Below are 57,671 nucleotides of genomic sequence, written 5' to 3' on the forward strand. Positions count from 1 at the left end.
TAACACGTTATCTTGAGTACGAATATAGTGCCCAGCAAGAGCAGCTGGCGTTAAACGTTGATAACGTACACTTTGTGGAATAACGTCATAAGAGCGACCATCCATGCCAAAACGATTAATGTAATGCTCACCCACTAATAGTGAGAGTGATTCACCAATATCCTGCATACGAATGCCTAAACTATTGGCTTTGGCTCGATCTATGGCAACTTGAACAACGGGATTATTGTAATCTAAATCGCTGTCTACCACGACAAATAGGCCACTTTCTCTGGCTTGCTGTTTGATTTGTTCCATTGTTTCAAATAAAACGGGATAACCTAATGGGCTACGTAACACCATTTGTACAGGTAATCCACCCACTGAGCCGGGTAGAGAGGCTAATTGGAAAGCAAAAATACTCGTTCCTTCAACATTATTGACGCGATTTTGTAAATCAGCTTGGATTTGATCTGCGTTGCGATCACGTAAATCCCAGCCATCAAAGTTAATGCCACCAAAGCTCGCTGAGGGGCCATCCGTACCGTTAATTATCCATGTGCTGTCAGTTTCAGGCAGGCTCATATAAATTTCATCTAGTTTTTGATTAAAGCGTTCAGCATAAGCAAGGTTGACATGTTGTGGGGCTTTTACAGCAGTTAAGACACTCGCCTGATCTTCTGAAGGTGCTAGCTCTTGTTTTGTTTGACTATATAGAAACGGCAAACTGACAAACACGGCTAAAGCGAAAATAATGGTTAACCAGCGATTAGTTAAAGAAAAATTGAGTATGTAACCATAATAATGAGCTAATTTATCAAAGACATATTCGGCCATTTTGGCCATTCTGCCTTCATTTTCTTTGGGTTTTAACATTAATGAGCTCATCACGGGGGATAAAGTTAATGCCACAATACCGGATACAATCACACTACCGGCCAAGGTTATGGCAAATTCTTTAAATAATGCGCCTGTTAACCCTGCCATTAAACCAATCGGGGCATAAACAGCAGCTAAAGTGATCGTCATGGCAATAACAGGGCCAGCCACTTCTCTTGCACCCACTAAAGCGGCTTGAACTGGAGATAACCCTTCTTCAATATGTCGATGTACGTTTTCAACAACTACTATCGCATCATCCACAACTAACCCAATAGCTAAAACCATCGCCAGTAAAGTGAGCAAATTAATACTAAAGCCAAAGGCAAGCATTAACCCGGCGGCCCCCAACATTGATAACGGAATGGCAAGCACCGGAATAAGTACTGAACGAAGTGATCCTAAACAGAGGTAGATGATTGCGATAACGATTAAAATAGCTTCAATTAATGTTTGTACGACTTGATTAATAGAGGCTTTGATAAAACGTGAGGTTTCAAATGCAAGTTCTACATTGACGCCAGGCGGGAGCGTTTTTTCAATATCGATAAGATGGTCTCTAATGCCATCAACAATCACTAGCGGGTTGCCTGTTGGTGTCGGAAATAGACCTAAGAAGACAGCTTTTTTACCATTCATAATACCGCTGGTTTCAGTGGCAGCTGCACCTAGTTCGACCGTACCAATATCACGCAAACGTACAAGATTATTGCTATCATTAGTGATAACCATGTCTTTAAACTCTTCGACATTAGTTAAATCAGTATTGACATAAACGTTAGCAATAACGAACTCGCCTTCGACTTTTCCTGGTGCTGCTTGATAGTTATTACGGCGTACGGCCTCTGCGACATCGCTAGCGGTTAAGTTACGACCTGCCAATTTATCTGTATCTAACCACAGACGCATCGCTAATTGTTGCCCACCAAAAACTTGTACTTTAGCAACACCATTAATGGATGAAAACATCGGTTCAACGACACGAGAAAGGTAATCGGTGAGCTCGGGAATGGAAAGTTGCTCACTTGAGAACCCGACATAAGCTACCGCTGTAGATTCTCCTGATGAAAGCTCAATCACCGGATCATAAGCTTGTTCTGGCAACTTATAACGAACTTGATTAACCTTCGCCATTACTTGCGTTAGGGCTTGAGTTGGGTCACGGTTTAATTCCATTCGAACTGTAACTAAGCTTTTTCCTTGTACTGAAGATGAAGAAATATAATCAACACCTTCAACAGAGGAAACCGCTTGTGTAATGGGTTGGGTAACAAACCCCTGCATCAGCTCAGACGAAGCGCCAGGATAGTCTGTTACAATCGTGATTGTTGAGTTCTGTAACATTGGGTATTGGCGGACTGGTAGTTTACTGAACGCAAATGCGCCCAGTAAAAGGATCAGTGTGCTTACAACTAATGCCAAAACAGGTCGCCGAATAAAAATATCGGTAAATTTCATTATTAACTCCCGTTATGGTTTTGTTGTCGCAGATTGAGCGAGCGCTAAGGTGTCTTGCTCAATAGGCTCAATAGAGAGCCCATCACTTAATTTAATTTGGCCAGATGAGACAATTTGATCACCAAGGGCTAAGCCTTCTTTTATCTCGATCATGCCGTTGTAGCGCAATCCAACTTTCACAGAGACACGCTTAGCGATAAGGTTTTTTTGATTGTCAGATTGCGCTACAAACACGGTATCTCCATAGGCAGTATAAGTGACTGCCGTTTCTGGTACGGTTAATACCATAGGACTATCAGGAGAAGTAACTTGCACACGAGCAAACATGCCCGCTTTTAATTTATTGTCAGTATTCGGTAAAACAGCTTGTATTTGCACTGTACGAGAAGGACCAATAAGAGGATCTATTGCATTTATCGAACCTGTAAAAACAACATTAGGATAAGCATCGACCTCGATATTAATCGGCTGTTTGGTTGAAATTTTCGGAGCTGCTTGCTCATTAAGTGAAAAGTTGAGTTTTAAATGACTTGCATCGACAAATGAAGCGACACGTTCACCTGCATTTAAATATTGCCCTTCATGGACAAGCTTGATCCCAACGATGCCATCAAAAGGTGCCTTAATTGTTTTTTGCGCAATTCGCGCTTTTACTTCACGAATGGAGGCGACAATCATATCACGCTCAGATAACGTGCTATCTAATTGCGCAGCTGCAGCCACATTTTTACTATAAAGCTGTTTTGTTCGAGAATAGAGTTTATCTGCGTTAGTTAACTGTGCTTGTAAACGCAATAATTCCGCTTGTTCAGGTTCATCATTTAATTTAGCTAAGACTTGACCGGCTTTAACAGTTTGTCCTGACTCAAAATTAATCACGGCAATACGACCATTGGTTTCAGCAGCTAAATAGATTTGTCGTGCGGCTTCTAATTCACCTATACCTTGCATATTGTTAGGCAATTTTGATGATTGTACGGTTGCCAATGCCACTTTAGTGGGTGGGTAAGTAAATTGCTGAGCTTCATCTTCATCGGATGATGTTGTTGCATAAACCATCGCACCCGCACTGAACAAAAAGAGTGAGGCACATACAGTAAGCGTAAATTTTTTATTCATATTATTGTTGATCTCATCGTGAATGTTTTTCTATCTTTATGATTTATGCGTTAGTTTTTTCCATAACGTTCTGAAATAGCTTGCCATCGCCATTGCCATTAATCCTCCAATAACAGAGGTATGCTCTATGGCGAAATACATCGACAACATCGCCTTATCTCCCGTCATATTCCAAAACGTATGGACAACCACAATGGTCAAAAATAGGAAAACAGCGAGTGCTCCAGCACCTAGCCATAAATAACGATCGAAAAGGACTAACAAGGAGCCTGAAAATAAAACGACCGCAGTAGCAATATTAAAAAACCAATCAGGATTTAATCCTGCAGCACGCATCTCAGCCAAACTATTTTCGTAGTCAAACACCTTGGCAAAACCAGAGGAGAGAAATAAAACAAGAATGAGCAATCTGGCGATAAACCATAAAACGCGGCTTTCGAGAATACGTGCAATTGAATTTGGCATTCATCTGACCTCAATGATCTTAAAAACAGAAACCAGCATCCCACTGGCTTGACTTCATAAGAGGAGAGGACTATAAAACCTCAAGTTAAGTTGAGGTCAAGAGGTAAGCATGAAAAAAGAAAAAATAGATTTTAATCGAGCTCTTACTGTCGGAGAGGTGGCAAAAAGAAGTGGTGTTGCTATATCAACGTTGCATTTTTATGAAGAGAAAGGATTGATAAAAAGTACTCGAAGCCCAGGTAATCAGCGCCGTTATCCATCAGTTGTTTTACGTTATGTCGCCATTATTAAAGCTGCCCAAAGTACGGGGATCCCACTAAAAGAGATCCAAGATATATTAGGAAAATATCCACCAAACAGTAAATTAACGGCAGAACAATGGCACGAAATATCAACGGACTGGAAAGTACGATTAGATGAACGTATTCGCCGTCTTAAACGGTTACGTAATGGACTTGATCACTGCATTGGTTGTGGTTGTCTATCGTTGAGTGATTGTCCGTTACGTAATCCTGATGATATTTTAGGTGAAAAAGGGGCCGGTCCTCAGATCCTATAATCAAAATGAAAACGAAGCGCTATCTGGTTTGAAAAAGCCTTCATAATCATCTTGGTTATCGGTCATACCTAATAAGTCGAGTGTAAATTGATGATAAAAACCTTGATAAGAAAGGAGGGAAACTAGCGCCTGATTAATCACATCTTTACTATCGTAATTTTCTAATTCGCTTACTTGGCGAGCATAAATTAATAGTGCAACTTGGCGTTTTTCTTTTACGGTTTGGTTGCCTTCGTTTTTAACATCAAATTGATTAAGTAATGTAAATATATCTTGTACTGTATTAATTTTAGATGTGGTTAAGGTTTGATAAAAAGCAGGATTTAATGTTGCCATTAAAGGATCTAATGTTTGATCAGTAAGATTTTTTGAAGTCGATAAATCGGGTTGTGATATATATAAAGCGTGTGGCGCTAAAGTATCAATCTTCATTATGATCCTCACTAATTGTGCCTATTTGAGAAGGGATATCATCCGATATCTCAAATGTATTAATTAAATTCAGCAGAGCCTCTTTTATTTCTTGTGTAAAAATAGGTTGATAAGACTCAGAAAAAGGTCGATGAAATTGTTTTTTTAGGTCATTAATTAAAAGAGCAGGATCAAAGAAAGTGATTTGATCACCCACATGAATGGCGATCGTTTTACTGTTATGAGGTATCAATTCAATATTGGCATTGTTGAGCTCAGTGTTGAGATAGCGACGTAATGTAGCAGGAATATCCAGGGTAATTTTTTGCTCTGCGGGTATTGTTGAAATTAAACGGCGTGTTAGCTCAACTTGAATTTCTGGGGCATCAAAAAATTGAGCAATTGTTGCTGTTATTTGCTCTCTTTGCTGAAATTCATACTGTGAGAATTTATTTTGGTATTGAATTGCGAAGGTTAAGATATCACCTAATAAAACATGAAGTCCTTTACTATAGGCTTGGTTAGTTATCTCTTTATGATGCTCTTCTAATTTATGATTAAAATCACTGATCATTTTTTTTATTTCATGTTTAGCCACTTTTTCAGTTTTATGAATATTATCAAGTTGTCGAACATAGCGGGCGCGTATTAATACACCTTCAGAGGTGTATTTTAAGAGATCTTCAGGAAGTGAGCGCAACATAATCTAATACCAAAAGAAAAATTGAACGAGATAAAAAAAGTGATTGAGGTAGTTCAGTCGATGATGATTGTGGTGAAAATAATAATGTAAAGCGTTGAGAAAGCGCGGTTGAAATAGAATTAATGAAATTAAATAATAATTGATAACCAATGCGAGTGGGAGGGATATCTTTAAGTGAGAGTGTGATATTTTTATTTATATTTAAAACCGGATAGAGTGATAAAAAAGCCTTTAATTGTGGCTCTAGACGATAATAATCACCTGATAATAAAAGTGTTTCTCTCGCATAAAAATAACCTAAAAACACAGCACAACGAGGGAGTGATATCCAATGAGTAAAAATCTTTTCTACAATAATATCAATCTCACAATCAAGTTGATTAATAAGTTTATATTGCTGAATTAATTGACGATTTGCTATTTTTTGCCAGATTATATTTTCTTCTTTAGATGCTAATACATTGTAGTCTGCATGAATATAGCTGAGTGGCTCATACATCACCTCAGATATCATTTCAAACTGTTCAGAAGTCAGATTTGTCATTATTCTCTTCCCTCTGTGCTTTTTTACGTCGATATATTATTAATAAGGTCGTAATGATAACGACGATAATTACGAGTAATAAACTTATGAATAACCAAGAGCTAAAAAAAGTATCAGGGTTATTTTGATGAATCTGATTGTTTATTATATTGAATTTATTGATATTTCTAGGATATAGCAAAACGGTAATATTGTTCTCGTCCATATCATTAAAGGAGTTATGAATAAACGCTTTAACATCTTCACCTAACTGATCATTATCAAGCATACCTTCTTCATAAAAAACTAATGCTGAAGCATGAGGTGTTGGAATAATTCGTTCAGTAGGTGAAATGGGATAACTCACATGGACCCTAGCATCAATAATATGATCAATAGTGAGTAATGATTGTTCTAATCGTTGTTCAATAGCGGAAATTAAACGTGCTTTTTCAGCTTGTGGGGAGGATACCAATGCATCTGATGGAAATAATTGAGTAACTTCAATTCGAGAAAGAGTGGGTAATTGATATTCTTCTAAAATTTGAATAGCAATTCCCATATCTTCTTTTTTAACAGAAATATCAAATAGCCCCTTTCCTAATGCTTTGCGAGTACTGGTTATTTGATGTTTTTGTAAAACAGCTTGAATTTCTGTTGCCTGTCTTTGATCCAAATTAGTGAGTAGTGATTGATCTTTACAACCACTGAGTAAGGGTAACAGGAAACATAATAATGCTAATAACAAATATCGCATATTCATTACTATTGGGCCTTGAGTAATATTTCAACAATATTCAGTGATTTTCTGGCTAAAGTACTCGCTAAATTCATTGTAATAGTGTAGTCGTTCAGTGTTGTTTGTAATTGGGTATAACTTTGAACATCACTGAGTTTACTTAATGTCGTTAGCTTTTCTTGGATCTGTTTTTCATACTGAAAACCATTTGTAATGCTATTTATCATCATTGAAGACAAATTATCATCACTATCACTTTTATCATTTGGCAAAGTCGCTAAATGTACAGGAACAACAGGGGTAATCGCCATATACAGTCTCCATTAAATAAAAATTAACGCATATTCCCGATAATGCTCATTGCCAAATCTTTCACAACTTTAATCGATGTGGATTGTGCATTACGTGTAATATTATATTCAGCAAGTTTGGCCTGATAATCAGCTAAGGCGGCCGCATTTGATGTATCTGCTTTTAATGCCTCTAATGCTACTTTTAATGCATCACTTTGGTTTTTAACAGGCTCTTGAAAATAGTCATCAACTTTATCAATAGAGCTGACATCTTCGGTAACAGGATAAGCTGGCATAATTTTATTCCTCGGATTTTGATTTTAACTTATTGATTATAAATACCACTATTATCCTTGAGGGAAATAGCGATGTTGGTTATCAAGAAAGATATATCCACGATCTTCTTGTAAGGTTGCTTTATTTTTCAATATTGGATTACTTATATTTTCACGGTAAAAGATAAATTTTCTTCCAAAAATAGCCGTTTGTTTTTTGATATAAGTATCAAGTTTTTGTTTGTTATTACTATTTAATAAATCATCAAAAATTAAGGTTAATCGGCTATTTTTTTCTTCAATGGTATAACTTATTGTTTTGCTTAGCTCTAATTTATTTATATCATTAATAATGTTAGGAATTGATATCCCGTTTATTATTGGATGGCAATGTTCCGAAAAAAGATTATTTATAGTGCTAATGATTTTTGATTTTTCATTTTCATTATGATAAATAAAATTAATAATAGGTTGATCTTTATTTTTTAGAATCAGATGTGTTTTTTTATACTTATTATCAATAAGTAAGTGCTCTATTTTTTTCCTATCTATATAAAAAACGTTATTTTCTAGGTTATTCTTCGGGTTTAATGTAGGATAGAGATCATCATAAATACAATAATAACCATTATCACCTTTAAATCCTTTAAAATTCAAACTTTTTGATACTATTTCTGTGTTTTTTTCTTTTAAAGATCTATTGGTATAAAAAAAGAACACTATAAAAAATAAAATAATAAATATTAATAATGTACCTATTTTTTTATTTATAACCCACTTGTTTTTCTTTTTCTTAAAATGAGATGAGTCAAGACGTAAATGACTTTGGTCACTCACTAAAAAAATAGGAATATCATTGGTATATATAGGCTCATCTAGTATTAATGGGTATTCATTGCCGATTTCATTTTGTACAAAGCTACTCTCAATTTTATATTTGTTGTTTCCTATATTATCCCCATCAAGTATAATGCTGAGCTTTTTTTTACATTTCTGACTATTGCAAGGAATGTAAATGCTTGTTTTTTCATTTTCTTCTTTATTATCATTATATTCTTCATTTTGTAAGAAAAATGAATAGTGATTAGGGGGTAAAGGAATTGTTATCCCCTTTAATGGGCCACCGAGAATATAAACATAATACAGCATAGACTTATCCTAATGAAAAATTGTTATTAATTCATAATGTAAATATAGTTTAGTGAAGTAAGCGTGAAAATTCTTTTAAAAAAAAACACATGTTTTTTATTTGATAGTGAGTATTGATATATTACTGTCATCTTTTTTAAATAATAAACAGAAAAAAATTGTTATTTATTTTTATAGTTAATGAATAGTAATATTATTGTAGTATTATATAAAGTAACAACATAAAAATGAGTTGGATAAAAGTTTATTACCTATAATTTTAAATTAATGAATAGGATAATTCGAGGTATTTACCATGTTGATAAATGATATAAAAATAAGTGGCGATAAAAATATATTGCTAGGAAATTCATTGTTCTTTTGTATTCCATTGAAGAATGATTATCCAATAAAAATATATGATAATAAAACGATTAAAATTATAAAAGGAAAGCCTTTTATTTATAACTCAAAAAATGAAGATGTTATTTTTAAATCTGAAAATCAGTCATGGCGGATAGAAAAACGGTCATTTTTTATTTGTGCAAGATTATTGGCGTTTATTGATTATGCTCGTGATTTTTCAAAGATGACAGCAATAGGAGCTGAATTTGATATTAATCAGCAGATTTTTTATATAGAAGATACTAATAAATCTTTAGAATATGTATTAATAAATGAAGCAATAAAAACAGAAAGCCAACTAGAGCCTTTATTTGTCACAATAAGACATAGTGAAAGTTATTGGCTTATTTTACATCTGATCAGTTATTTAGATGAAAAGAAAAGTAATATTGCACAAATTGGAGAACGGTATGGTGTATCAGGTACACATTTTAGACGGTTGTGTAAACGTTATTTAGGTAATTGTGGGAAAAGTCAATTGCGTTCATGGCGTGCTGCATCTTCTATTTTAACCACGTTATCAACCGATGAATCATTAACACAAATTGCTGTCGATAATGGATTTAGTTCAGCGTCTCATTTTTCTAATGAAATTAAGACGTTATTTGGTATTACGCCAACAGAATTTCGTCGAATTGGTCAGTATCTTTATGAAAATAAAAAATAAGATTTGTTGTGCTATTGGGCTAGTATTATGTTTTAACATTTCCTTTCAAACACAAGCGGCACAAGGAAAAGTCATTTACACACATCAGGTACAGAAACCTGATGTGTTTATTGCTGTAGATACTCGTGTAGAACAATTTTTTCTTGTCTTATCAGATAAATTAAATAAGCCTTTTATTCTGAGCAATGCAGTAAAAAAGGAAAGAGTAACTGGAAATTTTGATATTTCTTCACCAGAAGAAGCATTTGAATTAATGGTGAAACGCTTGTCATTACTCTATTTTAATGATGGAAAATCAATTTATATTTATGAAAGTAACGAGATCTTACAAGAACTCTTTCAGGTAAAGAATATAAGCCTAATTGAGTTAAAAGAATACTTACAAGATGTGGGTCTGTATGATCCTCGTTACCCACTACGCGCAGGTCGTGATCAACGCACTTTTTATATTTCTGGTCCTCCTATTTATATTAAATTAGTAAAAGCAGCAGCCGAGTTTTTAGATACTGATGTACAAGAAAAAATTAATGAAAATATAAATAGCCAAGTACCAACGGGAAGCTCTCGTTATGGTGATGAATTTGTACAAATATTTCCATTAAAAAACACGTTTGTACAAGATAGAACTTATACTTTACGTGATGAAAAAGTTGTATTGCCGGGTATTACATCTGTTTTACAACAATTATTTATCTCCTCTGATGGCATAAAAAGAACAGCCGTGGAGCCTCATCGAAATATAGATGATACGGGGGAACAGCAATACGATGAAATGATAAATAGTATCGAAGAAACTGCAACGCCTATTATGACTAAAATGGGGCAATATAATGTTGAATTAGTCCCTTTACCTGGCTCAAATAGTCTTTTAGTTAAAACGAGTCGCGAGGGTTTAGCATTAATAGGTTCGCTTATTACTCAATTAGATAAACCTAAAAGACAAGTTGAATTGTCATTATGGATAATCGATATTTCTAAAAGTAAAGCGGATAGTTTAGGTGTTAATTGGCAAGCAAGTTACGGATCTGGTAAAAACAGCTTCTTTTTTAATACGGCAAGTCTAAGTGCAGCATCTGGATTTAGTTTTTTAGGAAAAATTAAAGCATTGAGTGAGGATGGTGAAGCTCAAATGGTGTCTCGCCCAATTTTATTAACACAAGAAAATACGCCTGCTATTTTTGATAATAACACAACCTTTTATACACAAATAAAAGGTGAGCGAGTTGCTTCATTAGAATCAACAACATTTGGCACGATGATCAGTGTATTACCTCGCATCGGTAATTCAAATAAGGATATTGAGATGATTATTAACCTTGAAGATGGTGCAGAGAAAAAAGATGACAACGGTGATGATGAGAGCATCGAGAAACTCCCTGTTATTAATCGTACAAATATTAGTACTGTTGCTCGCGTTTCTGAAGGTGGTAGCTTATTAATTGGTGGGTATACGCGTGAAGATAAAGTGAAAGCTGAAAATAAAATTCCTTTTTTAAGTGCGATACCTTTAATTGGTCGAGCATTTCGTTATGAGTCTGATAATAACAAAAAAATGATCCGTATTTTTATGTTGCAACCTCGCTTATTAGAAAAAATGCAGAGTGAAGCTTTCGGATCTTTAACTGAAAACCCATTTGAACCGCTAGATGACAAAACATCTAATGCATTAAAGCAACTTCAGGTTTTTATGAGGTAATATCATGATTGGGCCAATTAATACCTCTATTTCAACAAAATTGGTAAATAACAGTATTGATAAGAAAAGCCAACAAGAAACAGAATATAAACAACCTAAAGTTAGTGAAAGCCAAAATTATCAAAATCAATTAATAGAAATATCTGATGATATGTCTATGGTAGCTACGCTTTTTTCTCAGCGATTTGGCCAATCATTGGATAAAAAAGCAAATAGAGGACAAAGTACATTATATATTGCAGAAGAAGGCGCTGATAAAAAACTTGATAAAGTTATGATAATATTTAGAAAATCAGGGCGAAGTTTGCAAGAGTTACTTCAATATTTACGTAAAATGTTTCCTGATGAAAGTGATCTCGTTATGGTTTTGCGAGAATTACTAAGAAAGAAAAAATTAGGTGCACAATTAGATGCAGAAATTGAAAATGAAATAAATCATCTACTTGAAGGTGAAAATGGAAAGCAAATTAGGGCGGGGATTAATATCGCTCTACAAGCAAAAACATTTGCTAAATTGCTTTCTCTCAATGCATCAACATTAAGAAATCTTTATCGTAGTTATATTAATCTTGATCTTGAGCCTATTTATTTTTTTAAAATGTGGATGGAAGAATATGACATTAAACAATGTACTATTATTTTGAGTTTTTTAACACAAAGCTTAATTTGTGATATGCAATCATTAATGCCAAGTTGCTCTCAGAGTTCAGAGTTTGGTTATTTCCTTGAAAGAGTGAATAAGTTACGTACCTTATATAGCCTTATAGAAATTAATATAAAAAATTTAGAAATAAAAGATTTAAAAAATACAATAACTGAAAAAGTTCTTTATCAGATTGTTTTTTATGGAATGACGCTTCCCAGTGAAATGGAAAAGTATTTAGCATCTCTTTTAGAAAATGAATGGGTAAATTATTTAATTAATATAAAGATGAAATTATTACAAGGGTTAAAATCGATGTTTAATACATACCCTGAATCATTATATCTATCTTATGATTTTAGAGATGAGTGCCAAATAATTATACAAAAATTTATAGATAATTATTTTCGATTAGAACAATATCAACAAAGAAAATAATATATGGATGATTTTTATGATTTATAGATTTCTTTTGGCAATAAAAAACAGACCAGAATTAATCGTGTTATCGGTTATGATTTTGGTTATTATGATGTTAATTATACCGTTGCCGACTTATATTGTAGATTTTCTTATTGGGCTCAATATTACTATTTCTTTACTTATTTTTATGAGTTCATTTTACATAACTCGAATATTGAACTTTATGACATTTCCTGCATTATTACTGATTACGACACTTTTTCGACTTGCCCTTTCTATTAGTACGAGTCGATTAATATTATTAGATGCTGATGCGGGTGAAATCATTACTTCATTTGGTGAATTTGTTATCGGTGAAAACTTAGTTGTTGGTTTTGTTGTTTTTTCTATTGTTACGATAGTACAGTTTTTAGTTATTACTAAAGGTTCTGAACGGGTTGCAGAAGTTGCAGCTCGCTTTTCTCTGGATGGAATGCCAGGAAAGCAAATGAGTATTGATGCAGATTTAAAATCCGGCATTATTAACAATGAAGAAGTGAAAATCAGAAGAAAAGAATTAGGACAAGAAAGTCAATTATATGGCTCCTTTGATGGTGCAATGAAATTTATTAAAGGTGATGCGATTGCTGGTATTGTGATTATTTTTGTTAACTTAATTGGTGGGATTTCTGTTGGTATGGCACAAATGGATCTCTCAATATCACAGGCATTACACACTTATACACTTTTAACTATTGGTGATGGACTTGTTGCTCAAATTCCAGCATTACTTATTTCTATTAGCGCGGGATTTATTGTAACTCGAGTTGGTGGTGAAAATAATAATTTGGGTTTTAGTATTATGAATGAATTACTAGCCCAAGATTTTGCTCTATTAGTAACGGCAGTTCTCGCTTTTGTTATTGGTTTTCTACCTGGGTTTCCAACGCCTGTATTTCTTATCTTATCGGTAATATTAGGTGGATATTTCTTTAAAAAGAGGTGGAAAAATAAGAAAAAAGAAACCACGTTAGAAACTGAAGAAGATAAGAGTAAAAATGATGAGTTAGAGTCTGAAGGCAAAAAAGGGATTATTTCCAATCTGTTTTCAAATAAAAATGACTCTGAGACTGAAAACAGTTTATTAAAAGAGGATATTACATTATCTCAAGCAGAAACATTACCTTTGATTATTACCACCTCTTTGAATAAAAAGGCATATCTTTCAAAGTTAGTTTTTGAAAAATGGCTAAAAAAAGAATTTATCTTACAATATGGTGTATTACTTCCAGATATTGTTTTACATTATTCAGATAAAATTGATGATAATAAATTTATTATTTTAATAAATGAAGTGAAGGCTGATGAGTTTGATTGTCCTTTTCCATTTTTACATGTTGAGAATCCTAATGATGAGTTTTTTTCTCTAGATTTTAAAATGGTAGAAACACAAGATAATGATATTGTAAATTATTGGGTTAATAAAAGTGATAAAGAAAAGTTATCTCTGTTAGGTTATAAGTTAGAGTTATCAGAATCTTATTTTTATAGAAAGTTTTCTAATTTAATTACACTTAATATAGTCGAGTTTCTTGGAATACAAGAAACAAAAAACATTCTAGATAAAATAGAAGAAAATTCACCAGAACTTTTAAAAGAGTGTTATCGGCAAGTTTCTATTCAACGGATCAATGATGTTTTACAACGTCTAATACAAGAAAAAATACCGATTAGAAATATAAAAACAATCATAGGTGGATTAGTACAATGGGGGAGTAAAGAAAAAGACCCTGTACTTTTAACAGAGCATATTAGAGCTTTATTATCACGTTATATTAGTCACTTTTTTTCTGATGATGGAAAAATTAATGTGATTATATTATCTAATAATATAGAAGAAATAATCCGTGGCGGAATAAGACAAAGTTCTTCAGGGACATTTTTAAATTTAGAACCCGCTGAGCTTGATATGATAATAGAAAATATATCTACAGCTATTGATGAGATTAAGTATGTTCAACAATTTGTCTTTTTAACAGCAATAGATATAAGGCGTTTTGTTAAAAAATTAATAGAAAATCAATATCCTCAACTATCTGTTTTATCTTATGATGAAATTACATCAGATATTGAAATTAATGTTTTACAATCTATTTAGGAGATATTATGTCTTTTGATCTAGCAAGTTTAATCATGGATGCGATGAATGTAATCGGACGAAATGATCTATTTTCAGGAGGGAAGTCTATTGATAATCATTCAACGATAACAATTAGTTTAGGTGATATGCCTGATATTAATTTATTAGTTGTTGATGAAGTTCCTATGATTTGGTCTGTACTTGGAGAATATAACGAAAATTTATTATCACAATGTGGTTCTCAATTATTATTAAATAGTATCAATAATCCAGCTGAAAGTTTTTATCCAGGCCAGCCTGCTTTAGTTAAAATTGAGACTGATTTAGAATTGCGAGCTTCATTTATGCCAATAGCTCTACAAAATGGTGAATCAATGGCAAAAGCAATTGATGAATATTTCCAAATAATGAATAACATCCATCAACAATTTATTAATTAAATAATGAATAACTCATTTTCAATATTTCATCACGCAGCTCATCCTAGGCGAATTCAGGGGAATATTCTTGAGGTGATGTTGCGTGGTGTATTTATTGGAGAGATTTGTTTATTAAAAGATTCTGTTATTGATGGCCAAATTATTGGTGAAGCGATCGTGATTGGTTTTCGTAATGGTATTACGATTTTAAGCATGATGGGGAGTTCACAAGGTTATTCATTACAAATAATTGTAGTACCAACAGGTAATGCTTTTTCTGTCGCTTTAAGTCCTAATGTGTTAGGGAGCATGATTGATATCAAAGGCAATTCTTTATTACGTTTTAGTAATAAGCAAGAGATAGACGAAAATTTCTATTCATATTTACCTATTGATGGTCATCCTCCTTTATTTAATGAACGGCGTCCTATTACTGAAATATTTGAGTCAGGTGTTCGCGCTGTTGATGGATTATTGAGTTGTGGATTAGGGCAAAGAATGGGGATTTTTGCCAGTGCTGGAACGGGTAAGACAATGTTGATGAATATGTTTATCCGGTTTTCTCAGGCCGATATTTTTGTTATTGGGCTCATAGGTGAAAGGGGACGTGAAGTTACAGAATTTGTCGAGGAATTAAGAAAAGATAAACGATGCGAAAAAACAGTATTAATTTGTTCAACCTCCGATCAACCTGCAATAGAACGCTGTAATGCAGCATTGGTTGCCACTACGGTTGCTGAATATTTCAGAGAACAAGGTAAAAATGTTGTGTTATTTATCGATTCTATGACTCGTTATTGTCGCGCTCTAAGGGATGTTGCTCTTACTGCCGGCGAACTGCCTGTTCGCAAAGGCTATCCTGCTTCTGTCTTTGATAAATTACCCGCAATTTTGGAAAGGCCTGGAGTGACTTATAAGGGGTCAATTACCGCATTTTATACCGTTTTACTTGAAAGTGATGATGAGCCAGATGCAATAGGAGAAGAAATTCGTTCTATTTTAGATGGGCATATTTATCTCTCACGAAAAATAGCTGCTTCAGGCCATTATCCTGCTATTGATATTTTAGGCAGTGTGAGTCGTATTTTTCAGCAGATTACTAGCATTGAACAACAAAAAGCCGCATTAGAAATAAGGCAAATCTTAATGCGTTTGCAAGATATTAAATTGTTACAAGAGCTAGGTGAATACCGTATAGGTGAGAATGAATTAAATGATGTAGCGATCAATAAACAATCCGCAATAGAGGCTTTTCTTGTGCAATCCTTTAAAGAAAAAGCAATATTTCAACAAACATTGAAACAACTTTATGCGCTTACCCCGTAATCAACAAGTATTGATCAACGCTATTGTTAAGCGTCAGCAAAGAATAGAAAAGGAACAACAAAAATATCAAAAATTGATAAAAGAAGCAGAAAATAAAAAAGAAGAAAAAGCATTATTAGCAGCAGCGTTAGAAAAAGAGATCCCCGCTTATGAAAAAATAGGGGTTTATTCCTCTCATTCTTTAAATCAACAAAAGCGTAAACAGGCCATTGTTTTAGCTTCACTAAATATTTCTATGACTCAAATTAAAGAAATAGAGCATGAATTAGAAAAACTAAAAAAAGGCAGTTTGATTTTAAAAAAAGAAAGAGAAGTTGTAATCAAAAAACAAAATAAAATAAAGCGTTATCTTGAAGGAAAAGCATTAGAGAAAGAGTTATATATTGAAAGATTAGAACAAAATGAAATACAGGAGATGGTGTTGTATGATGTCGATAAAGATAGATAGCCTTAAGTTAAATAAATTTTTAATCAGTGAGCAAAATAGCGATAATAAGGCTGTTTTTTCTAAAGAATTATCATCATTATCTGATCGTGGAGCACGTTTACCTCTTGAAAAGGGTATCTCTTCTTCTGAAGAAGACTGTAAAATAAAACAAAAATTAAATGAATTTTATAATCTTGAACATAAAGAGTTTATTGATTTAAAAAATAAAATAAAATCGGATAAAGCAATAGATAAATTAAAAGATAAAGATGAAAAAGATGAAAAAGATGAAGGTAATGACGGTTTAAATATAGAAGGATTACTGTTAACGCAAAAAAAAATATATTCACAAGTTTGTTCTCATTTTAAAAAAAATAAATTAGAGCAAAAAATATTAGCTGGTAATGTTAGTCATAAAAATAATCTTGTTAATGCTTCACAAACTAAAAGTAATTTAAGTTTCACTAGTAATTTAGAATCTAATAAGGAAAACGTTATTACTCATTCAGAGGTTAAAAAAGAAAATCAATTAATTAACAACAAGTTGAGTCTTTTAACTAAACATGAATACGATAATAAAAAACCAGGAAAATTAGAAAAAAAACACTATCTTAATAAACTAATCAAAAGTAATAAAAATCATAAAGAAAATAAACCTGCTATCAATGAACAAAAAGAGGGTATTGATAAAATCAAACTGCCATTGAAATCTGAGGAAGGTAAGTTAATTTCAGATAGTCTTGTGATTGAAAACAATTATTCCCTTACTAAAGGACGATTTTTAGAGAATAGAAGTGTAGATAAAAAAGAGCTTTCTTTCGAATTTGAGAGTGAAAATTTAAATATAGGTGATTTACATAAAGAAAAAATAAAAGAAAATGTCAATGATGTATCGATATTTAATAGCATAAAGCCTGAATATCAACAAATGATATCAGGAGCACTATTTAATAAAAAGTTACTTGATATACCTGTTTTTAGTCTTCTTCATAAAAAAGTATCAATGATATCTCAGCCACCTAGCATAACTTATGTTTTTAAAAAATGGGGTAATGAACTGCATCAAATGAAAATAAATTTTGATACAGATAGAAAGATACAACTGATTGCTTCTACTGGACGAGTTTATCAATCTTCTTTAGAGAATTTTAATCAATATCAAGGACGACTATCTCTTTCATTAGAAAATGATAATCATCATTGGCGTATTAATGAGGTAGATCCTTCTACTGATAATAATAAAGATGAAAAATAATAATGTTAGGATCTAAACATAATTTTAATGATAATAAAGATAGCTATTCAATGGAAATTTTATCTTCTTTATATCAATCGTATTATCCGATCTCTTCGGCTCATTATTTTAAGATAAAAGGTAAAAATACATTAGGTTCATTTACCGGGCTTGTCGCGGTTAACGAGATTATGGATAAAATTTATCCTGAAAAAAAAATAGACTGGGAGGTTGTTCCTGACTATTACCTCCATGCTCTTTTTTCACAGAAGTGTTCACAAATATTGTTTCCTTTTTCGAAAGAGCCGATGTCATTAACGGCAGATAATATCTGTTTAGGCGAACAAGAAAGAACTGATTATCCAGTTATTAATACTGATATTGGTGACATATTTATTTGTTCTTTTGAGAAATATTATGACTGGACATTATCCTCAAAAAATAAAATTACTGCTATTGCTCAATTTCAACTTGGCAATAGTGAAATGTCATTTTCATTGTTAAAAACGCTCTCTTTGGGCGATATAGTACTGATTGATAGTATAGATTTCTCACTCGTTATTGGGGAAAAGAAATGGATGTGCTATCAGTGGCAAGAAGGAGAAAATGCCGTGGTTTTAGATGAAAAATTACTTACTGATGAAATAAAGAAAGAAGAGCCAACAAAAAATACAGGTATAGCATTACAAGAAAATATCGAGTTGAGGTCGATTAAAGCAATTCCCGTTACGGTTTCTTTTTTACTCTCAAGTAAGATACTGCCAATTGAGGAAATTGAAGAATTGGCTCCGGGACAAAAAATTATCTTACCGGATAATACTTCTCGGCATATTACATTAATTGCTAATGGTGTTGCTATAGCTCAAGGCGAATTAATAAAAATAGATGAGCGATTCGCTGTAGAAATTCAACGCTCTTATTTACAGCAAGATTAAATATATGGAAAGTTCAACAACACTGATTTTAACATTAGCATTAGCAACATTAGCGCCATTCATTATTGCAGCAGGAACGTGCTATTTAAAATTTTCTATTGTGCTGGTGATGACTCGTAATGCTTTAGGCGTTCAGCAAGTTCCTTCAAATATGGTACTTAATGCTATCGCATTAATGATGGCTTTATTCGTGATGACACCAATAGCAAAAAATACTTATCAATATCTTATTGAAAACCCAATTGATGTAACTTCTCCTGATTCATTTGAACGATTTTCTGATGATGCATTAGGAGAATATAAACGATATTTATACAAATATTCTGAACCAGAGCTGTTAGATTTTTTTGAACAAGCACAAGGTAATCGACCTGATAGTTCTGGTGATAAAGAAAATATAGAGAACTCTTTGTTAGCGCTGCTCCCTGCATACGCATTAAGTGAAATAAAATCGGCTTTTATTATTGGTTTCTATCTTTATTTGCCTTTTATTGTTATTGATTTAGTTGTCTCTTGTATTTTATTAGCTTTAGGAATGATGATGATGAGCCCAATTACATTATCAGTACCTTTAAAATTAATTCTATTTATTGCTATGGATGGTTGGACTCTATTAGCTAAAGGATTAATTAATCAATATCTTGATCTTATGGCGGTAAGGTAATGGATATGGTTTATGCGGCAAATAAAGCCGTTTATTTAGTGATATTGCTTTCTGCAGCACCTATTGCCATAGCAACATTTATCGGATTGGCAATTGGGCTTTTACAAACCATTACCCAAGTACAAGAACAAACATTACCTTTTGGCGTAAAGCTTGTTGGGGTTTTTGTCTGTTTACTCGTTACGATGGGATGGATGGGAGATAAAATATTAGTATATGCAAAAGAGATGATGACGCTAGGATTAGCGGGATAAATACAATGTTAATACTTTTAGGGTATATACAAGTTTATTTAGTTGATCTTTTTCTACTTGTTGCAAGATTATTCCCTATTTTTCTTTTTGTTCCTTTTTTAAATAGTCGAGTACTGAATAGCCAACTATTAAAATATATCATTATATTTTATATTGCCATGGGAATAAGACCAAGTATCATTATTATTGATGAAATAAGAGATGAATGGGAAGTCGTACTTTTAAGTGAATTAGTTGTTGGTATTTTTATTGGATTAATTTTTGCAACTCCTTTTTGGATTGCTTCCGCTTTTGGTGAATTTGTTGATAATCAACGAGGGGCTAGTATTGGTGATACAATTAACCCAACCACCGGGATTGAGTCTTCGGAATTCGCGTCATTAACTGGGTTATTTTGTGTGTCTTATTTTTTATCAACAGGTGGTTTGACCCAACTAATGACGACGATAAAAGATAGCTATGATGTATTTCCTATCGGTTATTTTAATAAAGAAATTGGTTACTCATTTGTTGGTCATTGGCTTAATTCAATGATCCGCACTGCGATTGTTTTAGTTTCTCCCGTTTTGATTATTATGTTTTTAAGTGAAGTTGCGTTAGGCGTTTATTCACTTTTTTGTCCCCAATTAAATGCATTTTCTCTGTCATTGTGTATAAAAGGGATTATTGCATTTATGTCATTACTCCTTTTCTTCGCCTCTGCGATGACCTCAGAACTTTATTCGTTTTTTAATAATAGATACTTTTATTCGATTTTTATGAGTATTTATCATGGCTGAAAAAACAGAAAAACCGACGAAGAAGAAGCTCGATGATTCAGCGAAAAAAGGACAAAGCTTTAAGAGTAAAGAATTAACATCAGGGCTTGTTTATCTTATTGGTGTTATGTATTTATTTCATCAAGTCGATTTAGATGAATTTAGTCTTTTTTATCAATCTATTTTACTTCATCCAACAAATATTACTTTAAAAAGTTATATCGATGTTATATCAACATTATTCTTTGATATTGTTTTACCAATACTTTTAGTCACCTTTTTATCTGGTGCAATTCCATCTTTATTTAGCTCTCGATTTAAACTTGCTACTGAAGCAATTAAAATTGACCTTAACCATATTAATCCAATCTCTGGCTTTAAAAAAATATTTAGCATAAGAACAATTAAAGATCTTTTAAAGACATTATTATTTATAATTATATTTTTAGTTACTTGTTATGTTTTTATTATTTTACACGGTGAAGAAATATTTATATTATATCGTTCTAGTTTAAATGTTGTTATTGATAAATGGTGTTCTCTGGTTATTAGTTTTATATTTATATTTTTTATTCTTTCAATACCTATTCTTATTTTAAATATTATTGCTGATTTCTTCCTCTTTATGAAAGATATGATGATGGAAAAACATGAAGTTAAACAAGAAAATAAGAATATGGAGGGTGATCCTGAAATAAAATCAACACGTCGACAACTTCATCAAGAATTACTTGATGAGCCAATGAAAAAGGTGATCCGCGATTCATCTGCTGTCATTGTGAATCCAACTCATGTGGCTGTTGGTATTTATTTTGATCCTGATAATGGGATTATGCCGTTAGTATCACTGAGATGTATTAATGATAAAGCACTCGCTGTGAAAGCTTATGCTAAAAAAGTTGGAACTCCTGTTATTCGCTATCCTAAATTGGCGAGAAAAATTTATCATAAATATCATTTGTTCGAAGTTATGATAGATCAAGATTTATTGGATGTTATGGATATTCTTATCTGGCTTAAGAGAATAGAGGTTGAAGGTTTATTGAGAGAAGAAATGGATTATATAAATAATCAATAAATTCACCTAATTTATTTTAATTATAAAAATAATGTATTTATATTTGTAAATATAGGCGTGTGTTTTATTAAAGTAATTAATTAATTATTCACTTAGAATTTCATTATTAATTATTCATCATAGATGAAAGGATTAACATCATGTCAGTATATGAAAAAATGTCAGAAAAAGAGCTTGATCAATTAGCAAACTATATTGTTTCTATTGTTCAAAATGGGGCATCACTTAAGGATGAAGGCGCTATCCCAGAAGGATTTATGGAAGGGATTTATTCATTTGCGTATGACTTTTACCAGAAAGGAAAACTGGATGAAGCAGAAGCTATTTTCAAATTTTTATGTCTTTATGATTTTTATAATGTTGATTATATTATGGGACTCGCTGCTGTTAAACAATTGAAAAAACAGTATCAAGTAGCCATTGATCTTTATGCCTTAGCTTATTTAAATGCAAAAAATGATTATCGCCCTGTATTTTATGCTGGCCAATGTAATTTATCATTAGGAGATAAAGAGAAAGCAAAATATTGTTTTGATCAAGTTTCAAAAAATATTAAAGATCAATCAATGAAAGAGAGAGCTGATGTTTATTTAGAGTCATTAAAAGATATTCCTCTTGTTGTTTTAAATACAGAGAAGGAAGCACAGTATGATTAAGGTTAATAATGAAAGCACAACACTATCCACACCTTTAGTTTCTAAAGAGGTAGATAAGGTTACTCAAGATACAGTACAGCAAGCACAAAGGATTAATTCTGCAAGTGAGCAGATTGTAGCATCACAACTTAAAGAGAAAGAAAATAATTTTACGGCTCCTTCCCTTCGTGTACCTCTAGAACAAAAAAAGAATAGCCAAAGAATTAATATTAAAGATGATGCACAGTATAAGATAAATGCTTTTTCTCAACAAAATACAAAAAAGAACCGTAATTTTATCGATAATAATAAATTCGAATTAGGAGAAATGATATTAAGTAACACTCATAATGAAGATAAAAAATCAAATATTCTTGCTAATGAAAAGCATCTTTATGATCCAACAGACACTGATAAAACGAATATATCTCAAGAAAAAAAATTATCATCAGTAACTTCAAATCCTACCTTACCGAAAAATAAGAAATCAAATAAAGATTATGATTTTTTATTTTTACAATTATCTTATCAGAATGTTATTCATCAAAATGTATTAGAAAATATTAAAGAGCCAGATAAACTTGATTATTATATAGATAAGCTAAATAAATTATCTAAAGGTATTGATGGATTAAAAGATCAAATTAAACCTGTATTAGATGAAATAAAAAATAATAAAGAGGCTTATGTTGATTATTGGATGGAAGTTTATAATCAAATAAAATCCAATAAATTCCAAACAGCAGGTGAAGTTATAAGCTTCTTAAAAAACAATACTATTCCTAGCTCATTAATCAATGAGTTACTTTCAGGAAAGATTAAATCTAAAGGTGATATGGAAAAGTTACTTGAAAAAACATTTCCATTTTTAACTTTGCCTGATGATATTTCTAAATTATCTTTGGATGAAATAGATAGCTTATATGAAAAACTATCAAGTTTCTTTGATAATGTATTTAAATATATGCCTTGTGTCTCTGTAAATGAAGAGAAAATTACATCACATAAAGATGAGTTAAAGGCATTAATAAATAAAAAAGAAAATGAGTCAATAAAAAAACAATTAGAACAGATAAAAGAAACATATAGAACATTGACGATTTCTCAAAGTTCATTAGAGCTTGAAATCATGTCTGACTCATTATCTGGAATGGCGTTATTAACATTTTTATTGGCTAAAACTCGAGAACTTACATTAAAAGTAATGTTACAACGCTCTGAAAGTGAACAGAAATTATTTGATGAAATGCGAGAAGTGACAGAAAAATCACTTAAAGAAAAAATTGAGGAACAAAAAGCTCAAATAAAAAAACAAGAAGAAATTCAGTTTTGGGCTGGTATTGGCTTAAAAATATTAGGTGGGTTATTAGCCTTAGTTGCGGGGATTGCATCTATTTTTACCGCAGGTGCATCAATGGCACTAATGGCTGTAGCGGTTACCTTATTTGTTGCCGATATTGCATTAACTGTGGCTGATGAAGTCTATCAAGCGATACATGATAAATCGTTTATGGATGAAATTATGCAACCTATCTCTGATGCTATTATGACGGCTATCGATAAAATAGTCGGTTTTCTCACAGATGTGATTAATAGCACACTTGATGGATTAAAAGGATTAGGTATCGATAAGAAGATTATTGAAGAAATAAAAAATGCAATGCAAGATAAATTAAAAATGGCCCTTAAAATTTTAATTACGGCCATTCTATTTGTTGGTGCGATTGCATTGAGTTTTATAATTGGGCCTGCAGTAAAAGGTCTAACTAACGTTGCAAATAAAATTGTCAATCAACAAATAAGAGATACATTAAAACGTGTATTACATGATGCTCTTGAAGCAATGATGGGCAAAATGATTAAAGAAATCATTGTGCAAGTTTTTGAAGAAGCAATGGAGAAAATTAATAAATTACTTGCTAAAGATATTTCAAAAAAAGCAAGTGTGATGTTGAATAGAAGTGTGGTCGCTTCTAAATTAGTAAACTCAACTGCAACTAATGCCGTAAATATTTATAGTAGTGTTATTTCAGCTAAGATTTTGCAATCTATGGCTGACAGTAAAAAACTGGAAGCTATATTAAACCTTATCCAAAAATTAATGGATAAGATAATGGAAAGTTATCATGAGAATGTTGATACGATAACTGAAATTTTAAAAAATATGAGTACAAGCTCATCGATTAGTAATAAAGCAAAATCAGATATGATAAAAAGTATATCTATTTAACAATAATCCTTTGTGAGACTTTAATATGACTATAAAAATAAGTAATGACCATGTAATTAGCCAATATAATATAAAACCTGATGATCTTAAAAAAGATGAGAAAACAATTGATAAGGATATGTTATATAAAATAATTGAACCTAAAATAAAAAAAATGATAAATAAAGTTATAGATGGAGGAAAGCCTATTTTAAGTGAGCCAAGAATTAAAAAGCCAGATATAAAGTCTATTTTAAAAGAATTGGATGTCGATAACGATAATGATATTTATGATAATATTAAAACAGAAAATTTAGGTTCATTTAATTTTTTATCTGACGACATGATGAAATTAATTAATTTGATTGTTAAATATTTAGAGTCAATGATTAAAAAATTTGAGGCATCCCGAGAAATGGGGGTTATGCTGATGAATGTTGAATTAAATATGGCCAATCAAATTAAAGATAATTTAAATAAAAAAGCCAATATTATGATAGGGGCTGCCATTACGAGTGCAGGTATTTCAATGGCAATACATGGCATGGGGGCGTTTGTTTCTATTAAAGGGATGGGGCAAAATCTGGTCGGACACTCTAATCCAACTATGATAACGGGTAATCTAATTAGCTCTACGGCAGATCCTTTAGCGCGAGTTGCAGATCAAAATCTACAAGCTGATGGAATTAGACTGGATGGGGAGCAGAAAGTTTTAGAAGCTAGAGGAAGTGTCAATAATCATGTCATTAATAATAATAATGATATGCAACGAGAAGTGACTGAAATTATAAAAGCACTATTGCAGGCCATTGAAGCGATTATTCATGCACAGCAGGATGCGGCATCTACTATTGGTTCTAATGTAAAAGGATAATATATGTCTAATGCTATTCATTCAGGGATGCATAATATAGCAAATCATTTGACACCACATTCTTCTCCTCAAGAGGGAGTATCTATCTTAAAAAAGAAACAACTTTTTGATGATATGGAAAGTTTAGTAAAACATATCAAACGAGAGCATAACGATTTTGATCTGGATAATTGGGTCTATTGTCATCAGTTAGATGGGAAAACAGAAAGAGAAATTTATATTTCTCTTTCTGAACACTATGCAAAAAATAGTATTGACTATCAGCAGTGTTTATCTTCTGAAAAAAAGTTATCTCTAGAGATACAAAATGCACTTTCAACGAGTGGTTATCCGACTGATTCTTTAAGTGATTTCTTTCAGGAAGTAAAACAATCTATCGTTGCGGGTAAAAATGATTATTTAGATATTTTAAAAGTCATTTTTTCTAATTATATGGATTATGTTAGAGAATTAAGAACGACAATCACGTCTTTATCTCAGTATACAAAAGCAGGGAAAAAAGATGGGCATATTGCAGTCAATTATAGTGATTTTAAAAAAGAATTAGAGAAAATTAAGATAAAACATCAGGAAAAATTAGGTAATGATGCCTTTTTTCATATTCAGATACTATTTGAATGTAAAAATGATCATGGCTTTTTTCGTCATGTTGATAACCAAAAAATACATTATAAAAATAAAAATCAGGTTGATAAAGCAGTACATACTATAGAAAGATTACTAAAGGACATAAAAGGCATTAAAATAAAAAAAGAAGAATGCTTATCTGAAAAGAATAAAGATATTAATTTTAAGTTTTTTGGGAGTGTCGATTTTGATGATATTAATAAATTTATTAATAATATAGATACCACTATTTCTATAGAAGGTATATTATCAGAATCAGAAATAGAGAAAAAAAGAAAAAAACTTATTTCAGAAAATACTTCCTTATTTGGTGTTGTCAAGCCAGGTTTTGATATCGGTAAGGAAATGATTAAAATAAGAGAAGATAATGAAAATAGAAAGAAAGATTCAAAATATAAAAATATTTTACAAACTGAGTTTGATTTATTTAAAAAATCACTTGACGTATTAGAAAAGAAAATAAATTCTAATCTTGATGAGCTTTCTAAAAAATTTAGTACAGCAAATAGTAATTATGATAATTTTGTGAAAATAGTGAGCAGTACAATGAATACATTATTAGAAATGGCAAAAGGTTTTTTACGTCAATAATAATGTTAGACTTTAGATAAAATAGTAAAGCAATGCTGTCAATTAACATCATTCTTATATAAGAAGTTAAAAAATAATTTTTAGCTGGCATATAAGATATTTTTTCTATTGAAATAATATAAGAGGTTAATGTTATGGCTACAGCTATTTTCCCTATGTCTCATCAGTTACACAATATAAAGAATAAAAATCATAACGAAGATAATATGATTCATTTAAATAATAATAATTCTTTAAATGATATGGAATTTTTATTATCTGATATAAAAAATGAATATAATAATATTTATCTCGAAAATCCAGATAGTTATCGAAAGTTAAAAGGAGTAACAGAGACGGAAAAAGTATATTTTCTATCTGAACAATATAATATAAACAATATTAATAAAGATAGGGCATTAATTAATACTAGAAGTACTTTTCAAACAATACAAAATAATCTTTCTGTTCAAAATCCCACTGATTCATTAAATGATCTGTTTGATAATGTTAAGCAATCTATTATTGCAGGTAAAAATGATTATCTTGATGTTTTAAAAGATATTTTCTCTAAATATATGGAGTATGTTAGAGAGTTAAGAGAGATATTATCTGAATTAGGTAAGTCAACTAAGGCTGGAAGTAAAGATGGATATATCAATGTCAATCTTGATGATTTAGTTAATAAATTAGCAATATTAAAAATGAAAATTGATTCGTCTAAATTTTTTAGTTTATGGATGTATTTCTATAAAGAAAATGATGGGCGATATTATAGAGTGATTAATAATGAGAAAATATATTATCCCAATAATCATGAGGTGGATAATTCGGCTATGGCATTAGAAAAGTTACTTAATCAAATAAAGGGTATTAAATCAAAAAAAAATGATAACTCAGCGACTGTTAGACCTGATATATCTTTTTTATTTGATGTCAGTTTAGATTTATCGGGATTGGATAAATTAATGGATTATTTAAATAATATACCAGTAGGGGGAAACGATATGTTACAAACAGAGTTTGATTTATTGAAAAAAACATTAGATTCCTTTGAGAAAGGGATTAATACTAATCTGGATGAACTTTCCAAAAAATACAGTGCGGCGAATAGTAACTATGATAATTTTGTGAAAATTGTAAGTAGTACTATGAATACATTATTAGAAATGGCAAAAGGTTTTCTTCATTTTTAATTTTATATAGAGTATATATTACGGATAATATGGTTATTTTAAGGATAAAAAGAGCTGATACCTAATAAATATCAGCTCTTAGATTTAAAAAGAATGATCTAGATTAGAATTTATATTCTACACCTAACCAGTAATTACGACCATCTTCCATATAACCTTGAGTATATTCATAAGATTTATCAAAAAGGTTATTAACAGAAGCATTAGCAGAAACACCACCACCAAAGTCATAATCTAAACGCAGATCAGTCTTTGCATAGCCTGCTAGTTTGTCATTTTCATCAATACGGTTATAAGTCCAGCTTTGGGCTTCTTCCATAATGGTAAAACGAACTTGCTCAACAGGAATAAATGTCATCCATATGTAGGCTTTATGTTTTGGTAAACCTTCAACATGTGCCACTTGTTTTGGATCACTGTGAATATAGCTGTAATTTAAGCCTAGCTCTAACCAATCTGTCACATTGCCTTTAGTACCTAAATCAAGCCCAATATAATCAACACGTCCACTATTTTGATTTTGGAAGAATGCGTTGCCACCACGATAAACGGTGTGTGCCATAATAGCATCACTAACACGGTTATAGTAAATGCTGGATTGGTAACCCCATTTATCCGTAATGTGTCCTTCATAGGTTAAGTCGAAAGATAATGCGCGTTCAGGATCTAAATCTGGATTGATGATCCCTTTAGAGCCATCTTTGGGTTTTTCACTTGTGTAACGTTCTTTTTGTGTAGGGAAACGGCTACGATCAGACACAGAAAAACGTACGGTATCATTATTGGTTAATGAATATTTTGCCATCATTTCCCAATTAAAGGCCGTTTGTTTGTTATCATCAGCGCCTTTGTCAGTCTCAAGGCTATCGCGCCAGTCGTAGCTAATTGCACCTACTAAATCAAGATCGTTAGTGACAACCCATTGATATTCTGTGGCTAAAGACCAGGTTCTGTCTTTATAACGCATCCAATCACCATGTTTCTCTTTTTGAGAGCGGTGAACGTCATCTTTCCAGTGCGCGGCGAAAGAGAGTAGATCATTTTCACGAGTATCGATACCTAATTGTAATGCGGCACCTGTGCTGTAGTCGTCATAGTGACTGTAATCAGGTGCATCGCCTTTTTTAGGGTACATATAAAGGGTATTCTCAAACTTATCATGATACGCACGGCTTTGTAATTTCATACCATCCGTAATTTGAGTGATCCCGCTATAGTAATAGCTTTCTTTATTGTAATCTGGCCATGCCCAATATTTAAATTTACCTTTACCCAATGTTGATGGTGGGCTATTTTTTTCGCCGTCTTGTTTTACATAAGTCAGAGTATATTCATCAGAAGCGCGTGGTGTCCAACCCACTTTGATCATGCCACGTTTATCATCTGTTGTTGAATTATCACGACGTCCATGAGTTCCCGCTGCCACATTATTTTCATCAGCACCAGGAATTGGTGTAAAACGTTGTTTTAATTGGCTACCACTGATTTGAATAAAGCCTAAATCATTACGAGCACCTAAGCGTGCATTCATATTGTGTGCATAATCAGCGCCACGAGCAAAACCTTGAGAATAAGCAATACTGCCTTCTAATGGTTTTTTCGGTGTTGCAGTCGTTATATTAATTGCCCCCCCCATTAAGTTAGGGCCTTGCAGTAATGAGGTATAGCCTTTGTTGACTTCAATGCTTGCCAGATCGTTAGTGGTAAAACGCGCTAAATCTAAGTTACCATCGTAAGGAACATAAGTGGGAATACCATCAAAAAATACAGGGACTTGGCGACTATCAAAACCACGTACTTTAATCGTGTATTCATTACGGTTGCCTGATTTTTGCATAACAACACCAGGCAATGTTGCAATGGCTTGCGCGGCATTCACTTTATTTTGTTCAAGCATTTGTTCTTGCGTTAACACGTCAGGATTTGCCGCGATAGGGCTACTCCAAACCGTTAATAGATCAGGTGTCGATTGTCCATAAGTCGTGTCAGCAAATACAGTATTTGGTAATAGAGCAAGAGATAAACAGTAGCATAGAGGTTTTAATTTCATCATTCCAATCCCAGTTTATAATCTATATATAATTATTTATATAACGATATTCGTAAAAATAAATGAATAAAAAGAGCACTTACACGTTGGTAAGTACTCGAGCTTGTTATAAAACAAAGCGACAGGCTTAACTTAATGAAGATCAGCAAAGAGATTTCTCTATGCCACGACAACCATTTCCTTGTTATTGACCTCATTATTATTGTGCTGTTTTTGTTTCTTGTTGATTAAAAAGGTAAATACTGACTTATCTCTAAGCCATTATTTTTATTTTAATCTTTGGGGTAAAGACGAACTTTAATATCCGTTGGTGGTGCATAATAAGGCGACGACGTTATCATTAATGTAATGCCGGTTTGTGCGTATTCTTCGATAGTATTGAGGTTAATGCCACCAGCCACTGAAAGACGGCAATGAGGCGCAATGAGAGGCGCTTCTTGTTGTAGCTGTGTGATATCTTTAATAGAGAATTTATCGAGCTGTAAGATATCAGGCTGTGCTTTTAACGCTTCTCTAGCTTGTTCAATGTCATCAGCTTCTACAACAATACATTTTTCAGGTGCTGCTTGGCGTAACTGCTTAACGTGTTGTGTCCAATTGTCAGGCTCTGATAGAAAACGACGATGATTAGCAAAGAGTAAGATAGTTTCAGAACAACCTTGGCGATGAATAACACCACCGCCCGCCAGTACCGCTTGTGTTGCCAGCAATTTGGTATTAGGAATATTTTTACGTGTACATGCAATTTGTCCATGAGGCTGATAGCGGTGGTAAGTTTCCAGCATTCTCGCTATATAATCACTCACACCACAGCTCCACTCAAGGACGTTTTGTACCACCTTCCAACCTTGGTGCAGTGCATCAGCACGACCTTCAGCGGTGATCAAGCAATCACCCGCATCGGTAAAATCGCCATCTTGTTGATGCGCTTTTACGACTAATCCTAATTTTTCTAATAAGCGACAACCCAGCATGATCCCACTGACACAACCAGCTTTACGGCGTGTAAAGGTCATTGTGCCTAATCGATTGCTGATATTTAGCGCTCGGCTGGTGAGATCGCCATATTGGATATCTTCCATTAACAAATTATCAAGAAAGGTATCAGGATAATAAATCATAGAGTTAACTCACTTTCTGGCACCACATCCCAAGAGACCATCGCCCAATCACGGGTTGGTGAAATCAGTGAAACGCTTTTTTCAATACTTTCGTGATAGTAATTAGTTAGGCGTGTAATTTCATCTTCACTTAAAGGCCCTACTGAAAAATTAATACCCTCAATAAATTGTTCAAGGTTATTGAAATTGCTTTGGCAATTACGGCTACGGATATAGTCTACTTTAGGATGAATGCCCATTTGATTTAGCATATTCACAGCATAAATGTATGTTGGAAGCGTAGGAACCTCTCGACCCAGTAAGCGAATAATGCGTTGATCAACAAAGGTTGGCGAAACAGTGTGAGTGGTATAAACACGTAAATTAGCTTGGCGGTTTAGTTTTAAGAGTGCAGCTTGTAAATCCATCACTAATGTTGATCGTGAAGCCACTGCGATATCACAACGAGGAAGCTCATCCCAGCTATCTTCCCATGAGCAAGTGATAAATTCTGCATGGTTGATACCTGCTTGTTTAGCTCTACGTCTAGCGACCGTTAACATACCAGTACTGTAATCAATACCAATTATTTTCTTAAATTTATCTGCCACATGAATGCTGATAGAGCCTGGGCCACAACCTACATCTAATAGCGTTTCAGCACCGCTAAAATCCATCATTGCACGAAATTTTATTAGATAGGGATCGTTAGGGTTGGCACAGCTCTCTGCCATCTTTTCGGCACGTTTATCCCAATGTTCAGGCTCTTTTTTGGTTCTTTCTGCCTGTACCATGTGGTTTTTATAAAGTTCAGCAAAATCCGTGGTTTCAATTGTGTTCATATGCTTGCCTATGGTCATCTTTATTATCAGAGTAGGCGTGAAAATGCGCCTGAATATCTGTTGGTTGTACACCATAAAGGTGCGCTAAATTGTTGGCTGTCAGCAAAATGTCAGGTCTATCTTGCAAAACAGGCACATGAGGTGTTAGTAAAATGACATCATCTGCCAAAGAAGCAGCATGTTGAGGGTGATGTGTGGACATAAAAATACTGATCCCTAATGCTTTTAATGCCTTAACTTGGGTAAGTAGTTTTATTTGGTTACCAAAGTCAAGGCTTGCCGCGGGCTCATCCATAATCAGTAATTTGGGTTGCTGTACTAATGCGCGTGCAATTAATACCATCTGTTTCTCACCACCACTAAGAGTATCAAAAGTTCGGTCGGCAAGATGAGAAAGTGAGAGCATTTCTAAGGTTTCCATTGCCATGGTTTTATCTTGCGAACTTGGCGTAGAGAAAAAAGAGAGATGCACGCCTCGCCCCATCACAACCATATCGATTACATTGAAAGAAAAAGGAAGGTGAGTTACTTGAGGAACATACGCCATAACTTTAGCAAGTTCTGTTGGTGACCACTTACTTAGTATTTTACCCGCAATATTAATCTCACCATCAATACAAGGTATGAGTCCTAATAAAGTTCGCATCAGTGTCGTTTTACCACAACCATTGGCACCTAATAAGCAGATGATTTGCCCTTGTTTGATATGAAAGGAGAGATCTTTAATTAAGGTTTTGCCTTTGTAGCCAATCGCGAGTTGGTTTGTCTGTGCAATGATCATGAGCCTTTCCTTGTTCTAAGTAACAACATTAAAAAGAATGGTGCACCAATGGCAGAGGTTAAAATACCTAACGGAAGTTCAAGGTTGGCAATAGTACGGGCTAATGTGTCAGTGATTAACAGCATAATAGCACCGACAAGTAAGGAAATAGGGAGTTGATGATTGAAGTTAGCACCCACTAACAATCTGACAATATGAGGGACAATTAAGCCTAGCCAGCCAATAATTCCTGCAATAGAGACAGCACTTGCAGTGATTAATGTCGCTGACAAAATAAAAATAAGTCGGGTTACTTCGACATTTAAACCTAATGCTCTGGCTTCTTCATCAGATAAACTGAGGATATTCATACGCCAGCGTAATAAAATTAGAGGGATAAAACCCACTAACATAAGCGGCGCAACAGAAATTAGATCAGAGGCGGTGATAGCTGAAAGCCCACCTAAGAGCCAAAAGGTAATTGAAGGCAGTTGAGTATAAGGATCGGCGAGAATTTTCATTAATGAAATTGCTGAGCCACATAGTGCACTGATAGCAATGCCAACTAACACAAGCGAAAGCACGGGATCATGTTGTTTAGCAAGTCTCGCAATAAAGTAGACTAAAGCAACCGTTGCTAAACCTCCCGCAAAGGCGAAAAGTTGAATCGACAACATGGATTGCCCAAGAAAAATACCTAATACCGCACCCACCCCAGCCCCGGATGAAACCCCAAGAATATCAGGAGAGACTAATGGATTACGGAACATGCCTTGATAAGCAGCACCAGCAATCGCTAATCCTCCACCTATTAAAATTGCCGCTAGCACTCTAGGAAATCTTATTTGCCAGAAGACGGTTTCAGTGCGGTTATATTCTATATTCCCCGTTAATTTATTATTGACTAGAGTCCACAGCTCATTAGTAGTAAGTGAATACTTACCACTTGTGATCGCAATTAACGCGACAACGCAAAATAACGTAATGAGAAGCGTAATACGTGCAGATTGATTCATAAATACCCCAGCAATTGCTGACCTTGTTCTGCACTTAATTGTGTATGGTAAAAATGAGCAAAGTAATTTTGTAGATCGTGAACGGCTTGCTCTTTTATTCGTGTGTCAAAATGGCTTTGTAATCGACGCATCCCCATTAAACGGTTAATACCCGGGGGACCATCTAACCAGCCAAATGGTAAGCCTTTAAACAGTAACACATTGTTATTTTTAACAGCTTGAATGCTTTTCCATACAGAGCCTTGCATAATTTGCTGATAGGCATTTTCATCTTGTGTGATGATCAAGTCAGGATCCCATATCAACAGTTGTTCTGGTGAAACATCTGTTAACCCGGTAAAATCAGGAATATCAACCACATTTTCAAAGCCTAATGCTTCAATGGCCTCAGTATGAATAGAGTGTTTTGCACCTGTTTGTAACCCTTTAGCACCCCGAGCGAGATAAAAACGTGGGTGGGTGTGTTGTTCACAAGCAAATAAGGCTGCATCACTAAGATATTGCTCTGCAATGAGTGCTAATGTTTCTGCGCTTTCAGCAACGCCTAATAAAGCGCCAGTTTGACGCAATTGGGCTGGACTATCTTTTAATGTGCCATCAATTAACACATAAGGCACACCTGTTTGATCAGAAACGCGTTTTGCTAATGAGCGATAGGTTTCATCTACATTTCCACTATCAATAATGATATCGGGTTCTAACGTTAGTAAGGCTTCTAAAGAGAGGGTACTTCCTCGCCCTGATAAGCGCCCTAAACGAGGTAATTTGCGTAGTTCATCTGAAAATAAAGAGCTTTTTTCTAAATTAAGAGAGGAAAAACCCAATAATTTTTCAGGAGCTAGTGCGAGCAACAATTGGTCAGTAGGAGGACCTGCGCTGATCACGCGATGGATCGCAGTTGATGCTGGAATATGACCAAACTGTGCTGCAATACGTGAGGTTATTGCGGCTCTTACCGAATGTGGAAGTGCAGATAATGTCGCAATGGTGGTGAGGTAAGTTAGAAATTGTCGTCTATGGATTGCCATAAGTTCACACTGTTTATTGTTTTATATTGGTATCGTTATTTCATTTATTATACAGCGAAGAATACTATATTTCCTTTGGCTTAAGTCAAGGGATAGTCAGTCAAAATCAAATCTAAGCACACATCTGAAAAACTTTATTCGAAATAGTGTGTAACCTAGGGCTATAATCAGCGTTCTTGGAAAAATAAAGCGCGTATTAATACGAATGTTTTTGGATAGTTGCGGTATAAAATGAAGAAAAAACGCCCCTCATTACAGGATGTAGCTTCACGTGTTGGTGTCACCAAAATGACGGTTAGTCGTTTTTTGCGTAACCCAGAACAAGTCTCTGAAGCTTTACGAGAAAAAATTGCGCGCGAATTAGATAGTCTTAATTATATTCCTAATCGCGCTCCTGATATTTTATCTAATTCTACCAGTCATGCGATTGGGGTATTGCTACCTTCTTTAACTAACCAAGTTTTTGCCGAAGTTATTCGTGGTATTGAATCGGTAACAGATAAATTCGGTTATCAAACCATGTTAGCGCACTATGGATATCGTGCGGAAAAAGAAGAAGAACGTCTGCTTTCATTGCTCTCTTATAATATTGATGGGCTTATTCTTGCAGAAAGAACGCATACGCCAAAAACAATAAAAATGCTAGAAACAGCCGGTATTCCGGTCGTGGAAATCATGGATAGTGTTTCGCCTTGTTTTGATTCGGCGGTGGGATTAGATAACGTTGAGGCTTCACAACAGATGGTCAGTGAAATGATCAAGCGTGGCTGTAAACGTGTTATTTATCTTGGTGCAAGACAGGATGAACGAACCCTAATGCGTTTAAACGGTTATGAGAAAGCCATGCAAAATGCGGGTTTACCTACGGGCAGTGTAATGACACCGAAAAGTTCGTCATATTCGCTAGGGGCAGAGTTATTACATGCTGCACGCAAACAATACCCTGACTTAGACGGACTTTATTGTACTAATGATGATATTGCTATTGGTGCTATTTTTGAGTGCCAACGTTTAGGTATTTCAGTACCCAATGATATTGCTATTTCAGGCTTCCATGGGCATGACGTAGGGCAGGTGATGACGCCTCGATTGGCGAGTATCTTGACCCCCCGTGATGAAATGGGGCAACAAGCTGCAGATTTATTGCTTAAACGCATGAAAGGTAAAATTGCTCGAGGGCAAGTTATTGATGTTGGTTTTCGTATAATTAAAGGTGAAAGCATATAACAAGCTAACTAATTGATAATATTAAAGTTTAATTTTTTCGAACCCTATTGTTATGTCAATAACAGTAGGGTTTTTTTATTGTATATCTTCTACCTTTTAAGGTTATCACTCTTACTTTGACAGTGAATTAAAAGTGAGAAAGGGCGTAGTTAGGTCAGATATTTTGTTGTCAGTTTGTAGATTATCTTACTTTCATTTGAGAGTCGCTTCACATTTTCACTTCTTTGTTGATCTTCATTGTTGTATTTACCTTGTTACTTCGGATATGTTACCCGTAACAGTTACGGGTAACATTACAAAAAAGACTTAATATCTGTCTTAAAGGAGCATTCTATGAACGATACCCAATCCCTACACCATGTTTTTATCTTAATGGGGGTATCAGGTAGCGGTAAATCTGCGGTCGCAAATGGTGTGGCACAACGTACAGGCGCCGCATTTTTGGACGGTGATTTTCTCCATCCTCGCTCAAATATTACGAAAATGGCATCAGGTCACGCTTTAAATGATGAAGATCGTAAACCTTGGCTACAAGCGTTAAATGATGCCGCATTCGCAATGCAAAGAACTAATGATGTTTCGCTAATCGTTTGTTCTGCATTGAAAAAACAGTATCGCGATATGTTACGAAGTGGCAATCAATGTCTGCACTTTTTATATTTAAAAGGCGATTATGAACTGATTGAAAGTCGCTTAAAAGCACGTAAAGGTCACTTCTTTAAACCTCAAATGCTAATCACTCAATTTGAAACTTTAGAAGAACCAACCAAAGCTGAAAACGATGTGTATGAAATCGATATTTCAATGCCACTTGATGATGTTATTGAAAGTGTAATTAATAAAATAAATTCAGTGACGCATGGGGCTCTTGAAGGGGAAACAGTATGAGTACATTAACGCTTGTGCTAACTGCGGTTGGCTCGGTTCTATTATTACTCTTTTTCGTTATGTATGCGCGTTTGCACGCATTTATTGCGTTGATGATTGTTGCGATTGGTGCGGGTATTTTCTCAGGAATGCCACTTGAAAAAATCACACAAACCATGCAAAACGGAATGGGGGGAACATTAGGCTTCCTTTCTATCGTGGTCGCATTGGGAGCGATGTTCGGTAAAGTACTACACGAAACTGGGGCGTTAGATCAAATTGCAGTCCGATTATTAAAATACTTTGGTGAGAAACGAGCTAACTATGCATTAGGTATTGCAGGCTTAATTTGTGCATTACCTCTGTTCTTTGATGTTGCGGTTGTTCTATTAATTGGTGTTGTATTCGCAGTTGCTCGCCGTACTGGTGGCAATGTGGTAAAAATGGCTATCCCTCTGTTTGCGGGTGTTGCAGGTGCTGCCGCCTTCTTATTACCAGGGCCGACACCCATGCTGTTAGCTGACCAAATGAATGCGGATTTTGGTTGGATGATCTTAATTGGTCTGTGTGCGGCTATTCCTGGAATGTTATTAGCGGGCCCTATCTTTGGTAACTTTATTAGTCGCTACGTTACGTTAGAATTACCAAAAGATTTAACTGAGCCCAGTTTAGGCCAAAATAAAATGCCTTCTTTTGGTTTTAGCCTTGCGCTTGTGCTATTGCCTTTAGTATTAGTGGGTTGCAAAACCATTGGTGCGCGTTTTGTCGAGAAAGGCTCTGAACTATACAATATTCTTGAATTTGTTGGTCATCCATTTATCGCTATTCTTGTGGCTTGTTTAGTGGCTATTTATGGTCTTGCCATTCGTCGTGGTATGAGCAAAGAAAAAGTGATGGAAATTTGTTCGGCTGCCATTCAGCCTGCGGGGATTATTTTATTAGTCACGGGGGCGGGTGGTGTCTTTAAACAAGTGTTAGTCGATTCGGGAGTTGGTCCAGCATTAGGAAATGCTTTAATTGGTGCAGGTATGCCAATTGCAGTGGCATGTTTTATTCTTGCTGGTGCAGTACGTGTTATTCAAGGTTCAGCAACAGTTGCTTGTTTAACTGCCGTTGGTTTAGTTTTACCAGTGGTTAATGAGTTGGGCTACAGTGGAGCTCAAATGGCCGCACTATCAGTATGTATCGCGGGGGGCTCTATTATTCTTAGCCACGTTAATGACTCAGGTTTCTGGTTATTTGGTAAGTTTACGGGTGCAACAGAAGCACAAACCTTAAAAACATGGTCATTAATGGAAACTATTCTTGGTACAACAGGTGCTGTTATTGGTATGATTTTCTTCGCTTTTCTTTGATTTTTTATCTTTTTTTTAAATTATTAGCGCGTTCTTTGACGCGCTTTTTCATTGCAATAAATGACTATCAAATATGACAGAAAATACTTAGTTTCCCATTAACCTATAGGCTTCTTTATTCAGTGGGCAAACGAAGGCTGTCATATCATGGTTGACTATAATTCACTTTTTATCAAACACACGGATTGCAATATCCACACTATTACCCTCATTCGAGATTCTATTTTAGTATCCAGTAATAAGTTGCAAGATAAACTCAATTTGCTTGATGAAATGGAGCATCTCTTTAATGAGATGTTAGATAACTCTCAGTCATTGGCTCAATTTTTAAATGAGGTTGATGCACATTTTACGCATAGCAGAGAAGAGATAGACAAATTTTCAGGTTGGTTAAGAAAAATTAAAGATAGTGCTAGCAATATCGATAGGCTTTCAAGTCAGGCGAATCTTTTATCGATTAATTCCGCAATTGAAGCGGGGCATATTGGGCGTGAAGGTGCGGGATTCTCTGTATTAGCTCAAGAGATGAAAAAATTATCATTAGAGATTCAACAACAAGCCTCTTCTATCGCAACGATTAATAATAATTTGGGGACGCGTTTTATTCCCGTTAAAGAAACGACAGAAAAAAACCAAGAGCAGGTACAACAAGTTAAAAAATTGGTTGTAGAAGGGCATCAGAATTTAGCGTCATTATCAGCACAAGCCAGTGAGCTTAAACATCTTTTTACCTTTATGTCGATGCAACAATTTTTTAATACCGTCAAGCTAGATCATGTTTTATGGAAAGAAGCTATTTATATTCATTTATTAAATAATGATGATGAGCTTTGTGTTAATCAGCATACCGAATGTCGTTTAGGTAAATGGTATTATCAAGGTGAGGGTAGAAAGTTTGCAGGAAAAGACGCTTTTCGTCGTTTAGAAGCACCACATAAATTAGTGCATGAATGTGGGCGTTTAGCATTAAAAGCTAATCTTGAAGGTGATGAAGAGATCGTCACAAAATATATTGAACAAATGGAACAAGCCAGCGTTGATGTTATCAAATATGTGGATGCCTTGTTAGATTCATTTGTAAATTAATGGCTTTAAAACTAAAAGGAGCGGTAAGCTCCTTTTAGCTTATCAAGACTCTTGATGTTAACTTTTATTCATCAATGTGGTGAGCTGGCTATAAAGTGTATTGGCACTGCTCTCGTACCCTTCGCGAGAAAGATGTACACCATCAGGTCTTGCTAACTCATACAGTGACCATGCTTTTATCGAGCATTCGCCCCCCATGTAATCACGCCAGTCCCAAAAAAGGGTTCGCTCTTGTTGTGCCACTTCTTTTTGAATTCTGACAATATCACTGAGCCATTGCGGTTGTTGTGAACGGCAATCAGGGGCCTCTTTATTTTTGATGGAATCAGAAGGCCCTATTAGTAAAATTGTGCTATTAGGCGCTTGCTGGCGAATTTGGCGAATCTTATCCGTAAGCTGTTGGCGATAAGCGCTCAAATCGAAGGTGTTATTAAAAGCTTCATTTGTGCCATAAGCCAAAATGACCATATCAGGGTTTAATTGGCCTAACGTTTCTGTCCATTGTGTCCCCCACTTATCCATCATATTGATTGTGGCACCATTAATGCCTAATGAGGAAAGCATGACACCTGGTTGTTGATTGGTGATTAACCAACCGCCAAATTTAACGGGTTGGCTTTTGCTAACCGTAATACTGACTGGAAAAGTCATCGTTGTTGGGTTTGAAAACTGCCATTTACCTTGTGTTTGTGATAATGACAGTATTTTGCTTGTTGATGACTGCACATTCACTTGTGCTGTAGTTGGTGCTTTATAGAGTGCTTGTAATTGATAACGTTGTTGAGTTACTGGGTTTTCAGATAACTGTAATTTAGCCCATTTAGCTTGCGGTTCACTAATAAACCCTCCTAATGGAAAATCTGGATCGTTATCTTTTCTGCTTGAAAGCAGTGTCCATGCTTTTTTATCACTCTGATACTGTACGTTAGCAATACGTTGACCTGCAATGTTAGTTGGAGGAATAAAACCAATGCCTCCATTACCATAGTCGGCCTGAAAACGTTCACGTAACTTACCACTGAAAAAATCAGCTGCAGTATGAGAATCGCCTAGTTGAACAATATGCACAGTCTGACGACCTTGCTGTAATTTTTTAACGAAGCCCGCAAATTGAGGATCGTGATAGTTGTAAAGTTGTCTTGAGCCATCAGCAGGTAATACTGTGGGGGTAGGTAACTTCACTGCTTTTTCAGTGTCTTGGTTACACGCCACTAAAAGTGACACCAAGGTCAGTATAATTGAGCTACCGACTAAGGTTTTACGCTCAAGGATGTGCGCTAATTGTTTCATTTGCAATAACCGTGTTTTTATCTTTTACATCATCGACGGCATCATCTTCTTTAATTTCTTCTTGAAGATGAATACGTGAGAATACGTGTTGAGCAATAATTTGCTGACCTTTTAAGCTAAAATGAATGCCATCACCCGCTCTTAACTTAACACGACTACTACCATCGCCCATATAATCAGAATAAATATCTTTTTCATATTTAAACATATCATTGACGGAAAGGTAAATTTCGCCCATTTTCTCAGCTTCTTCACGGTAAAGTTTATCAAGGTATGCCATACCTTCAGATAACTTCGGTTTTCGCATATTCGGTGGCCCAACCCAAATAACCGTGACATTATTCTGCCTGGCGTTCTCTATAATGCTTGCAATGCGCGTACGATAAGTCGATTCCCATGCCTCACTAGCAAATTTTAAGTAACGCCCTCCACCATCCGGTGGCATATCCCAAGGATCATTAGGGCCTAAAAAGACAACTAGTAACTTGATGGAATTATCACTGGCTAAACGTGTCGCAATGGTTTGTGGCCAATTGAAAAAGCGTGGGTATGCAAGTCCAGTACTTTGCTTACTTAAATCTATACTACTGATGTTGTAATTTGTTTGCAGTTGCCGTTTCAGCAACGGTGCGACGCCTTGCATCATTGAGTCACCTGCAAATAAGACTTTATCCTCTGGTGATAAGGTAATTTCTGTTTTGGGGACGATAGGTTTTAAGGCTTCTAATGCTGCATCAGAGATGTCTGTAACAGAAGGATAAGGTAATCCTCCCATGGCTTGTTTACGCTCTAATAATTGCGGGAAGCGTTGCGTCAATTGAGTTGCTGGTCGAGTGTAACCATTAAAGAAATGTAAACCAACCGCAAAGCCCTCAGGAAGTTGTTCTGGCGCGGAGGTTTGCACTATGGGTTTTGCCTGATTATCAGGGTGATTAACTTGTAGATAATCCCGATAACTTTCTACAGCAATAAATACGCCATCACGCAATTGCCCTCCTACTTGCCAAGCATAATAGTGGGAGAGCCCAGACCAAGGTGCAGGGCGATGATATTGTTGTTGCCAAAAACGCTCTAGTGATGTTTGGTTTAGCCAAATCAGAAAGAGGGTACTACACAGTACCATTAAGGCAACTTTTGCTGTCTTTTTTAAGTTTGAGCAGAAATCAAAAGCTGGCATAAATAAATCCTGGCACCCCATCTGGAGACAACATAAAAATAATCGTGAGGATCAACGCAAGTGGCAGTGGGTAAACATACCACGGTACTCTTTTCTCAAGACGAGCCACAATATCTCTTAAAGTCACAAAGCAAGGGTAAAGTAAGAAAAGCCCCCAGAACATAAAGAGTGTTAAGCCTTCAGCTTGTAATGATGCCCAAGCGCCAGCACTGAAGAGTTGCTGTATTAAGAGTAAGGCATCTCCCACCGTTTGACTGCGGAAAAATATCCACGCAAAACAAACAAAATGAAACGTGATTATCCATGACAACAGCATGTTGAATGACGATAACGCACTTGGTGGTGCCTCTTTCTTCACAGGAAAGAGGCGGTGTTTAATATTTAATAGCACCACACCAATCCCATGAATAGCACCCCAAATAATAAAGGTCATTGCAGCGCCATGCCACAACCCAGAAATCACCATGGCGGCAAAGGCATTAAAGTTCTGCCTAATCACCCCCTTACGATTTCCCCCTAAAGGAATATAGACGTAATCACGAATAAAGGTAGATAGACTGATATGCCAGCGACGCCAAAAATCAGCCAAATTTATTGCTAAATAAGGTGCATTAAAGTTACGAGGAACAACGAAGCCCAATAATAAGGCGATACCCGTGACAAGATTGGTGTAACCCGAGAAATTGAAATAGATATGCCATGCATAGGCATAAACTGCCGTCAGCACTTGTCCGCTTTGTGCTAAATCAGGCGCATTAAATACGGGATCAACATAGTTTGTTGAGAACCAACCACTCAACCAAAAGAGTTTTGCGATAGCCAATACAATCAGCATGATCGCCCCTTTATAATCAATGATTTTTCGGGTTGGTGCTTGAATTTGTGGGAGAAATTCTTTAGCACGATTAATCGGACCTGCTACGATACTCGGGAAAAAGCACAGATAAAGTACGACATCTAAAAACGGGGCTTTGGGGATCTCTTTTCGACAAACAGAAACCACATAACTAACGGAATGGAATATATAAAATGAGAGCCCTAATGGTGCAAGTAACTCAATTAGCGGTAGCTCAATGCTGAGTCCCCATTGTTGGAATGCTTGTGTCAGCGACTCTTGGAAAAAAGAGTAATACTTAAAGGCGGTGAAGTAGACACCCACCAATAATCCTAATAGCCAATATATGACTTTAGAAGAGGTGTACTTAGTTAATAGGTTTGTTAGCAAATAAATAAAGAGCGTATAACTTAATAAGATAATCGCAGGACGATAGTCTGCATAAAAGAGAAAAGCATAACTAACTGTAATCAGTAGAATATTTTGGATCTTAATGTGCTTTTGGAAGAGCCAGTATAGAATAAAAAAGCTAACAAAGGCTCCGAGAAACTCGAATGAAAAAAAATTCATAAATGGCTCTAAGGGTGTGATTTAAAAGTCATACCAAACGTGTTACCCCATATATTATGAATTCTAAGCCGGCTTTCAATCAAAAGATTATCTTATGATAAATAAAAGCCACTTTTCTCTGGAAAGAAAAGTGGCTTTTTGCCTGATGAAAGCCTGTTAAGGCTTAACTATCTTGTTTCGACTGCAACTGAACTTGAGTGATCAGTTTTTTATTTGAGTCGAACATTTCGGTCAGATATTTGTTATAACTTGAACCCAATTCTGAGTAACCTTTCAAGTCAGTGATTAACTGGCGAGAATCAAGTTGTTGCTGCGTCATTCTTTGCTGTGCTCTTGAGGAGCGCAATGAGTTATAGGCGCGGTGCGTATTAAGATTACGCATATAAGCAATCACTGAGCCTTCAATATCAGGGTAGGCAGCATAGCCTTTGGTTTTCCCTGGCACATTATTGCAAGACTGACTCCCACATCGCATACCGAATAGATTGTTATTTTGTTGTGCCAATTTTGATGTTCCCCAGCCTGATTCTGTTGCGGCTTGCGTTGCGACAAAGTGTGTCGGAATAATATCAACGCGAGTCAGTAACGAATCCCAATTCACTTTTTTAGGGCTGGTACATGTGACGCCATAGTATTGACAGATTTCACGCAGTTTTTTTAAATCTGCGCTGCCCCAGTGCTGGGCTTTACGTTGAGCAGTTAACCACTCACGATCTCTCATTATCTTATTATTAACATTGTCAATAATAGGAACTATGACATTTAAAAACGCTTTCTTACGCTGTGTTCCCGAAGGATATCTTTTCAAATCTGGCAACGGTGTTGACGTGCTTTTGAAAGAATACGCCTGCAGTATATGGGAACTGCTGGTACTGGTTGAAGCAAAACTTACACCAGTAAATAGTAGTGAAATCAAGAAAGCGAAGACGGCACTTGTCCTCATCAATTGAGAGGGCATTGCTTCTCCTCGTTTAACTGGATAAAAATCGAACGAATACTAGCAAATTACTTTTTTCATAGCTACAAATTATCGCCTCACATTAGGATAACTACGAGTGATTTGTTAACTAAATGTATAAGATTTACTGGAACGCCTCGTTTTATAATCGCTTTTCCCCTTTAACAAAAAGTGCTTTTTTACTCAAACCTTAAATTTTTCTTATAAAAAAAGATGTGAGTTAACCTAAATTTAGCACAATTAATAGTGGGAAATGTGTCATTTTTGTTTGTTATTTAGTCAGTTTTTGTTGTTTTTGGTCGAGTTTTATTATCAATTTCACGTGCTTTTTCTATCAAATCAGTAAAATCCGCTTCACGCCAGTAGGTTTTGGGATAAGGTAAATTTGCCATTTGCGTTGTCGGCCAAAGCTGAAATTCTGCTAATTGTTCTAAAATATAACCAGAATAAGCACTAGGTAATGTGAGGTAGTGTGGGGATGCTGTTTCCTCAAAAGGTAACACCGGATAACGCCTATCGGAAATATGATAATCACGCATTAAAACTAAAAACTTGTCAGGAATTCGTTGCTGACTATCCCACCATTGCCCATCAATCACATCAAACCATTGTTGTGTTAATTGACGAGGTTGAGCTTCTAATTGGTAGAGCGCAGAAGGAATGATGCCCTGCATTGATTGATTATAGTGTTCAAGGCTGGTGGCATGGCCATTTAAGATCAACGTAAGGGAAAGTCGGGCGCCAATTAAGTTAGAATAGAGATCTTCGGGCGAAAAGGCTGAGATCCCTTCGGAGAATCCTGGCACAGAACGAAATCCATACCACTGTGCAATTTCATGCCATACCGCGAGGCGATAACCTAACCGTGCCGCAAGATAAGCACTTAAGGTGTAGCGTTCTAATTCGTTTTTAGGAGGCGTAAATGCGTTAAAGTGGATTTTACGTTGTGCTAACTCATCACTTAATGTTAGCGTCCACTCTTGCCCTAATTTGGGATAGATATGGCTAAAGAGATAATAAGTGTAATCCGCCGTATCACGAATATGGGCGATATCAAGAAATCCCCCTTTATGGGAGTAAATTAAACCTGATTTTTCACTTCCTATCCCTAATACGGCTGCTGTACCTAGCCAAAAACTATCGTTATAACGATGATGACCTAATGTCGAGGCTTCAATCACATTATCAATACGGTAAAAAGGCACGGGAATTTCAAATACTTTGACTTTTAAGTTATACCCAAAAGCACAACAAGGTCTTAAGCCATTAGGTGCTGTTAGCGGTGCGGGTATTTGCCAAAGCTGTGTTGCTTCTTCGTGGGTAACACTCTCGAGATTGGCATGCAACGATTTAACAGGTGTGACTTGAGTGCAACCTGCAATAAATAAGAAGAAGACAATGGTGTTGATAAAAAGAAACCGCTTAAACATCAAAATGCTTCACCTACTTGAAAATAGAATCCTGTACTTTCTTTACCTATCCCAAAATCGAAGCGCACATTCATACGTGGTTTAAATTCAAAGCGATAACCCACACCAACACTGGGCAACCAATGGCCTTTGCCTAAATCACGGGCTTGGTCGCTCAACGTACCCCCTCCCACCCAAAGTGCAATGCCATGGCGCCAATCGAGTTTTTGACGGTACTCAACTTGGGTTGAAAATACGTGATTATCTTGATAACGCCCTTCATAGTAGCCTCGCATTTGGTGCCCATTACTCAATTTAGACAATTGACTCCAAGGTATATCACCCGATGTGAAGCGTGCATAATTATCAAATGCTAATACCGCAGTATCACTTAAAGAATAGTAGTAGTTATATTGCATCTGTGTCGCATTAAAGCGGTTATTACTGCCAGTATCCGGTGAATAATGGGTATAACTGATATCAAAAGCCTGACCTTGATAAGCATTCGGTAAGAAATCGCGACTATCGTAAGTAAAGCGAACCGTTAATCCCGAGCTGGTTGAACGCAAAGGTAAATCACGTGCATTCATATAGTCTTTAAAGGGATTATCTGGGGTAGCAGCTTGTAGGTTGGAGTAATCCCATCCTAATCCTATATAGGTGTTTTTGGTAATTTGGCGCAGTAACGTGGGCGTTAGACGCAATTCTTGAGAGCGAAATTCACCGAAATGATCTTTTACACGCCCTTCGTGATAACCCTCACCCCAATAATTGGTAGGGACATTATTTAATGTTCCTGTAAGATAAAAGCGCCAAGTATCATTTGCTAAATAGGTGTAGTTGCTAAAGGTCATGCCAAAAGCACCGGTTGATGAACCAAAGCCACTTAATGAGAGAGACGAGATTTTACTATCAGGGCGACTATCGGCTTGATAAAGACCAACAAGGGCGATGCCTACACCCAATTCTAGCTCTGGCGTATAAAATGGGCCCGGCAATACGCCCCAGTCGATAGTTTTACTACGGTCGAAGTTATTTTCTCCCCCTAATCCAACTAGCCATTGGTCTATTTGTTGTCTATCGGGAAATAGTTGAGCTTGTGCTGTATGCGAAATAAATAGGCTGGCAAATGCCAGCCCAAAAATAAAAGGGTATTTAACCATTAAAAACGGAACTCACCTGAAACAAAGAAGCTATTACGATTATTAAAACCAAGCTCAGTAATCACATTAAAATTGCGTGTCACTTCTAAACGTGCGCCTACAGTTTGATTCCATTTATGAGCAAGATGTTGTTCAACGTCAAATTTGACGTTCCCAATTCCTTCTAGAAAATCAGGATTATTCATCATGTCATTTAGTTTACCTGGTAGATGTAATTTACTTACATCTCCTCTAAAACGTTGAGTAATATCTTGGTACATTGCACCTGTCCACACCTGTAATTTGGTATTACCTTGGCCGGAAATCAGTGGTGAGAAAACAAACTCATAACCCACACGAGGTGAAATCACTAACGCTTTAATATCACCATCTAAAATATCTAAGTTTGTTTTAGTGTAGTTTAAGTCAAAAGTACCAAAAAATTGGTTATAACCACCGGCTAAAGTAAAACCAGCACCATAGGTTTTACCCTTAAAATCAAGTTCAAATATCTCATCTTTAGCTAAGGACATAGGAAAGCCAAAATCCATAGATACGTCATTTAAGACTGTTTTTGATGTTCCTTTTGTATAACCGTATAAGCCATATACATTCATAAAAGGGAAAACCCAGCTATCCAGCTTGAGCATATGAGTTTCACTTTTTTCACGAGTATGTCCTACATCAACTTTAACAACATCACTCATTTCTGGCCATTTACTGGCATCAAACCCAATCTTATCCACAATAATATCTTGGCGTAGATTCATATAGCTATAGCTGGCACCAAAAGGCTCTGGAATATCATAACCGCGGGCACGAGCTTCATCGCCCCAAATGGGTAAAACACGAGATTGGCTTGCTGGGGTACGTGTATCTAACGAACCTTCATTATTTAATGCGGTGCCACCAGATTGGCTCACACTTAAAGAGAGCAGTGGGCGATCGCTATCTGCGTAAGAAAAGCCAGTCGCAAGAAGAGAGGCGGTTAAAACCACCTTATTTAAATTGGAAAAGTTCATACATAACCCACAGAAAATTAAAAAAGTAAGTAGTAAAAGAGTAGTGGAAAATTTTAAACTTTTTCTAATTGATGGTCACCAGCTATAAGTGCGATATACAGTAAGAGATACTTATATTTCGCATTACTGTAGTATTATTAAGAGATTATTAAGTAAATACCCTTATTTTCCCTAAGAAAACCTTAATAAAACTAGCCGATTAAAATTATAAAAAAGAAATGATAACTCTTCTTTTAATTATTACTGTTTTATTTCTCTCGATATTACTGATGAAATTAACATCGAAATAAGCTATTTCGGTGATAAACCGTTATGATAATAGTTGCCTTATATGGACTCTTTTAATAAAGGAACGTTATGACTTATCAAGAGCTTTATCAGTACGCTATTTTTATGCTGTCTCGTCGTGATTACAGTACAAACGAATTGCAACGCCGTATTGAGCGCAGAATTCGCGAAACAGAGAAAGATTCACCAACGGCGCCAGAGTGTTTACCTCAAGTGATCGAACGCTTACTTGAAAGCCAATACCTTGATGATAATCGCACTATTTATAGTTTTTTTCGTAGTTATTTAAATAAATCCTATGGGCCATTACGTATTCGCCAAGAATTACGCCTAAAGGGATTTCCTAGCGAAATTATTGAACGTGTATTAGAAGAAACAGACACAGATTGGTACGCACTCTGCCAAGAGGTCAAAGAGAAAAAATTCGGTACAGCTAAACCCAAAGACTTTAAAGAGAGAGCCAAGCAAGTTCGCTATCTACAATATCGTGGATTTACCTCTGATTATATCAATGCGCTGTTTTAATTGATTAACGTAGTGTCATTGCAATATCAGCTAATTTTTTATCATTATTTTTTTTAAAATAGACCTTTTGATGTAAGAAAATATCAAAAGGAAATGGTGAGCGAATAAATTGAACCTCATCATTTGTGATCGTTGAAATATAATGAATATTTTCAGGCATAAAGCAGTAACCCGCCCCTTCATCAACGCAGTGCAAGACATCCGCCATCTCTGTTAAGCCTAAAGTATGATATTGATAACCTTGATTTTTTAGCTTATCTAAAATCGTTGAAAATATGGGGTTTTGCAAAGTACTGCTTCTTTGTATTAAGGTTTCTTTGGCAAAAAATGTTTTGGTGTTGGGATATTGTTCAAAGAGTTTTTTACTCACCAATAAGCCGACTTTTTGTGTGCATAAATTAATCGTATTAATGTTTTTATGAGGATAGTCAAATTCAAGAGAGGAAATAACAAGATCAAACTCTTTATCAAAAAGTTCTTCTTTAATATCATTAATATAACCATCTTCTAAAGACAGGCTATATTGATTGTTTTTTTGTCGGATCTCCAACAGTTTTGTTTTTAAGTCAGGATAATAAAGACCATCTAATTTAATGGAGAGCGAGGTTTTATCCTCATTGGGATTCATTATCTGATTTTCAATTTTTCTAATTTTTTCATAATAGGGATATAAACGATCATAAAGTGTTTTCCCCGCAGGGGTAAGATCCATTCCGCTTTTGGAGCGTTTAATCAGTGACTTACCTATTTGGCTTTCAAGTTCGTTAATCCCGTGGCGTAGTGCGGATGGGGTAACATTGATTTGTTTTGCTGCTTTGACTAGGCTTTGACAAGTTGCGACGGCAAAGAACTGATTTATTTTTCGTGAGAAAAACATGCAGGCGTTCTCCATATTTATTTATATATATCTTACGAATAAATAATCCTCCCAAATGGAATCGTTATATTGATATTTATCAATAATCATTTTGGTGCGACTAAAAATGAAAAAAGGATAAAGAATAAATTAAAAAAATAACAATACCGACTAATATTGATAATAAATAAGCGTATTTTTGATAAAAATAAAATCAAATGATTAATTGTTTTTTATTTCCATATTTTAGTTATTAATTGTCTCTTTTTTTCTCAATCTTTTTTTTATTAAAAACCACAATCAATCTATAAAGAATAAAAAAACTCAATATCAGGTTATAAAAAATTCAATTTTCAATTCTTATTTTCTTGGTATTTTAATTTTCGAGATGAAACGACGATTTTATTCTCTTAATTTTAAATTAACTTATATTAGGAAAATATTTAATGAAAAACATTAATACACTTTTAAAGAAAATGAATTCTGATACAGTGGAAAATATCACGTTAAATGATCTAGCTCCCTTATCACTTCATGAAATCCACTCGCTGAGTGAAGAGAAACTTAGTTGGCATGAAGCAAAAACATTATATAAAGAAGCTCAAGAAGCTGCAAAAATTAATAAATTAAATGAAGCTCATTATTTAACACGTAATAATCCACAAGTACAAAATGCCGTGGTTTTAGGTATTCAACCTCATGCTACTCAAAGTAGTACGTTAGAAAATTGGATCCCAAATCGAGACAACCACTATGTCGATTCTAAATCTGTGGCATCGATGTTTTCACCTGCGGGTTATTTAACTGAACTTTATCGTGAAGCAAAAGAAATACATCCTGGTAGCCCAATGTATCGTCTTGATACACGTCGTCCTGATTTAGCTCAATTAATACTTTCTCAAGACAATCTGGATAAAGAAGTTTCTACTCTTTCTTTATCAAATAAAATTCTTACTACCGCACTGCAAAATAAATTAGGCAATGATAAAGATTTATTTCAAGAACTAGCAACAACTCGCGTAATGGGTGAAAATCCTTATCATCAGCCTTATGAAACTATTCGACAAACATTATTATTACGCGATGGCTTGGTTGATAAATTAATAAAGGCTAAAGATTATCTTAATATTTTAGATACAGAATGGATCTCAACGATTAATTCATCTATTTCTCCTGAATTATATGCTATTTTAACAGAATTAATCTCTGACGATAAAATTGATGAACTAATAGAGAAAAATTTCGGAAATAAAGACATCAGTTTAAAGAATAATTTAAAGTTCTTATCAGAATATTACTCTATTTCAGAAGAAGAAATATTACCATTATTTAATATTCTTAAAGTAAATAATGAACTATCTGCGAAAAGTATGCTGGTATTAAATAAGATTATTCGCTTACATAAAGCAACAGGGATCTCTATTGATAATCTATATATTTTAATTAAAACAAAAAACAATGATAACAATATTGACTCTGAGGTTATTCGTTCTATTCTTCATGTACAATATATTATGGAGAAATACAATATTAATATTGAGCAATCTATAGTACTTAATGGTGCTAATATTAATCATCAAAAATTTAATAACTCTTTATCGCTATTTGATATTTTATTTAATTCTCCTCCATTAGGTAAAAGTAAATTTATTGCAGATAATAAAGCACTTGATTTTAATTCATCATCTCCAGATGATATTATACGTATTAATACCTTAAAACGTGCATTTCATATCGATGATATTGGCATTGTTGCTATGTGGAAATTAGCTTCTGGTAAAAAAACGGGATTTACTTGTTCTATAAAGAATATATCACTGTTATATCGAGTATATTTATTAGCAACAGTACATAGTCTAGATATTTATTCTCTTTCTTTATTACTTGATATGTTACCTGAACCTTTCAGTAAACCCATTAATGAACAATCTTTATCAGATGATGTAGGTAATTTAATTTATACAATAGATAATTATTGCAAGTTTATCAAAGAGTATAAGTTTAGTATTCCAGAACTATATTCAATGACAGCTAAAAAATATGATTTATCTTATACTAAAGAAATGGAAAGACTCTTTAACGAGTTAATGAAATTTAATGATTTTTATATAGATGAATTCACAGAACGGGCAATTATACCGTGCTATTTACCTATACTAGGTTATCATTTATCCCTTCCTTCATTAAGTGTTGCCAATGCTGTATGGAAATATCTCGATAGTAATATGATATTAAACTTATCTATTGATGATTTTAGAGACTTGGTAAGGAAGGATGATAAAACATTAGAAGATAAAAATAAACTTGTTACTTATATAAAAATGTTGTGTCAAATAATTTCTATATTTACTAAGTTAGGATTAAATGAAAACGAAATAAATATATTGGGAGAAAGACGTTTGCTTAATTATGAATCTATTCTTCCTAATATCAAATCAATAAAAGATATATCTGAATTCCATAGTTTTTATTTAGATAAAATAAATAATAAAGACGAGCTAATTAACCTTTTTATCGGTTATGGAACTGTTTCAATTTTATCAAAGGCATATGGAGTCTCTGATGAGGTAATTGAGCAAATTATTTCTTTATTAAAACTGGATGATGAAATTAAATTTGATAATATCAAAGAAATCTCTAGCTATATTGATATGGTTAAAATATTTAACATCACACCAAATAACTTTAATCTATTAACTCAATTAAAATTTTCTACAAGTGGGAATAAAGAAAAAGACTACTTGAATTGGGATAGAATTAGTAAAATTTTACAAAGCGGGCTAAATGCTCAACAAGTTATTTTACTAAAAAGTAAAATGGATGAAAAAGAGAGTGTTGCACTTAGTGCATTTTATATTCATAAGTTTAATGAATTAAATTTAGTAACTAGTGATGATATTTATCATTATTTACTGATTGATAATAAAGTTTCATCTGAAATAAAAACCACAAAGATAGAACAAGCTATTGCAAGTATACAGCTATATATTAATGAATTTTTATCTTTGGATATGAAAAATACTAATTCACTTATTAAGTCTCGTCAGTTTTTTATAGATTGGGATAAATATAATAAGCGTTATAGCACTTGGAGTGGTGTCTCTTTATTAGCTTATTATCCTGAAAACTATATTGATCCTACAGTACGTATTGGTCAAACTAAAATGATGGATACGTTGTTACAGTCAATCAGTCAAAATAGTATTAATAGTGATACGGTTGATGATGCATTTAAAACCTATTTAACTTCTTTTGAACAAATTGCTAATTTAGATGTGATTAGTGGTTATCATGATAGTGTGAGATTAGAAGATGGGCACACTTATTTTATTGGTTGTAATGCATCAGAAAAAGTAAGTTATTATTGGCGTAGTGTAGATCATAGTAAAATAAAAAAAGGAGTCATGGCAGCAAATGCTTGGACAGAGTGGACTAAAATTGAGAATGGTGCTAACCCTTACAATAATTTAATTCGTCCTGTTATTTTTAATAATCGATTATATGTTGCTTGGATTGAACAAAAAGAAACTGAAAATAAAAAGTCTGAGAATAAAGAAGAAAGTACATCTACACCAATTTCTAAGCAGACACGATATAATTTAATTTTATCACATATCCGTTATGATGGTACTTGGAGCTCACCTATTGATTTTCAACTGCCTAATAATATTATAGATAATGAAAAAGGAAATTTTCATTTAAGCTATAACGAAGAATTAGATAAATTATATTTTTTAACTTATGTCACAAGTGATATCTATAAAGATGAAAATAAAGAGTATCAAGTTTACTCTATTGATAATGAAATGGTGTTTTCTAATATATCAGATTTAAATGGGGAACATGCAAAAAACATTTATATTAATGTGAAGTCTGAATTTGATTTGAGTAGTGAAAAACTCACTAAAAATATTAATAATAAATTTGCATTGAGAGGTAAATTAGCTTACTCAATATCTCACGATCCTATTGATGATATAAAAACAATGGAATCTCAACATGTCTCTCTTTCAGGAAGTTTAATTAATGGTGTCAGTGTAGAGTCGAAAAATAAAACATTATCTTGTTACCTTTCTGCTTTTGTTAACTGTAATATTAATTATGGAAATTTTGCTCCTGCACCTATTAAAGATATCTTTAACGGTTTATTAAAGAGTGGTTCTCTATTAGAGGATATTGTTTATACTTCAGGTAGTGTTGGTAAGTTGACAACCTTGTCTTTTAATGGAAAAACTGATTTTAGTTATTATTTAGGTTTTGATGTTAGAAAAAATATAATTTACTTCTTTATTTACGATAATATAAAAGGTGCGGTAATTAACGGTTTAGATGTTAATAATGGAGAAGATTATAGCGTAGAACTGTCTTTTTTCACTAAACAGTCAAATAGTTTATTAAAATATACATCGAAAAATAAAATTGCCTTTACGCTTTCTAATGAATTAGGCGATTTCTCGTTACAACATTTTCTAGATAAAGAAGCACCAAGATTTCTTTTTTATGTTTCGGGAGAAGTAACGAGTCAATTGCTTATGGGAGAATATGGGAAAGGAATATTTTACCCATTAACTATTAGTGATTTAAATAAAATTATCTATAGTGATGACGAAATGGTTAATGATATTAAGATAACATTATCTTCTAGTCAGGATAATAAAGTCACCTATTCTCTCGAACAATGGTCTAACGCCAATACTTCTTTAGTTGAGGGTAGTAATAGCTTCAATAGTAAAAATAAAGAGCTTAAGCTTGATGTTCCTCAAAATGCATTTAATGACAATGGTGAGTTAATATTAACTGCGGATGTAACAGCGGTTAATAAGAACCAAAAAATTATTGCTAAAAGCCTATGTTACTTTAAAGTCAGTGAATTAGAACATATAAATGAGAGTGTTATTAGCTTAAAAACAAATCAAAAGCATGCCCAATATATGTCAATGACAGTGGCAAATGAACCTTTGTTAGTACGTTTAAATACATTATTTGCACGTCAATTAGTCAAACGTGCGAATAACGGAATTGATGCTATTTTAACGCTAAATTCTCAGAGACTGCCTGAACCCGCTCTGGAAAAAGGCGCTGATGTACCGATGGATTTTAATGGTGCGAATGCTCTCTACTTTTGGGAACTGTTCTATTACACCCCGATGATGTTAGCAAATGTGATGCTAGAAGGGCAAAATTACGACGAAGCTAGTCGTTGGCTACGTTATGTGTTTAATCCAAATGGTTATATTGATAACAATACTCATACTCATCGTGTTTGGAATTCACAGCCATTATTAGCGGATACAGCTTGGGATCATGATCAACTGGATTCAACTGATCCTGATGCTGTGGCACAAGCTGATCCAATGCACTATAAATTGGCTACATTTATGAAGTACCTTGATATTCTTGTGGCACGAGGTGACAGTGCTTATCGCCAACTTGAGCGTGACACACTAAATGAAGCTAAAATGTGGTATGTACAAGCGCTGAAATTATTAGGAAATGAGACAGAACTATTAGAGGACGATGTGTGGTCAGCACCGACATTAATTGATGCAGCAACCATAACACATCAAGCAAAACCTTCTGTTAATGATGAGAAAAAAGAAACAACATTATCACGCACAGCAAATACCTTAACTTCGCTTTTTTTACCACAAATTAATGAGAAGTTAGCGCAGTATCGAGACACGTTAAAATCGCGTTTATTTAATTTGCGTCACAACTTATCGATTGATGGGCAATCGCTGTCATTACCAATGTATGCAACACCAGCAGATCCTAAGGCACTGCTAATCACCGCAGTTAATCAATCGCAAGAGGATGGTGTATTGCCGAAAGTGATGATACCGGTTCAGCGTTTCCCTGTGATATTAAATAGCGCAAAATCAGTCGTCAGCCAGTTAATACAGTTTGGTAGTTCGCTTTCTAGCATCACTGAGCGTCAAGATGTGGAAGCGTTGTCAGAATTACTAGCAACGCAGGGTAATGAAATTACTCTCCAAAATATCAAGTATCAGCAGAAAACGATTGAAGAGTTTGCTTATAACGAAAATTCATTACAGGATTTACGGAAAGGTGCACAAATCCGCTATGATTATTATAGCAAATTATATAACGAAAACATTAGTGCAAAAGAAACAAGAGCACTAGCACTTCGCGTTATGGGCATGGGATTTACGACAATAAGTCAACCATTTTATGTGGGCGCGGGTATAGCGGTTTTAGCACCAAATACGTTCGGTATGGCTGTGGGGGGATCAAATTATGGTGGGCTACTTAATGCAGTAGGTACTGGATTCCTTAGCGCTGGTACCATATCTAATATGGCGTCAGACATTTTAAGTCAATCTGAAGTGTACCGTCGTCGTCGTGAAGAGTGGAAATTATTACGTGATACAGCACAATCAGAATTAAAACAATTTGATGCACAAATTAAAGCATTGGGTGTGCGTAAAGAAGCGGCTAATTTGCAATTAGGACTTCTGATGCAACAGCAAGTGCATATGCAGGCACATTTAGCGTTCTTACAAAATAAATTTACCAATAAAGCGCTGTATAGCTGGTTACGCGGTAAATTGATGGCGATTTATAAGCCATTCTACGACTTGGCTGCCTCCCGTTGCCGTATGGCAGAATCGGCTTATCAGTATGATTTAGGTGAAACACAAACCTTTATTCGCCCAGGGGCATGGCAAGGTAATTATTCCGGTTTGATGGCGGGTGAAAGCTTAATGCATAACCTGACTCAAATGGAAAATAGCTACCTTGAAAAAGATAAACGTGTATTGGAAATCACCAAGATTGTTTCGTTGGAAGACGTGTACCAAGGTTTAGGCACTAATAAGTTTGGTTTTGAACAAGTCGCTGATTTGATTAATAAATCGAAAACCCAGCTAGGTACGGCAGAAAATGGTATTACGCTGAAAAACGGTCAATTACAGGCTTCGATTAAGCTCTCTGATTTAGCTAGCGACAAAGATTATCCTGCAGATTTAGGTCAATTACGTCGCGTTAAACAAATTAGTGTGACATTACCTGCGTTAACAGGCACGTATCAGAATATTCGTGCGGTGTTGAGTTATGGCGGTAGTGCGGTGAAACCACGAGGTTGTAGTGCGATTGCGATTTCTCATGGCATGAATGACAGTGGTCAGTTCCAACTGAACTTTAATGATGAGCGTTATCTGCCATTTGAAGGTTTACCTGTGAATGATAGCAGTACACTGACTTTAAGCTTCCCTGATGCGACAGATAAGCAAAAAGAGATGTTACTGACACTGAACGACATCATTCTCCACATTAATTACACCATTCGCTAATTACCCAAATCTTAATTAATTACAGGCTCCTTAGGGAGCCTGTCAGGAGTTCTACATGCAAAATTCAGAGAAATTGACCTTTGATGCGCCAAACTTACCAAAAGGTGGTGGGGCTGTCACAGGATTAACGGGCAACATGGGTGCTGTTGGCCCTGATGGTGCAGCCACTTTTAGCTTGCCGTTGCCTATTAGCCAAGGTCGTGGTTATGCCCCTTCTTTAGGTCTAAGTTATCAAAATCAAGCTGGTAATGGCGCTTTTGGCTTTGGCTGGTCTGTGGGGGTGATGTCGATTCGTCGTCGTACTTCAAAAGGCGTGCCTACTTATACTCAACAAGATGAATTTGTTGGGCCTGAAGGTGAAGTGATTGTGCCAATTATCAATAAGAAAGGCGAAATTGAAACGGCACAGCGTAATGAGTTACTTGGCGTAAAACTCGCTCATCAATATCAAGTGACAACTTATCGCTCACGTATTGAAAAAAGTTTTAGTCGTTTTGAATATTGGTCATTAAATGAGGCTAATGTTTCAGCCAATACACCAAAACAATTTTGGGTGATGTTGAGTGCAAATGGTGAGGTTCACTTATTTGGTTATGAAACCACAGCACAGATTGTGGATAGCCAAAACAGTGCACATATTGCGCAATGGGATCTCAATGCTTCGGTTTCAGCGATGGGTGAGCAAATTGAATATCACTATCGCGCTGAAGATGAACAAGGTTGTGATAAACAAGAAATTCAATCCCATAAAAATGCTAATACACAGCGTTATTTAGAGAAAGTGTATTACGGTAACCCTGTGGGAGAGCGTGCTTTTTCATGTACGAAAACGGATAACATCTTACCGAAAAATGCCTTGTTTACTTTGGTCTTTGATTACGGTGAGCGTGATAGCGCATTAGCCACCTATCCACAATGGCAAAGTAATTCCGCATGGGCACTGCGTAAAGACTGTTTTTCTCTTTTCCATTACGGTTTTGAAGTTCGTACTCGTCGTTTATGTCGCCAAGTACTGATGTATCACCGTCTTGAAAGTTTAGAAAAACAAACACCATTGGCAGAAACACCCGAGTTAGTTGCTCGATTAACGCTCACTTACGATGAGTCCGCATCAGGTACTGTTTTAGTCTCAGCACAAAAATCTGCGTTTAACAACAATAAAGGTGCGCAGTCGTTAGTGACATTGCCACCGGTTAAATTTGATTGGCAAATGGTGGGTGCGACTAAACAAGCCCAGTGGCAATCACTGGATGAGCTTGCTTCTT

At 34.7% G+C, this 57,671-nt stretch carries 50 protein-coding genes (2 of these 50 running past the window's edge); 26 read left to right on the top strand and 24 right to left on the bottom strand.

Going from position 1 to position 57,671, the window contains the following annotated elements:
* The 3 genes in view from GWI97_RS11000 to GWI97_RS11010 are tightly spaced (at most 36 nt apart) and all read right to left on the bottom strand, a layout consistent with a single transcriptional unit that may run on beyond the window.
* A protein-coding gene (locus tag GWI97_RS11000) for a MexW/MexI family multidrug efflux RND transporter permease subunit (RefSeq protein WP_036934500.1) crosses the window boundary here: on the bottom strand, positions 1–2,316 show its 5' portion. Its footprint begins 762 nt before the window's first position; the window shows 2,316 of its 3,078 coding nt (coding positions 1–2,316); it begins with the start codon at positions 2,314–2,316; the stop codon falls past the left edge of the window.
* Between the two features lie 12 nt (positions 2,317–2,328).
* Positions 2,329–3,435 carry an efflux RND transporter periplasmic adaptor subunit gene (locus tag GWI97_RS11005; RefSeq protein WP_103005135.1) on the bottom strand — a complete coding sequence of 369 codons (1,107 nt, stop codon included), beginning with the start codon at positions 3,433–3,435 and terminating at the stop codon, positions 2,329–2,331.
* A gap of 36 nt (positions 3,436–3,471) precedes the next feature.
* The gene (locus GWI97_RS11010; RefSeq protein WP_123822405.1) at positions 3,472–3,900 is read right to left on the bottom strand and encodes a DoxX family protein; all 429 of its coding nucleotides are present in this window, start codon (positions 3,898–3,900) and stop codon (positions 3,472–3,474) included.
* A 109-nt stretch (positions 3,901–4,009) separates the two neighbouring features.
* On the opposite strand from GWI97_RS11010, the gene soxR reads away from it, so the two are divergent.
* Positions 4,010–4,459 (top strand): redox-sensitive transcriptional activator SoxR, encoded by a 450-nt coding sequence (gene soxR / locus GWI97_RS11015; RefSeq protein ID WP_036934495.1) that lies wholly within the window; start codon positions 4,010–4,012, stop codon positions 4,457–4,459.
* On the opposite strand, the gene GWI97_RS11020 is transcribed toward soxR, so the two are convergent.
* From GWI97_RS11020 to GWI97_RS11050, 7 genes are read right to left on the bottom strand one after another with little or no spacing between them, the layout of a single operon-like run.
* Positions 4,460–4,891, bottom strand: coding sequence for a hypothetical protein (locus GWI97_RS11020; protein WP_103005134.1), 432 nt, complete (start codon positions 4,889–4,891; stop codon positions 4,460–4,462). It abuts the gene before it with no gap.
* The gene (locus tag GWI97_RS11025) at positions 4,881–5,573 is read right to left on the bottom strand and encodes a hypothetical protein (RefSeq protein ID WP_036934489.1); all 693 of its coding nucleotides are present in this window, start codon (positions 5,571–5,573) and stop codon (positions 4,881–4,883) included. Before GWI97_RS11025 ends, GWI97_RS11020 begins: the two co-directional genes overlap by 11 nt.
* Entirely contained in the window at positions 5,554–6,117 is a 564-nt protein-coding gene (locus GWI97_RS11030; protein ID WP_087803339.1) for a type III secretion protein, read from the bottom strand. The genes GWI97_RS11025 and GWI97_RS11030 overlap by 20 nt, the downstream gene beginning before the upstream one ends.
* The gene (sctJ, locus tag GWI97_RS11035; RefSeq protein ID WP_036934484.1) at positions 6,098–6,859 is read right to left on the bottom strand and encodes a type III secretion system inner membrane ring lipoprotein SctJ; all 762 of its coding nucleotides are present in this window, start codon (positions 6,857–6,859) and stop codon (positions 6,098–6,100) included. The genes GWI97_RS11030 and sctJ overlap by 20 nt, the downstream gene beginning before the upstream one ends.
* Before the next feature lie 2 nt (positions 6,860–6,861).
* On the bottom strand, positions 6,862–7,146 hold the full coding sequence (gene sctI, locus GWI97_RS11040) for a type III secretion system inner rod subunit SctI (RefSeq protein ID WP_161751979.1): 285 nt from the start codon (positions 7,144–7,146) through the stop codon (positions 6,862–6,864).
* 23 nt (positions 7,147–7,169) lie between these two features.
* Positions 7,170–7,424 carry a type III secretion system needle filament subunit SctF gene (sctF, locus tag GWI97_RS11045; protein ID WP_036934479.1) on the bottom strand — a complete coding sequence of 85 codons (255 nt, stop codon included), beginning with the start codon at positions 7,422–7,424 and terminating at the stop codon, positions 7,170–7,172.
* A gap of 51 nt (positions 7,425–7,475) precedes the next feature.
* Complete coding sequence (locus GWI97_RS11050; protein WP_036934476.1) at positions 7,476–8,552, bottom strand: hypothetical protein; 1,077 nt, start codon at positions 8,550–8,552, stop codon at positions 7,476–7,478.
* 295 nt (positions 8,553–8,847) lie between these two features.
* On the opposite strand from GWI97_RS11050, the gene GWI97_RS11055 reads away from it, so the two are divergent.
* The 18 genes from GWI97_RS11055 (at position 8,848) to GWI97_RS11140 (ending at position 27,690) form a co-directional block, all read left to right on the top strand.
* Positions 8,848–9,603, top strand: coding sequence for a helix-turn-helix domain-containing protein (locus tag GWI97_RS11055; RefSeq protein WP_036934475.1), 756 nt, complete (start codon positions 8,848–8,850; stop codon positions 9,601–9,603).
* Complete coding sequence (gene sctC, locus GWI97_RS11060) at positions 9,587–11,299, top strand: type III secretion system outer membrane ring subunit SctC (RefSeq protein ID WP_036934473.1); 1,713 nt, start codon at positions 9,587–9,589, stop codon at positions 11,297–11,299. Before GWI97_RS11055 ends, sctC begins: the two co-directional genes overlap by 17 nt.
* Before the next feature lie 4 nt (positions 11,300–11,303).
* Positions 11,304–12,380 (top strand): type III secretion system gatekeeper subunit SctW, encoded by a 1,077-nt coding sequence (sctW, locus tag GWI97_RS11065; RefSeq protein ID WP_036934471.1) that lies wholly within the window; start codon positions 11,304–11,306, stop codon positions 12,378–12,380.
* Positions 12,381–12,396: 16 nt separating this feature from the next.
* The gene (locus GWI97_RS11070; RefSeq protein ID WP_036934469.1) at positions 12,397–14,502 is read left to right on the top strand and encodes an EscV/YscV/HrcV family type III secretion system export apparatus protein; all 2,106 of its coding nucleotides are present in this window, start codon (positions 12,397–12,399) and stop codon (positions 14,500–14,502) included.
* A gap of 8 nt (positions 14,503–14,510) precedes the next feature.
* Positions 14,511–14,924 (top strand): type III secretion protein, encoded by a 414-nt coding sequence (locus GWI97_RS11075; RefSeq protein ID WP_036934467.1) that lies wholly within the window; start codon positions 14,511–14,513, stop codon positions 14,922–14,924.
* A 3-nt stretch (positions 14,925–14,927) separates the two neighbouring features.
* A complete protein-coding gene (gene sctN, locus GWI97_RS11080; protein ID WP_161751980.1) occupies positions 14,928–16,229 on the top strand; it encodes a type III secretion system ATPase SctN in 1,302 nt (433 codons plus the stop codon).
* On the top strand, positions 16,213–16,677 hold the full coding sequence (locus GWI97_RS11085) for a type III secretion protein (protein ID WP_087803341.1): 465 nt from the start codon (positions 16,213–16,215) through the stop codon (positions 16,675–16,677). Before sctN ends, GWI97_RS11085 begins: the two co-directional genes overlap by 17 nt.
* Positions 16,655–17,911 (top strand): hypothetical protein, encoded by a 1,257-nt coding sequence (locus tag GWI97_RS11090; protein WP_036934460.1) that lies wholly within the window; start codon positions 16,655–16,657, stop codon positions 17,909–17,911. Before GWI97_RS11085 ends, GWI97_RS11090 begins: the two co-directional genes overlap by 23 nt.
* A 2-nt stretch (positions 17,912–17,913) precedes the next feature.
* Complete coding sequence (locus GWI97_RS11095) at positions 17,914–18,825, top strand: FliM/FliN family flagellar motor switch protein (RefSeq protein WP_052038436.1); 912 nt, start codon at positions 17,914–17,916, stop codon at positions 18,823–18,825.
* A 4-nt stretch (positions 18,826–18,829) separates the two neighbouring features.
* Positions 18,830–19,489: an EscR/YscR/HrcR family type III secretion system export apparatus protein gene (locus GWI97_RS11100; protein ID WP_036934458.1), complete on the top strand. Its 660-nt coding sequence runs from the start codon at positions 18,830–18,832 to the stop codon at positions 19,487–19,489.
* Complete coding sequence (gene sctS, locus GWI97_RS11105) at positions 19,489–19,743, top strand: type III secretion system export apparatus subunit SctS (protein ID WP_036934456.1); 255 nt, start codon at positions 19,489–19,491, stop codon at positions 19,741–19,743. The genes GWI97_RS11100 and sctS overlap by 1 nt, the downstream gene beginning before the upstream one ends.
* 5 nt (positions 19,744–19,748) lie before the next feature.
* The gene (sctT, locus tag GWI97_RS11110; protein WP_087803343.1) at positions 19,749–20,522 is read left to right on the top strand and encodes a type III secretion system export apparatus subunit SctT; all 774 of its coding nucleotides are present in this window, start codon (positions 19,749–19,751) and stop codon (positions 20,520–20,522) included.
* Complete coding sequence (locus tag GWI97_RS11115) at positions 20,515–21,579, top strand: EscU/YscU/HrcU family type III secretion system export apparatus switch protein (protein WP_161751981.1); 1,065 nt, start codon at positions 20,515–20,517, stop codon at positions 21,577–21,579. Before sctT ends, GWI97_RS11115 begins: the two co-directional genes overlap by 8 nt.
* A 140-nt stretch (positions 21,580–21,719) precedes the next feature.
* Positions 21,720–22,235, top strand: a complete 516-nt coding sequence (gene sicA / locus GWI97_RS11120; protein WP_036934446.1) for a type III secretion system translocator chaperone SicA — start codon at positions 21,720–21,722, stop codon at positions 22,233–22,235.
* Positions 22,228–24,444 carry a type III secretion system translocon subunit SctE gene (gene sctE / locus GWI97_RS11125; protein WP_161751982.1) on the top strand — a complete coding sequence of 739 codons (2,217 nt, stop codon included), beginning with the start codon at positions 22,228–22,230 and terminating at the stop codon, positions 24,442–24,444. Before sicA ends, sctE begins: the two co-directional genes overlap by 8 nt.
* 25 nt (positions 24,445–24,469) lie before the next feature.
* The gene (locus GWI97_RS11130; RefSeq protein ID WP_036934444.1) at positions 24,470–25,297 is read left to right on the top strand and encodes a hypothetical protein; all 828 of its coding nucleotides are present in this window, start codon (positions 24,470–24,472) and stop codon (positions 25,295–25,297) included.
* 3 nt (positions 25,298–25,300) lie between these two features.
* Complete coding sequence (locus tag GWI97_RS18395) at positions 25,301–26,515, top strand: IpaD/SipD/SspD family type III secretion system needle tip protein (RefSeq protein WP_232798981.1); 1,215 nt, start codon at positions 25,301–25,303, stop codon at positions 26,513–26,515.
* A 134-nt stretch (positions 26,516–26,649) separates the two neighbouring features.
* A complete protein-coding gene (locus tag GWI97_RS11140; protein ID WP_036934442.1) occupies positions 26,650–27,690 on the top strand; it encodes an IpaD/SipD/SspD family type III secretion system needle tip protein in 1,041 nt (346 codons plus the stop codon).
* Between the two features lie 103 nt (positions 27,691–27,793).
* On the opposite strand, the gene GWI97_RS11145 is transcribed toward GWI97_RS11140, so the two are convergent.
* The 6 genes from GWI97_RS11145 to GWI97_RS11170 all read right to left on the bottom strand — a co-directional run bounded on the left by GWI97_RS11145 (position 27,794) and on the right by GWI97_RS11170 (position 34,486).
* Entirely contained in the window at positions 27,794–29,740 is a 1,947-nt protein-coding gene (locus GWI97_RS11145; protein ID WP_036934441.1) for a TonB-dependent receptor plug domain-containing protein, read from the bottom strand.
* Between the two features lie 272 nt (positions 29,741–30,012).
* A complete protein-coding gene (modD, locus tag GWI97_RS11150; protein ID WP_115370664.1) occupies positions 30,013–30,861 on the bottom strand; it encodes a ModD protein in 849 nt (282 codons plus the stop codon).
* Positions 30,858–31,682: a class I SAM-dependent methyltransferase gene (locus GWI97_RS11155; protein ID WP_036934438.1), complete on the bottom strand. Its 825-nt coding sequence runs from the start codon at positions 31,680–31,682 to the stop codon at positions 30,858–30,860. The genes modD and GWI97_RS11155 overlap by 4 nt, the downstream gene beginning before the upstream one ends.
* On the bottom strand, positions 31,669–32,463 hold the full coding sequence (locus GWI97_RS11160) for an ABC transporter ATP-binding protein (protein WP_161751983.1): 795 nt from the start codon (positions 32,461–32,463) through the stop codon (positions 31,669–31,671). Before GWI97_RS11160 ends, GWI97_RS11155 begins: the two co-directional genes overlap by 14 nt.
* A complete protein-coding gene (locus tag GWI97_RS11165) occupies positions 32,460–33,458 on the bottom strand; it encodes a FecCD family ABC transporter permease (protein ID WP_161751984.1) in 999 nt (332 codons plus the stop codon). Before GWI97_RS11165 ends, GWI97_RS11160 begins: the two co-directional genes overlap by 4 nt.
* Positions 33,455–34,486: an ABC transporter substrate-binding protein gene (locus GWI97_RS11170; RefSeq protein ID WP_036934435.1), complete on the bottom strand. Its 1,032-nt coding sequence runs from the start codon at positions 34,484–34,486 to the stop codon at positions 33,455–33,457. The genes GWI97_RS11165 and GWI97_RS11170 overlap by 4 nt, the downstream gene beginning before the upstream one ends.
* Positions 34,487–34,717: 231 nt before the next feature.
* Between GWI97_RS11170 and gntR the strand changes: the two genes are divergently transcribed.
* The 4 genes from gntR (at position 34,718) to GWI97_RS11190 (ending at position 39,021) form a co-directional block, all read left to right on the top strand.
* Entirely contained in the window at positions 34,718–35,713 is a 996-nt protein-coding gene (gene gntR, locus GWI97_RS11175) for a gluconate operon transcriptional repressor GntR (protein ID WP_161751985.1), read from the top strand.
* A gap of 333 nt (positions 35,714–36,046) precedes the next feature.
* Positions 36,047–36,601 (top strand): gluconokinase, encoded by a 555-nt coding sequence (gene gntK / locus GWI97_RS11180; protein WP_036934433.1) that lies wholly within the window; start codon positions 36,047–36,049, stop codon positions 36,599–36,601.
* Positions 36,598–37,935, top strand: coding sequence for a gluconate transporter (gene gntU / locus GWI97_RS11185; RefSeq protein WP_087803351.1), 1,338 nt, complete (start codon positions 36,598–36,600; stop codon positions 37,933–37,935). The genes gntK and gntU overlap by 4 nt, the downstream gene beginning before the upstream one ends.
* Positions 37,936–38,082: 147 nt before the next feature.
* A complete protein-coding gene (locus GWI97_RS11190) occupies positions 38,083–39,021 on the top strand; it encodes a methyl-accepting chemotaxis protein (protein WP_036934430.1) in 939 nt (312 codons plus the stop codon).
* Positions 39,022–39,078: 57 nt separating this feature from the next.
* Here the strand turns inward: GWI97_RS11190 and GWI97_RS11195 are convergent, their stop codons facing one another.
* From GWI97_RS11195 to GWI97_RS11225, 7 genes are all read right to left on the bottom strand, one after another.
* Positions 39,079–40,311, bottom strand: a complete 1,233-nt coding sequence (locus tag GWI97_RS11195; protein ID WP_036934428.1) for an SGNH/GDSL hydrolase family protein — start codon at positions 40,309–40,311, stop codon at positions 39,079–39,081.
* A complete protein-coding gene (locus tag GWI97_RS11200; RefSeq protein ID WP_087803353.1) occupies positions 40,286–41,488 on the bottom strand; it encodes an SGNH/GDSL hydrolase family protein in 1,203 nt (400 codons plus the stop codon). The genes GWI97_RS11195 and GWI97_RS11200 overlap by 26 nt, the downstream gene beginning before the upstream one ends.
* Positions 41,475–42,893 (bottom strand): MBOAT family O-acyltransferase, encoded by a 1,419-nt coding sequence (locus GWI97_RS11205; RefSeq protein WP_087803355.1) that lies wholly within the window; start codon positions 42,891–42,893, stop codon positions 41,475–41,477. Before GWI97_RS11205 ends, GWI97_RS11200 begins: the two co-directional genes overlap by 14 nt.
* Positions 42,894–43,056: 163 nt before the next feature.
* The gene (locus GWI97_RS11210; protein WP_036934422.1) at positions 43,057–43,851 is read right to left on the bottom strand and encodes a protein bax; all 795 of its coding nucleotides are present in this window, start codon (positions 43,849–43,851) and stop codon (positions 43,057–43,059) included.
* Positions 43,852–44,126: 275 nt separating this feature from the next.
* Positions 44,127–45,281, bottom strand: a complete 1,155-nt coding sequence (locus GWI97_RS11215) for a DUF4056 domain-containing protein (protein ID WP_036934420.1) — start codon at positions 45,279–45,281, stop codon at positions 44,127–44,129.
* On the bottom strand, positions 45,281–46,423 hold the full coding sequence (locus GWI97_RS11220) for a BamA/TamA family outer membrane protein (protein ID WP_036934417.1): 1,143 nt from the start codon (positions 46,421–46,423) through the stop codon (positions 45,281–45,283). Before GWI97_RS11220 ends, GWI97_RS11215 begins: the two co-directional genes overlap by 1 nt.
* Entirely contained in the window at positions 46,423–47,424 is a 1,002-nt protein-coding gene (locus GWI97_RS11225; protein WP_036934414.1) for a hypothetical protein, read from the bottom strand. The genes GWI97_RS11220 and GWI97_RS11225 overlap by 1 nt, the downstream gene beginning before the upstream one ends.
* A 357-nt stretch (positions 47,425–47,781) precedes the next feature.
* Here GWI97_RS11225 and GWI97_RS11230 point away from each other — a divergent pair, with 357 nt between their 5' ends.
* The gene (locus GWI97_RS11230; RefSeq protein ID WP_036934413.1) at positions 47,782–48,237 is read left to right on the top strand and encodes a regulatory protein RecX; all 456 of its coding nucleotides are present in this window, start codon (positions 47,782–47,784) and stop codon (positions 48,235–48,237) included.
* Between the two features lie 4 nt (positions 48,238–48,241).
* Here the strand turns inward: GWI97_RS11230 and GWI97_RS11235 are convergent, their stop codons facing one another.
* Positions 48,242–49,114 carry a LysR family transcriptional regulator gene (locus GWI97_RS11235; RefSeq protein ID WP_161681075.1) on the bottom strand — a complete coding sequence of 291 codons (873 nt, stop codon included), beginning with the start codon at positions 49,112–49,114 and terminating at the stop codon, positions 48,242–48,244.
* A gap of 425 nt (positions 49,115–49,539) precedes the next feature.
* Between GWI97_RS11235 and GWI97_RS11240 the strand changes: the two genes are divergently transcribed.
* Together GWI97_RS11240 and GWI97_RS11245 are read left to right on the top strand one after the other, a co-directional pair.
* Positions 49,540–56,406, top strand: a complete 6,867-nt coding sequence (locus GWI97_RS11240; protein ID WP_161751986.1) for a neuraminidase-like domain-containing protein — start codon at positions 49,540–49,542, stop codon at positions 56,404–56,406.
* Between the two features lie 55 nt (positions 56,407–56,461).
* Positions 56,462–57,671 carry the beginning of a SpvB/TcaC N-terminal domain-containing protein gene (locus GWI97_RS11245; RefSeq protein ID WP_161751987.1) on the top strand. 3,122 nt of this gene lie beyond the right edge of the window, so 1,210 of the gene's 4,332 nt are visible here — the first part of the coding sequence; the start codon lies at positions 56,462–56,464; its stop codon lies beyond the right edge, outside the window.

Origin of the sequence: Proteus sp. G2300 (genome assembly GCF_009915965.1) — a bacterium.
Classification (GTDB): Bacteria; Pseudomonadota; Gammaproteobacteria; order Enterobacterales; family Enterobacteriaceae; genus Proteus; species Proteus vulgaris.

Coding starts and splice junctions, on each gene's coding strand:
- GWI97_RS11200 (WP_087803353.1), bottom strand. CDS start 41,488: ATGCCAGCTTTTGATTTCTGCTCAAACTTAAAAAAGACAGCAAAAGTT.
- sctW (WP_036934471.1), top strand. CDS start 11,304: ATGATTGGGCCAATTAATACCTCTATTTCAACAAAATTGGTAAATAAC.
- GWI97_RS11005 (WP_103005135.1), bottom strand. CDS start 3,435: ATGAATAAAAAATTTACGCTTACTGTATGTGCCTCACTCTTTTTGTTC.
- GWI97_RS11215 (WP_036934420.1), bottom strand. CDS start 45,281: ATGTTTAAGCGGTTTCTTTTTATCAACACCATTGTCTTCTTCTTATTT.
- GWI97_RS11025 (WP_036934489.1), bottom strand. CDS start 5,573: ATGTTGCGCTCACTTCCTGAAGATCTCTTAAAATACACCTCTGAAGGT.
- GWI97_RS11195 (WP_036934428.1), bottom strand. CDS start 40,311: ATGAAACAATTAGCGCACATCCTTGAGCGTAAAACCTTAGTCGGTAGC.
- GWI97_RS11220 (WP_036934417.1), bottom strand. CDS start 46,423: ATGGTTAAATACCCTTTTATTTTTGGGCTGGCATTTGCCAGCCTATTT.
- GWI97_RS11240 (WP_161751986.1), top strand. CDS start 49,540: ATGAAAAACATTAATACACTTTTAAAGAAAATGAATTCTGATACAGTG.
- GWI97_RS11085 (WP_087803341.1), top strand. CDS start 16,213: ATGCGCTTACCCCGTAATCAACAAGTATTGATCAACGCTATTGTTAAG.
- sctS (WP_036934456.1), top strand. CDS start 19,489: ATGGATATGGTTTATGCGGCAAATAAAGCCGTTTATTTAGTGATATTG.
- GWI97_RS11130 (WP_036934444.1), top strand. CDS start 24,470: ATGACTATAAAAATAAGTAATGACCATGTAATTAGCCAATATAATATA.
- GWI97_RS11140 (WP_036934442.1), top strand. CDS start 26,650: ATGGCTACAGCTATTTTCCCTATGTCTCATCAGTTACACAATATAAAG.
- GWI97_RS11100 (WP_036934458.1), top strand. CDS start 18,830: ATGGAAAGTTCAACAACACTGATTTTAACATTAGCATTAGCAACATTA.
- GWI97_RS11070 (WP_036934469.1), top strand. CDS start 12,397: ATGATTTATAGATTTCTTTTGGCAATAAAAAACAGACCAGAATTAATC.
- sctI (WP_161751979.1), bottom strand. CDS start 7,146: ATGGCGATTACCCCTGTTGTTCCTGTACATTTAGCGACTTTGCCAAAT.
- sctF (WP_036934479.1), bottom strand. CDS start 7,424: ATGCCAGCTTATCCTGTTACCGAAGATGTCAGCTCTATTGATAAAGTT.
- GWI97_RS11010 (WP_123822405.1), bottom strand. CDS start 3,900: ATGCCAAATTCAATTGCACGTATTCTCGAAAGCCGCGTTTTATGGTTT.
- sicA (WP_036934446.1), top strand. CDS start 21,720: ATGTCAGTATATGAAAAAATGTCAGAAAAAGAGCTTGATCAATTAGCA.
- GWI97_RS11155 (WP_036934438.1), bottom strand. CDS start 31,682: ATGAACACAATTGAAACCACGGATTTTGCTGAACTTTATAAAAACCAC.
- GWI97_RS11205 (WP_087803355.1), bottom strand. CDS start 42,893: ATGAATTTTTTTTCATTCGAGTTTCTCGGAGCCTTTGTTAGCTTTTTT.
- GWI97_RS11090 (WP_036934460.1), top strand. CDS start 16,655: ATGATGTCGATAAAGATAGATAGCCTTAAGTTAAATAAATTTTTAATC.
- gntU (WP_087803351.1), top strand. CDS start 36,598: ATGAGTACATTAACGCTTGTGCTAACTGCGGTTGGCTCGGTTCTATTA.
- GWI97_RS11075 (WP_036934467.1), top strand. CDS start 14,511: ATGTCTTTTGATCTAGCAAGTTTAATCATGGATGCGATGAATGTAATC.
- GWI97_RS11230 (WP_036934413.1), top strand. CDS start 47,782: ATGACTTATCAAGAGCTTTATCAGTACGCTATTTTTATGCTGTCTCGT.
- GWI97_RS11030 (WP_087803339.1), bottom strand. CDS start 6,117: ATGACAAATCTGACTTCTGAACAGTTTGAAATGATATCTGAGGTGATG.
- GWI97_RS11235 (WP_161681075.1), bottom strand. CDS start 49,114: ATGTTTTTCTCACGAAAAATAAATCAGTTCTTTGCCGTCGCAACTTGT.
- GWI97_RS11115 (WP_161751981.1), top strand. CDS start 20,515: ATGGCTGAAAAAACAGAAAAACCGACGAAGAAGAAGCTCGATGATTCA.
- gntR (WP_161751985.1), top strand. CDS start 34,718: ATGAAGAAAAAACGCCCCTCATTACAGGATGTAGCTTCACGTGTTGGT.
- gntK (WP_036934433.1), top strand. CDS start 36,047: ATGAACGATACCCAATCCCTACACCATGTTTTTATCTTAATGGGGGTA.
- GWI97_RS18395 (WP_232798981.1), top strand. CDS start 25,301: ATGTCTAATGCTATTCATTCAGGGATGCATAATATAGCAAATCATTTG.
- GWI97_RS11050 (WP_036934476.1), bottom strand. CDS start 8,552: ATGCTGTATTATGTTTATATTCTCGGTGGCCCATTAAAGGGGATAACA.
- GWI97_RS11210 (WP_036934422.1), bottom strand. CDS start 43,851: ATGCCCTCTCAATTGATGAGGACAAGTGCCGTCTTCGCTTTCTTGATT.
- GWI97_RS11165 (WP_161751984.1), bottom strand. CDS start 33,458: ATGAATCAATCTGCACGTATTACGCTTCTCATTACGTTATTTTGCGTT.
- sctJ (WP_036934484.1), bottom strand. CDS start 6,859: ATGAATATGCGATATTTGTTATTAGCATTATTATGTTTCCTGTTACCC.
- modD (WP_115370664.1), bottom strand. CDS start 30,861: ATGATTTATTATCCTGATACCTTTCTTGATAATTTGTTAATGGAAGAT.
- GWI97_RS11095 (WP_052038436.1), top strand. CDS start 17,914: ATGTTAGGATCTAAACATAATTTTAATGATAATAAAGATAGCTATTCA.
- sctN (WP_161751980.1), top strand. CDS start 14,928: ATGAATAACTCATTTTCAATATTTCATCACGCAGCTCATCCTAGGCGA.
- GWI97_RS11160 (WP_161751983.1), bottom strand. CDS start 32,463: ATGATCATTGCACAGACAAACCAACTCGCGATTGGCTACAAAGGCAAA.
- sctT (WP_087803343.1), top strand. CDS start 19,749: ATGTTAATACTTTTAGGGTATATACAAGTTTATTTAGTTGATCTTTTT.
- GWI97_RS11145 (WP_036934441.1), bottom strand. CDS start 29,740: ATGAAATTAAAACCTCTATGCTACTGTTTATCTCTTGCTCTATTACCA.
- sctE (WP_161751982.1), top strand. CDS start 22,228: ATGATTAAGGTTAATAATGAAAGCACAACACTATCCACACCTTTAGTT.
- sctC (WP_036934473.1), top strand. CDS start 9,587: ATGAAAATAAAAAATAAGATTTGTTGTGCTATTGGGCTAGTATTATGT.
- GWI97_RS11055 (WP_036934475.1), top strand. CDS start 8,848: ATGTTGATAAATGATATAAAAATAAGTGGCGATAAAAATATATTGCTA.
- GWI97_RS11020 (WP_103005134.1), bottom strand. CDS start 4,891: ATGAAGATTGATACTTTAGCGCCACACGCTTTATATATATCACAACCC.
- GWI97_RS11190 (WP_036934430.1), top strand. CDS start 38,083: ATGGTTGACTATAATTCACTTTTTATCAAACACACGGATTGCAATATC.
- GWI97_RS11225 (WP_036934414.1), bottom strand. CDS start 47,424: ATGAACTTTTCCAATTTAAATAAGGTGGTTTTAACCGCCTCTCTTCTT.
- GWI97_RS11170 (WP_036934435.1), bottom strand. CDS start 34,486: ATGGCAATCCATAGACGACAATTTCTAACTTACCTCACCACCATTGCG.
- soxR (WP_036934495.1), top strand. CDS start 4,010: ATGAAAAAAGAAAAAATAGATTTTAATCGAGCTCTTACTGTCGGAGAG.